Source organism: Moraxella sp. K127 (assembly GCF_015223095.1).
GTDB lineage: Bacteria > Pseudomonadota > Gammaproteobacteria > Pseudomonadales > Moraxellaceae > Moraxella.
Genome location: NZ_JADFBZ010000018.1, coordinates 1 through 47,502, shown reverse-complemented (window position 1 = coordinate 47,502; position 47,502 = coordinate 1). Strand labels below are relative to the sequence as shown.

Sequence of the window (47,502 nt, the reverse complement as noted above, 5' to 3'; positions counted from 1 at the left end):
ATAAACCTGAAAACCCTTGATAAAACATGACTGGGTTGTCATACATGGGTGTGATGATTTCATGACCGTGTGCGTCTATCACGCCATACAGCCCGTCTTTTTCGACAGTAAATACATCATCATATCCATTGATGATGTTATCATAACGCCCAAATGGCACCATCATTCTGCCTTTGGTATCAACCAAGGCGTATTGCATTCTTTTATCAATGACCATTGCAATATCAGACTCATCGCCTGCCTTTAACTCGTCTAAGCCATCAAGATCTAAGGTGGTAATGACAAAAGGCTGGGGGCTGACATCGGTGGCGATATCTTGTAAGATTTTGGGGGTATGGATTTCGTGGTAAATATTATCTAGCAATAATTTGCCGTCTTTGTCTATCATACCCAAAGGGTAGGGGGCTTGACCAAAAGGGGTCTGGACATAATTACCAACCCGAGCAAGTCCTTGGTGGTTTGGGCATTCTACAAATTCAAAATCAGCAGTAGGCTTCATGCAGGGTTCTGTATTTTGCAGTAGCACATGGTCAAAATGTACGCCATATAACACAACGTCTTTGACGTTATCCAAGGTCTTGATATCAGATAAATCATTTGGGTTATAGACATTGACTGCCGATGCACACATGGCATAGCCAAGTAATGCCAATGGTAAATATCTCATGTGATGACCTTGGTTAATTTTTGGTAAATTATAGCACTTTCCCCCAAATTCTGCTATGATAAAGGCTTTTATTTACACCAGTTACCCAAAAGGCACACCATGAGCGATTTACACCTTTATAACACCCTATCGGCACAAAAAGAGCGGTTTGTTCCTATCCATGACGGCAAAGTGGGTATGTACGTCTGTGGCATGACGGTGTACGATTATTGTCATATCGGACACGCTCGGGTCATGGTGAGTTTTGACGTGATTTATCGTTGGTTGTCTCGTTATTTTGAGGTGAACTACGTCCGCAACATCACCGACATTGACGACAAAATCATCAAACGAGCAAACGAAAACGGCGAAACCATTGGCGAGCTGACCGAGCGTTTTATTAGTGCCATGCACGAAGATGCCGACCGTTTGGGGTGCTTACGTCCGACCAGCGAACCCAAAGCAACCGACCACATTCCGCAGATGCTGGATATGATAAATACCTTAGAGTCCAAAGACTTAGCCTATCAAGGGGCAAGTGGCGATGTGTATTATAAGGTGGCAAATTTCCCCGACTATGGCAAGCTATCCAAACGCAAACTTGCCGATATGCAAGCAGGGGCAAGGGTGGAGACGGTGGACGATAAGGACAATCCTTTTGATTTTGTGCTGTGGAAATCCGCCAAACCGTCCGAACCACATTGGCAAAGTCCGTGGGGCTTGGGTCGCCCTGGTTGGCACATTGAGTGCAGTGCGATGAGTACCTGCTGTTTGGGCGAGAGTTTTGACATTCATGGCGGTGGGCATGATTTGCAGTTTCCGCACCACGAAAACGAGATTGCCCAAAGCGAAGGGGCGACAGGCAAACAGTACGCCAACAACTGGCTACACGTTGGTTTTGTCAATGTGGACGGCGAAAAAATGAGCAAATCCCTAAACAACTTCTTTACCATTCGTGAAGTGTTGCAGGATTTTCATGCCGAGACCATTCGCTTTTTTATCCTATCTAGCCATTATCGTAGTCCGATTAACTTCTCTGATACCGCCCTAAAAGAAAGCCATACCGCCTTATCACGCCTATATCACGCCCTAAAACCGTTTGATGTGGTAGGCACGGACGAGACAGCGTGGGGAAGCGAGTACGGGCAAGCCTTTGTGCGTGCGATGAATGACGACTTTAACACCGCCCAAGCGGTGAGTATCTTGTTTGAGATTGCAGGCGAGATAAATAAAGCGGTCAAGGCAGGCGACACAGCAAGTGGGCTACAATTTGCCGTGATATTAAAGACCTTAGCAAGCGTGCTAAATATCGCCCAAACCGCCCCCCAAGCCTTTTTGCAAGCCCAAATTGGCGATGAGAGCATTTCTGAAAGTGAGATTTTGGCGATGATTGATAAACGCAAACAAGCCAAAGCCGATAAGGATTTTGCCCTTGCCGACCAAATCCGTGCCGAGCTAAAAGAAAAAGGCGTGGAGCTAGAAGACAGCAGGGCAGGGACAAGCTGGCGGAGAATTTAGATTATTTTTGAGTTTGGTAGGGTGCGTATTACGCACCCTACGTTCAACTAATGAGGCAGAGGCAACCAAGCAACCAATTAAGCAATAATGGAAGTAGTGATTGCTTTTGTGGGGACAGAATCACCAATACTGCCGGTGGTTAGCCAAACAACATTTAACCCTATGCACTGCAAACGAATCCAAACAAACAAGGCAACACTATTTATCATTAAATCAAACCTAAGCATTCCAATGCTACTATTAAATTCACAAGGTATAACTTGGATGGTTTTTATCATCCATGATAATCAAAGATGAAGAGATGGGTAGCAATTATGTTTATGGGTATAACGGTGCAGGCTATTGTTCATCCCATTAATGTAGCCCCTACAACCAACATTAATATAAATGAGCTTAGGTAGAATCATGCTAAAATCTCACCATCTTATAGGAATGATTGCTATCACTCTTGCAATAACTAGCTGTGAGAAAAAACCCTATTCTCCACCACAAGAAACCAAAGAAGAGACAAAAGCAAGATACGACAAATTACTCGCTTGCAAACCTGACAAACCCTTATCCAAAGGTGAGCTGTATGAAAAAGCCATGGTGCAGTATTGGCAGAAAAAAAACTGATTATGCGTTTCGTGCAGATTATAATGCTTATGAATCTGAGATGGAAAAACCTAAACTATATCGCAATAAGCTAGCAGGTAATGAATACCAATTCAAATGTGGATTAACTTATCACGCAGACGGCACACCTGACAAGGTTACTAATGATATCTGCTATCCTTATCAAGTGTATCAATTTGATGATTTAAATGATTTTTATTTTGGTGATGACAAAGAATCAAAAAATAAAAATATTTATGATTTTATTAAAAATAATAATGCCCAAGTCTATCGTTGGGATAAACAACCACCCATTTATACAAAAGAACATTATAATAAAGATGTGGATTTTATGGTGAGACACTCCATTGATAGAGTTCGTATTTACCCCAAAGATTGTTGCAAGCTTCTTAATTATCAAGAAGTTTTAAGTCAAGAAAAAAATGGGGTTTTTTATTATAGCGGCTGGAGTCGAAGTTTGGTTTCCAAAGAACATTTATCAAAACATCATTTTTTATCCATCAAAACCATTGAGACTAGATTTCACGATAACACTGTTGAAGATACGTATTTTTTGTACCCTATCACCCATTGTGGTAAAATTCTTTAGTTTTTCTTAATAACGGAGTCAATTATGGCAACTTTAAATGTGTATGGCAACTACGCAGAGCAAATGCTGTCCCTATATCTATGGGGACAGACCACACCACCAGCTCCATCAGAGCTTGCTGATGACAAGTGGATTCGCCCTAGCGATGCCGCAAGTACAGCAGTTTGGTAGGGTGCGTATTACGCACCCTATGTTCAACTAATTGATGATAATTTTGGATAGACTTGTAGAGGTAAATTGCAATTTACCCTTGCATGATTATCCAGTTTAGGTTATTTGGTTATATGGTAAAAGGTGCGTATTACGTACCCCTATGCTTAACTATCACTCACAAATAAATCATGACAAAACCCATTTATAAACAAATTATTACCTATATCATCGCCTTGTTATTGGCGGGTGGTAGTGCATTTTTGGCAAATGATGTGATGACATTTGGCGGACTGATGGTGTTGGGTGTGATGATGTTTGTGATGACTGCTTATATTGTCTTTGCCAAAGAAGCCAAAAAGGTCGCTGACGGTATTTTTGCCGTGCTGTTTTTTATGGTGGGGTTTTGGGTGTTTTGGTTTGGTGGTACTTTATTTGGCTCTAACTGCTTTATCGATGATGCTGGAATACAACGCTGTGTCATGCCAACTGCTCATATGTTGGTAGGGTTTGTTATTGCATTTATCGCCACGCCTTTGTCTTGGCGGTTTTATAAAGCCAAACGCACTCAAAGAAATGAAATGATATGGCTGTTGGCGATAATGGTTGGTTGGGCGATGGGGCTATTGATAAATGTGTTGGGGGGTGTAGTGGTTTATTATTTAGTGATATTAATTTATGTCATTGTCTGTGGGTGATTTTAATGCATAAAACCGAATAATAAAAACCTTAATTTTCAATATCTATTTGGCTATTAAAAATTTGATACAGCTCGTCTTTCTTTTTTGGGTCCGGTATTTCATCTAATAAATCTTTTGATTTTTGAATATACGCCACATTTCCAGCGTTTATTTCAGCCAGATAGTAAGATAATATTTCTTTTGGGTTGTCTTTTTTGTTATAGTTATTTTTCTTAATTTCTTCTTTTGCTTTTTTGGCAATATGAGAAAAGCAATTTGTTACCTTATCATTGTCGTAATCATTGATTTTCATGAGTTGGCATTTATAAATAAGTAGCCAATGATCGGGGTTACCCCTAAGAACTTCATCAATAAAATCTATGGCTTTATGAACATCTGTTAATGCATATATTTGCAATAATGCTTTGTACTTTTCATTCTTATCATTCATGCGATTTGCTTCTGGCACCAAGTCCAACAATAACCTTTTCGTTTTTTCGTTATCATCAATGACACCATTTATTGCGACGTCATTTATTTTTTGTATGACATAATGGTCGTATTCGTCTGTACTGGCAACATTAATTTCCGAAATGACATGATGTTCAGTTTTATCATAACCGCAAGATAACAATGAAGTCATTAATATTGCTACAATAATAAATTTCATTATATTTTCTCCGTATTTATATAAAATTCATATATGGCAGGGCTTGCGATGGGAGATATCCAATAAACTTTAAAATTACTACAAATGCAATGATGTTTGGATGTGGGGGCGTGCTAAGCACACCTTGTGTAGTAATGCCATCAAAGGATGTGTCTTTTTATGGGATGCAGTTCTTGAGACTGATAGCCTTAACCACCATCAACGATTAAACCGAATCACAGGCTGTCTGCTTGGGTCGCAGTCGCCATCACGCACATCTATTACCTTGGTGTCATCGGGGATAAAGGTGTGGGCGGCACAACGATTGCCAAAGGTTTTTTCAAAGCGTTGTCCGTTTTGTTCAAGCGTGGCACAGACGGGAATGTATTCCATGGTGCAGTGTCTGATGGGCATGGCAAGTTTTGGCAGGGTGGATGAATCTGGCTCTGCCGTATCGGTGGCGATGGGTTCGGTGGGGGTCGCTGTTGGCGTGGCACAGGCGGTCAGCAGTAATGGACAAAGTAGAACAAGGTATTTCATGGGTTCTCCTAGGGCAAATGTTGATTGTTGTGTTTGATAGGGTATTTTATATGATAAGTCGTCCTACTCTCAACTTTATTTTATAACTCTTTGATAAATATGGATTAATACAATAATTCACAAAAAATATTTGCCAAATCGGATAATCTGGCGTATAATGCACCGCTAATTTTACACGCACAAACCGATACACAATGCTAAAACGAACAAGCAACCGTATATCCACTAAAACGAACAAGCAACCGTATATCCAAAGGCTAGGCAGATGACTGCTTAGCCTTTTTCGGTTTTTTGATGTGTATTTTTATTCATTTTTTGCCATAAGGGGCTGTTATGTTAAGACTAAGTTATGAAGCACTGACCTTTGATGATGTATTGCTATTACCTGCTTATTCAGAAGTGTTACCCAAAGACGTGAATCTATCCACTCGCCTGGCCCGTGAGATTAATCTAAACTTGCCAATCCTATCGGCGGCAATGGACACCGTTACCGAATCAAAAATGGCAATCGCCATGGCACAGCTTGGCGGTATGGGTATTATCCACAAAAACATGGATATCTCCCGTCAAGCCAGTCGTGTCCGCCACGTCAAAAAGTTTGAAGCAGGCACCGTTGCCGACCCCATTACTGTAAGCCCTGAGACAAGTGTGGGCGAGCTACTTCGCATTACTCGTGAAAACCACATCTCGGGCGTGCCTGTGGTGGACGACAACCGTCAAGTGGTGGGGATTGTAACGCACCGTGATTTGCGTTTTGAGACCAATCTTGACCAACCTGTCAAAAATGTGATGACTCCAAAGGATAAGCTCGTTACCGTCAAAGAAGGCGAATCTACCGAGAACATCAAACGCTTACTGCACACGCACCGCATTGAAAAAGTGATTGTGATTGATGATGAATTTCGCCTAAAAGGGCTGATTACCGTCAATGATTTTAGCAAAGCCGAAAATAACCCGAACGCTGCCAAAGACGCCCAAGGCCGCTTGCGTGTGGGGGCGGCAGTCGGTACAGGGGCGGACACCGAAGCCCGTGTGGAAGCGTTGGTGGAAGCGAACGTGGACGTGATTGTGGTGGATACCGCTCACGGGCATAGTCGTGGCGTGATTGATAAAGTCGCCTTTGTCAAGAAAAAATACCCCCATATCCAAGTCATTGGCGGTAACATTGCCACAGGCGATGCCGCCCTTGCCCTGCTTGACGCTGGGGCGGACGCTGTCAAAGTGGGTATCGGGCCTGGCTCTATCTGTACCACTCGTATCATTGCAGGCATTGGCGTGCCACAGATTAGTGCCATTGACAACGTGGCAAGTGCCTTACAAGAGCGTATTCCGCTCATCGCTGACGGTGGTATCCGTTTTTCTGGCGACATGGCAAAGGCTTTGGCGGCAGGGGCAAGCTGTATCATGGTGGGCGGACTCTTAGCAGGGACAGAAGAAGCCCCTGGGGAGATGGAGCTGTATCAAGGTCGCTACTATAAGGCATATCGTGGCATGGGGTCGCTTGGGGCGATGAGCGGACAAAATGGTTCATCTGACCGTTATTTTCAAGATGCCAAAGAAGGCGTGGAAAAACTTGTTCCAGAAGGCATTGAAGGGCGTGTGCCATACAAAGGCTCGGTAACAGGCATCATCAATCAGCTCGCTGGCGGTCTGCGTTCGTCCATGGGCTATACAGGCTGTGCGACCATCGAAGAGCTACGAACTAAGCCACAGTTTATTAAGGTAACATCGGCAGGTATGAAAGAGTCGCACGTTCATGATGTGCAGATTACCAAAGAAGCTCCAAATTATCGTCAAAGTTAATCAAACTTATCAAAGCTAATTTGCAAGATGATAAAAATCCGCTCAATCAAGGTTGGGCGGATTTTTGTTATAGTGTATATATCTCGTACATAACCCACACCGCCCCAATCGCCATAACCGTCCAATATACTTTGGCGGTTGATGTCATGCGTTCGTCATTGCCGATATAAAACGGCTCATAACGTGGCACGGTTGTGCCTTTATGAATTTGCTTGATGAGTGCAAAAATCTCTTTTTCATTGATGAGTGTTTGCTCATAACGGCAAGTGGTTAATGCCAAATGTTCATTATCGCCCGTCTTTAAGCTGATGTCCATGCGATACACCAGAAGTCCAGAACGGTGATTTTCTTGAATGTGTAACGACAAATCCGCAATGTCATCAAACTCTATGAATTTATCATTAAAAATACCCCGTCCAATGATATAGTCTTTATCAATGATAAGCATGGGCTTTTTGATGATTAAATTTTTTAAAAAGATAATCAGAAAAAACAACCAAAACAAACCTGATAATAAAATAACCCCATTGATAAACCAACTACCAACATCAGATAACACATACCAAAAACAATAAGTCGCCCCGATACAAACGACAAGCATAAAGAATTGTATCACAAGAGAGCGTTGAGTGGGATATAGATATAGGGGCAAGCGAAAATTAACCATGGTGTTTTACCGTCATTTCATCAAACCCACAACAACCAACATCAGCACCACAAAACCAATCATAAATAACCCCCATGTTGTCATGCGGTCATGAATGTCCATATCAAAATCTTCAAATGTGGGCGGTATGTTGCCTTGATAAACTTGATTGATAAGATGAAAGATTTCTTTTTCATTTATTATTATTGTTTCATATTTCATACTTCTAATCGGTAGGTGTAATTTTTTGCCAGTGTTTAATAAAATGACGATATGCCAATGTTTCACGTCTTTATAAGTATGATAATCCAGTTCCAATGAGTGAATGTCTTTAAAAGCAATGGCATTATTTTATTAAACCATCTTTTTAATAATCCATGCCCGCCATTGATATGATAACGGGTAATCATTAAAACGGACTTAGGATTGATGAAAGAGATGATACATACCAAGACAACCAACGCCCCAAAAATCATCAGTACCATAGATAGGGCAATAATAAACCATTCGTCAGCGATAACATTAACAGTCCGCCCAAACCAAAACATCGCACCGCCAAAAGCCAAAGAAAATAGCAGGAATTTATTGGAATGATAAAGTTCTATCGGTAGGGGGATTTTATCGCTCATGGCTATGTCTAGGGTGATTTAAAATGTCATCATAAGGGCGAATGATTATATCCGCCCCTAACAATCTTTTGAAATATCATTAATTTTAAAATATCATTAACACTATTTTTTAATCCCTGTATATTTTTCAAAATTCTCGGCATAATCATCAATATTGTCCGCCAGCATTTTTTGGTATTGCTCAGTATAAAAGGCGATGATGTCCGCTTTTTCTTTGGCAAAATCCGACCCCTTAACAAAACCAATGCTTGCTGCTGACACCGCAAAACGAGCGGCGGCATAACTCAAAGATGCTGCCACTTGCCCTGCGTGAGAGTTTGGTGATAATTGGCTGTTGGCAAGCGTAATGACACTGTCCGCCCGCTCAAAAAAGGCGTTGGCATCTTGGGGTAATTCGGCGGTGTTGTTGGTCATTTGTTCGTTAAGGTTTGACATAAGATTTCCATAAGGTTGATAAAAAATTAACAAAAGCCAGTTTTTGGATGGCTTTTATAGGGCGTGTTGAACTTTGGTATTTGCAATGAAAAATGAGAAAAATCGCACGTTTTTCAAGGAAAAAACGCAGGTTGATAGTTATTCTATCAGACAAGTTTTTGACGATGAAAAACAAGATTTAGCCATTTTTCATGCAAAAATTGATTGAAATCATCAAATTTTCATCTTATTTTATAAAATGTTATCAATGTTCAACACGCCCTAGATAAAGAACTTTAAATTACCACAAATTTATAATATGTGGGCGTAGGGACGTGCTGAGCACGTCCTATAAATCGCTATATCATCAGGGGCGTGTTCAACACGCCCCTACAAAGCGTGTGGCAAACATCAAATTCGTTAGATGTATTTTAGCAAATTACCAATTCGTATCCGCTTTAATCGCTTCTACTTTATCGGTCTTTTCCCAAGTAAAGGCATTGTCCGTACCATGTCGCCCAAAATGCCCGTAACTTGCCGTGATTTGATACATCGGTTGTAGCAAGTCCAGCATACGAGTGATGCCGTAGGGGCGTAGGTCAAAATGGGTGCGGATAAGGCGGATAATCTCATCATTAGACACCTTGCCTGTATTAAAGGTATTGACCGAGATAGAAGTCGGCTCTGCCACGCCAATGGCATAGGACACTTGCACTTCAATGCGGTCGGCAAGCCCTGCCGCCACGATATTTTTGGCGACATAACGCCCTGCATAGGCAGCCGAACGGTCAACTTTGGACGGGTCTTTTCCGCTAAACGCACCGCCCCCATGACGAGCCATACCGCCATAAGTATCTACGATGATTTTACGTCCAGTCAGACCTGCGTCCCCCACAGGCCCCCCAATGACGAATTTGCCCGTTGGGTTGATGTGGTATTTTGTGCCAGCGTGGAGCAGTTCGGCAGGAATGACTTGTTTGATAATCTCTTCCATGACCGCTTCATGCAGGTCAGCTTGGCTAATCTCGGGGTCGTGCTGAGTGGACAGCACCAACGCATCTACCGCCAATGGGCGATGATTGTCATCATAGCGTAGGCTTACCTGTGCCTTAGCGTCTGGGCGTAGCCATGAGAGCGTGCCGTTTTTACGCAGTTCGGCTTGGCGTTCCATTAGGCGGTGTGAGAGCTGAATGGGAGCAGGCATGAGTACGTCTGTCTCATTGCACGCATAGCCAAACATCAACCCTTGGTCGCCTGCCCCTTGGTCTTCGGGGCGTTGTCTGTCCACGCCTTGGGCAATCTCGGGCGACTGCTTGCCAATCATGTTGATGACCGCACAGCTTGCCCCGTCAAAGCCCAAATCGCTATGGTTATAGCCGATTTTATTGACCGCACGGCGGACGATTGCTTCCACGTCAATGTTGGCATGGGTGGTGATTTCGCCTGCCAGTACTACCGCCCCTGTTTTGGTTAGGGTTTCGCACGCCACACGAGCGTCCTTGTCTTGGGTCAAAATCTCATCAAGTATGGCATCTGAGATTTGGTCTGCCATTTTATCAGGGTGTCCTTCGGAAACGGACTCTGATGTAAATAATTGATAATTCATAAAAAATCACTTAAATAGATTAAAAAACTTACGACATTCTGGTGGCTTTTCATCATTTACAACGTAAATCTAGGCTTGACAGAATGAGCAAAACTCTACATCGTAAGGCGAGAATATCTGGATTTTACATAGATATTTGGCGGAAAATTATACCCCATTTTGGCGGATAAATGTAAAAAAATAGATGAAAAAAATTTGGCAAACCATGAAAAATTTGGTAGTAGTCTAAAAAGTATGCTGAACTAGGTTTTCCGTTCACCCTGAGCCTGTCGAAGGGTAGGAAAACCGTTATGGTTCGACAAGCTCACCACGAACGGTTTTCCTTGTAGCATACTTTTTGAACCAGAACCAAAAATTTTATAGGGTTTGTTATTTTTCATTATTTTTCCATGATTTTTTCACAATCATACAAAGAGCAAGTGATTATAATACTACCAATTTTATCAACACAAAAAGGCATACTATGACACAAAAATATGACATGACTGAGCTTTGGTCAAAATGGACGGCATTGGTATGGTTAAATGCTATTCTTGGGTTGTTTCTTGGTGGTTTTTTGGATCTTAAATCATGGACGTATAATATAGGTATCTTTTTTGGTATTTGGGTATTTGTGCCAATCTATGTATTTTTGGATAAATATGCGTTGGATTATCAGTATGAACACCTTAGAAAATCTTTATGGATTAGCGTGCTTATTCGGGCGTTGATGCAATTTATAATGATTGTGGATATATTTTCAGGTGGGATAGCATTTGAATTGGTTGGCGGTATTATGGGTTTTAATATAAGTACTCACCCAACGAACATAGGATTTTTTGGAGCGTTTTTCTTGACGGTGGTAACAGGTGGGTTATTATCCGTTGTGGTGGCGATATTGACGGCGGTAATTATGGCAATGATGACGTTTGGTGATTATTTAAAAAATAATGGGGCTAAAAGATGAATAATATTTGGCTAAAATGGACAGGTCTGGTATGCTCCAATGCAATCGTTGGGTTTTTATTTTTGGGTGCTTTTGGGGGTTATTTTAGTAATTGGCTAGAGACATTAAGTTTGATATTGGGCGTATTGGTATTTGTGCCTATTTATGTGATGATAGATAAATATGCCTTAGCACATTATCCAACATTTAGCCTGATATTGCATGATATGGTTATGGGTAGGATTTTAATACAATTTAGTATTCTTACATAATTTGTGGTGGCTTTATTGGCGATAAAAATTTTAACGATGATAACAGGGTTTTATTATACGCCTTATTTTAAAGGTTTTATGCTGATGTTTATGTCGGGATTATTGGTATCTGTTTTTGTTTTAGGATTGTCGTGGATTATTTTTAAAATTAAAACCTAAAATCCTGATAATTGCGGGTATTTTTGCCTAATAAATTGATAAAATCATTTTCATCAACCACTTGGCTATTTTCTAATAATGTCAAATTATCCATAGAAAATAACGGATTTTTGTATATCGGATAAATCATTTTTAAAAATAATTTAGCAAAAAATAAAGGAATATTGATGATAAAAATAGGCTGTTTTTGATAAAAATTATTGGCTAGTATCTGTAAATAATATTTTAATAAAATGGGTGAGCCTACCATATTTATTATTCCATTTTTTTGAAAAGATAAAAGATGTAAAAACCCTAACGCCACATCATCAACATGAACAGGCTGTATGATAAAATGACCGCCATTAGGCAAAACCCAAATCGGTAGTTTGGCAAGTCTCAAAAACAGCTTGATGCTTGCTCCGCCTTGCCCAAACACCAAAGACGGACGAATGACCGTTACGCTAAAATCATCATCTGCCAATGCCAATAACGCCTTATCGCCACGCCCTTTACTGCCTACAAAAGCAATGGGCGAATGCTCGTCCGCTCCGAGTGCTGAGAGATTTAGCCAATGTTTTACACCATTTTGTTTGGCGATAGTGGCAAGGCAAACAGGCGTATGATGATGAATGTTTTCCATAAAGGCGGTATCATCACTCATCACGCCAACAGCGTTAATCACCACATCAATATCATCAAATAAATCAGGCGGTATGGTTGGACAATTAAAATCAAGCATTTTTGATGATAGGGTTTTGATATGATATAAGGGATTTTGACTTAATAAATCATTAATCTTTTTGCCAATAAATCCTGTATGACCGAATAATAAAATGTTCATGATTTTTTATGTTGATTTAATCGATCTTTTGGCGATAATTGACAAATACCATTATCGCATTCATTGATTTCTTGTACATTGCCAAACAGTTTGATGATAAGCCATTTTGGGATTTTGTGGCGGTATTTGGCAAATAAGGGATAGATAATGGCACTTAATGGCTTGATGATTGGCAAATGAAGCAGTTTGTTAAATTTGGTGTTGGCAGTTTGGTGCAAAAGTCGCACCGCTTTTATGCCTTTGTGCATGACATTATTATCATCTAATACGCATAAATAAGTCATGGCGGTTAATTCATCAATGCCATGCTTTTGTAATTCTGCCAAGCCGTCTTTTATGGCAATGATATGAATATCATCGCTTTTGATATGATAGGCTTCGGTACGACAAATGGGGCAAGTGTCATCATAATACATTTTAATCATAATTGATTCTCCAAAAAATAAATACTTTTGTCTTGAAACTCAAATCCCATAGAGAGTAATTGATTGGGAAAAACTTTTTGTCCGTCTATCAATAACGTTGCCATTTCGCCAAGCAATAATGATAAAAACCAAGACGGCAAATGAAATAACGTGGGTTTATTTAATAATTGCCCAATCGCTTTGGTAAAATCGGCATTGGTTATTGGATTGGGGCTTGTTAGATTATAAAATTGGCGAATGGGTAAATCATCGCTTTTATTTTTGGTAATGATAAACAGCACGGCACGCACCCAATCGGATAAACTAATAAAACTTAATACCTGTTTGCCATTACCAAGCCGTCCGCCAAGCCCCATTTTAAAGGCAGGTAGCAGACGAGTCATCATACCACCATTAGGGTCTAGCACCACGCCTGTGCGAATGATAGCGACTTTTGTGGGGCAAATATCAGTGGCGGATAGGGCAAGATTTTCCCAAGTTTGACAAAGCTCGCTAGCAAAATCTTGACAAATGGGTGATGAATTTTCATCAAAAATCGCATTATCCGACACGCCGTAATAACCAATCGCCGACCCACTTATCAATAAGGATGTGGGATTGTTTTTGATAAAGTCCAATATCGCCAAAGTGGGGTTTGTTCTACTATCAAAAAACCGTCTTTTTTGTTTATCGCTCCACCGTTTATCAGCAATGCCTGCCCCTGCCAAATTGATGATGACATCAATGGGTGTTGATAAGGTTTTTAGGGCATTGTAATCAATCACTTTGATATTATTTAAAGGCGTGATTTTATCAGGATTTTGGCTTATCCAAATCACATGATGACCTAAGTTTAATAATGCTGGGGTTAATTGTCGCCCCAAAAAACCACTACCGCCAGTGATTAAAATGTTCATAAACTCTCCTTATACTCTATCACAGATTTTGGCAGGACAAACCACCCAATAATTATGGCTGATAAAGCCCCTAATAATCCCATAACACTCATTATCGTTAAATCATCATTAACACTTTCTAATGATAATTTATCTGTAAAAAATAAAAATGCTAATGCGAATATAAAAGATGTAAAAAACCCTATTAAACTGATGATGAAAAAATGACTGGGTTTTTTATAAAATTTAAATTTACTAATCAAATATCCTGTGGCAGTTGCAGGAATAAACCCCACAAACATCCCAATAATACCGATAAATAATACCGAACCAATAAAGTCCAAAATATCTTTAATGCCGTCTAGCTCGCCCGCCATGCCAATTAACACGCCACCCACCAAACCACCTAAGACAGCATAGGTGTATAGGATTTTGTTTGTGGGATAGTTTGATTTGTTCATTTTTTACTCCTTAATAGGTTGATTGCAGATATGGCAAAAATCTGCTATGATAAACCCTTTTAAAAGATAAACATAAGTCTAAAAATACCTATTTTGACAACCATTTATCCGCAAGATTTTGAGACGCTTGATAATGCTTTATCCGCCTTTTATCAAAAGGTTTATTGTGATAAAGCAAGGCGTTGGTATAAAAAACGTTTGGGCTGTTATGAAAAACCGTCCGTTCTAAAACGCAAACGCCAAAAAATGAAACGTCTATTAAGCCAAAGACAAACTCGTCATTCTCGTGTTTGTGATGAGTCATTACCCAATCTTTGGCTAAAAATAGAATTAGATAAAAGCCTAGCACGAACTGCTCCCAATGCCGTTGGGCGTTAAGGTTTTGAATAAATATGGCAATTGCCAGTATCACATAATTCATTTAATCTTACATCATAAACCGCCCCATACCACCATTTTACCAAATAGGCAGGGATTAAATGACGGCGTTTGGCAAAATACGGATAAGCGATATCTAATAAGACATCAATCATGGGCAGATTAAATAACCAAAACGCCCCCACGCCAAATAGTCGTATATTTGCCATTTTGTACAACACTCGCACCGCTTCCATGCCTTTGTACCAAGCTCCACATTCGTCTTTGACGCACAGATGAGTCATGGCTTCTTGGTAGCTGATACCTGCTTGGGCAAGCTCGTTTTGTCCGTCCGATACGCTGATGATTGTGATACCGCCACCACCCAACCGCCACAAAGACATCGCTTCGCTACGGCATAGAGTGCAACTGTTGTCATAGAACATGGTGAGTTTCATGATATTTCCTTTTGAAATTTCTGTTAAAACAGAAATTATAATGCAAAAAAAATTTAAAAATTACTGGGTAATTTTGGTAAAAATAATTTACCACAAATCATCGCTGATATTCCGCCAATAATAGCCAATGGGAAAGATATAAGAAAAAAATCCCAAATTGTATTTTGCATATTCGGTTGTTGATTGCTAAAAACCACCATAAGTAAAGCACAAATTGCCGTTATTAAAAAACCAATGGCAAATATTTTGATATAATCTTTTTTATCAATAAAGATAAAATTTTTAAATGATAAATAAATACCTGTCAAAAAAGCAGGAATGCCACCCGCCAAAGCACCAAGAAAAGCAAATCCAAGTATATAAAATGGTAACTTTAAGAATAAACTTATTATGCCTTTATGACTTATGTGGTTTATTATTTGTTCATAGGTAGTTTCTATCATAAAACCAATGCAACAAAACATAATACCGCCAATCATACCGCCACATAGCCCAAACCCAAAAATCACTTTTATTTTTGGATAAATAAAGCCATGTTGTTTGGCATAAGCGAGAATTTCTTTTTTGGTTACCATTTTACTGTCCTATTTATCAAAGTTTTTAGGTAATTTTGGTAAAAATAATTTACCACAAATCATCGCTGATATTCCGCCAATAGAGCCAAGACTAAATAAGGTATATATTATTTGCCAAAATTCATCAGGTAAATTTATCCAATGATTAAAATAAATTGCCGAGAATATGGTGCCAACAACATACAAATGAAGATAATCCAAATTTTTTGCAATAATAAAATTAAAAATCGCACAATAAATTCCTGTCAATATAGCAGGTATGCAACCAAATACCGTGCCAAAAATAATGCTAAATAATAGAACAGAAAAAATCTTTTCAATCAAAGAAATGATGTTTATGTCATAAAATAAATTACCGCCATTAACAATAAGACGAGTCATTCTATCAATAACAAACACAGTCATTAAGCCAATCATACCGCCAAGCAACCCAAACCCAAAAATCACTTTTATCTTTGGATAAATAAAGCCATGTTGTTTGGCGTAAGCTAAGATTTCTTTTTTGGTTGCCATTTTATTGTTCTCTTTTTATTTTAAAAACTTCTGCACCGTTGCCCCAAGTTTTAGGATTTTATTAAGCGTCGTTGTAGAGAGTTTTAGCATTTCATTTGCCCAAGTGGTGAGCGTATCCACAAAGCCGTGCGTGTCCTTAATGCGTTGTTTTACCCCTTCGTTTTCTAGTTCAAATTCAGGCGTATTCATGAGTTCATCTAAAAACTGCACGGTAGGGGCAAGCTCTCTTTTGTAGCGTTCTTCTGCGATGACCCGAGCGAGCGTCCATACATCGCTACTCGTGGTAAAATAATCCCGTCTGTCGCCTAATATGTGCGTGGTCTGCACAAGATTTAGGCTTTGCAGTTCCTTAATGCTGTTTGAGACGTTGGAGCGGGCGACCCCGAGCGTATCTACGATTTGTTCGGCATTCATCGGCTTTGCCGTGATGAATAGTAGGGCGTGGATTTGGGCGACTGTGCGGTTTACGCCCCATTTACTGCCCATTTCGCCCCAATGCAGGACAAATTTTTCGGTGGTGGGGGAGAGTTTCATGATAGTTGCCTTTTTAACGTTTTTGGATATTTTAGAAGTTTTTATAATTTCTGTCAATACTGAAATTTAGAAATTTAACAAAATCATTTTTACAATCAAACAACATTTCACCCTTGCAATTTGGTCAATTTTAAGATAATTTACAACTGTACATATCGGCAATGCCAACAGCTTGGGTAGGCTATACTTAGGTAATTTGTACTTGGGTAAATTGGCGAGTCGATAGGTGCAAGTTGCAGGTTAATTCACCTTGCTTTTCGTTCACCTTGTTATAAGGAAATTGTATGCGTTACGCCAATCCCAATACAGACGGCTCAAAAGTCAACTTCAAATCCCAATACGAAAACTTCATCGGTGGCGAATGGGTTGCCCCTGTCAAAGGCGAGTACTTTGACGACATCTCGCCTGTGGACGGCAAAGCCTTTGCCAAAGTGCCAGACTCCACCAGCGAAGACATCGAGCTTGCCCTAGACGCTGCACACCTTGCCAAGGACGCTTGGGGCAAGACATCGCCCATGGAGCGAAGCAATATCTTATTAAAAATCGCCGACCGCCTAGAAGAGAACTTGGAGACGCTTGCCGTTGCCGAGACGTGGGAGAACGGCAAGCCTGTACGTGAGACGTTGGCGGCGGACATTCCCCTTGCCATTGACCATTTTCGCTACTTTGCAGGGTGCATTAGAGCTCAAGAAGGCGGTATCAGCGAGATTGACCATGACACGGTGGCTTATCATTTTCATGAGCCGTTGGGCGTGGTTGGGCAAATCATTCCATGGAATTTCCCCATTCTTATGGCGGCATGGAAAATCGCCCCTGCCTTGGCAGCAGGTAACTGTATCGTGTTAAAACCTGCCGAGCAAACGCCTGTGAGTATCCTTGTGCTGACCGAGCTTATCGAAGACATCTTGCCAAAAGGCGTGCTAAATATCGTCAATGGCGACGGCTTAAAGGTGGGCAAACCGCTTGCCACGAACCCACGCATTAGCAAAATCGCCTTTACAGGCTCGACCGAAGTCGGTCAATACATCATGCAATATGCGACCGAAAACATCATTCCTGTAACCTTGGAGCTTGGTGGTAAGTCGCCCAATGTGTTCTTTGCCGATGTCATGGACAAAGACGATGAGTTTTTGGACAAAGCCCTAGAAGGCTTTGCCATGTTCGCCCTAAACCAAGGCGAAGTCTGCACTTGTCCGTCTCGTGCGTTGGTGCATGAGAGTATCGCTGATGAGTTTATCAAGCGTGCCATTGACCGAGTCAAAAACATCAAAACAGGACATCCGCTTGACACCGAGACGATGATTGGGGCTCAGGCAAGCCAAGAACAGCAGGACAAAATCCTAAAATACATCGACATCGGTCAAAAAGAAGGGGCAGAGCTTCTGACAGGTGGCGGTGAGCGAAAAGAGAACGAAGACGGCGGATTTTATATTGAGCCGATTGTCTTTAAAGGCACCAATGAAATGCAGGTGTTCCGTGATGAAATCTTTGGTCCTGTCTTGACCGTTACGACCTTTAAGGACTTTGATGAAGCCATGCAAATCGCCAATGACACCATGTATGGTCTAGGTGCGGGCGTGTGGTCTCGTGATGGCACGACCGCTTATCGTGCAGGGCGTGCGATACAGGCAGGGCGTGTGTGGACAAACTGCTATCACATCTACCCTGCCCACGCTGCCTTTGGTGGCTACAAAAAATCAGGGATTGGGCGTGAAAACCACAAGATGATGTTAGAGCATTATCAGCAAACCAAAAACCTGTTGGTGAGCTACTCGCCCAAGGCAATGGGGTTTTTCTAAGTCTTTGATTGGTTTTTTAATTAGCCTTTAAGCAAAAACAGACAATGAAAAATTGTCTGTTTTTTTTGTTTTAAATCATCTTAAAAAAGCAGGACTTAACAAAGCATTGATAAAATGTATCACGATGGCAGGCTTGATGATGATGGTGGCAATCACGCCAAATGCCGCCCCCGATAGGTGAGCAAGATGGTTAATCCGTCCTGTACCACGTCTGTCCGCCCAGATGCTATAACTGATATAGCCAATGGCAAAAATAATCGCAGGAATGGGGATAAAGAACAGGTAAATGGTCTGCCACGGGGCTAGTAGAATAAAGGCAAATAACACCGCTGATACACCGCCTGACGCTCCAAGACTGGCAAAGCGGGGGTTGTTTTTGTGGCGGATATAGTCAGGAATGCTAGATGCGATGATGGCAAGAGTGTAAAAGCCCACAAAGCCCAACGCTCCCAACTCATGGATATAAAACCGCGCCATGGTTCGTCCAAAAAAGTATAGGGTAATCATGTTAAACAGCAGGTGCATGCCGTCACCGTGAACAAAACCACTGGTTAAAAAACGGTCGTATTGCTTATGGCGAGTGATGGAGATGGGGTCAAAGACGAGCCTGCCGAGAAACGTTTTGTTTTGCCATGCCATCAGGCTGACAGCAACGGTAATAATGATGATGACGGTGGTGTGATTCATGATAAATGATGATAGATAGAAAATGACAGTCAGTATATCAAATTTGCACAGGGGTGCAACCATCATTACAATTTGCAACAAATAAAAATGCCATCGCTAGGACGGCATTTTTAACATCACGGTTTGATGGGTCTGTTTTAGCCCAATTTGGCGATGATGTCGTTAAAGGTAGCACTTGGACGCATGGCTTTGTCAAGCAACTCACGGTTGGCAAAGTAGTAGCCTTCGGTCTCAACGCCCCCGCCTTGTACGCCGTTTAGCTCGCTCACGATTGTCTCTTCTTGTTCGTTCAATGCTTTGGCAATGGGGGCGAACTCATCGGCTAGGGCTTTGTCGTCTGTTTGCTTGGACAAGGCTTCTGCCCAGTATTTGGCAAGGTAGTAATGACTGCCACGGTTGTCGATAGAGCCCAGTTTACGCTGTGGCGATTTGTCGTTAAGTAGTAGCTCTTCGGTTGCCTTATCTAGGGTGCTGGCAAGCACTTGGGCTTTGGTGTTATTTTCACGCTCAGCTAGGTGTTCAAGTGACACCGCCAATGCCAAAAACTCGCCCAAACTGTCCCAACGCAGGTAGTTTTCTTTGTTAAACTGCTGAACGTGTTTCGGTGCAGAACCACCCGCCCCTGTCTCAAACATGCCGCCCCCATTCATGAGTGGCACGATAGAGAGCATTTTGGCAGACGTGCCAAGCTCTAAGATGGGGAATAGGTCGGTCAGATAATCACGCATGACGTTACCTGTTACGCCAATGGTGTCTTTGCCGTCTTTTAGGCGGGTTAGCGTGAAGTTGGTGGCTTCAACCAATGGCATGATGTGGATGTCTAGCCCATCGGTGTCAAGCTCAGCAAGGTAGGTTTTGACTTTTTTGATAAGCTCGGCATCGTGAGCTCGGTTTTCGTCCAGCCAAAATACCGCAGGCGTGTCGGACAATCTGGCACGTTTTACCGCCAAACCTACCCAGTCCTTGACGGGGGCATCTTTGGTTTGGCACGCACGCCAAATGTCGCCCGCTTCTACGTTGTGTGATAGTAGGACATTGCCATTTTCGTCAATGACTTCTACTTTGCCGTCCGCACTGATTTCAAAAGTTTTGTCGTGCGAGCCGTACTCTTCGGCTTTTTGAGCCATGAGACCCACGTTCGGTACGGTACCCATGGTGGTCGGGTCAAACGCACCGTTTGCTTTACAAAACTCAACGGTGGCATGATATAGCGGAGCATAGGTGCTGTCAGGAATGATGATTTTGGTGTCTTGTTGTTTGCCGTCTTTGTCCCACATCTGACCTGATGCACGTACCATCGCAGGGATGGACGCATCAATAATGATGTCGCTAGGCACATGTAGGTTGGTGATGCCTTTGTCGCTGTCCACCATCGCCACATCAGGGTTGTTGGCGTAGGTCTCATTGATAAGGGCTTCTACGCCTGCTTTGGTGGTGGCATCTAGTTTGTCAAGGTTGGCAAGTAGGTTGCCAAAACCGTTATTAACGTTCACGCCAGCATCAGCCAGCTCTTTGCCATATTTGTCAAACACAGGTTTGAAAAATGACTTAACCGCATGACCGAAGATGATGGGATCAGACACTTTCATCATGGTGGCTTTCATGTGTAGGCTGTATAGCACGCCTTTTTCTTTGGCATCTTTGACTTGCTCGTCCAAGAAAGCGACTAGGGCGTTTTTGCTCATAAAAGTCGCATCTAGGATTTCGCCTGCTTTTAGGGCAAGTGGTTTGCGTAGGTCAGTGCTGTTGCCATCTTTGTCGGTAAAGACAAAACGCACGGTGGTGGCGTTTGGCACAGTTACTGATTTTTCATTGGCAAAAAAGTCGTTACCACTCATGGTGGAGACGTGGGTTTTGCTGTCGGCTGACCACGCACCCATGCTGTGTGGGTATTTTTTGGCAAAGTTTTTGACCGCTTTTGGGGCTCGGCGGTCAGAGTTGCCTTCACGCAGGATGGGGTTTACGGCTGAACCTTTGACACGGTCGTAGCGAGCTTGGATGTCACGCTCTTTGTCGTCTTGGGGTTCGGCAGGATAGTCAGGTACGCCATAGCCATCATCTTGTAACTCTTTGATGGTCGCCAAAAGCTGTGGCATGGATGCTGAGATGTTGGGCAGTTTGATGACGTTGGCGTGTGGCTCGGTCACAAGTTTGCCAAGTTCGGCAAGGGCGTCGGTTTGGCGTTGGTCTTCTTTTAAAAACTCGGGGAATTGAGATAGGATACGGCTTGCCAAAGAGATGTCGCTGGTGGTGATGTCGATGCCTGAGCTTTTGGTAAAGGCTTGGATGATAGGTAGTAGCGAGTGCGTGGCAAGGGCAGGGGCTTCATCGGTATAGGTGTAGACAATGGTCGGTTTTGACATAAAAACTCCGAGTTTGGTGATTGTAAATGCAAGTTCGCTTTGCAAAGGGGAATGTTTTATTTCGGGTCTAATTTTGGGTGCAATCATTCGCATATAACCCAAAACTTGTGCTTATTATGCCATATTTTTACCAATTTTCCTAACTTTTTTGAAAGCCCTGTCCGATGAAAAACGCTTGCTAATGTCAGACTTAGTCCACTTTACGATTTTATAGAGCCTTTTTACGATTTTATAGAGCCTTTTAGCGTACTTTTTAGATTGTCCACAATTTTAAACCACAAGCATCACGTATGTCATGACACTCGTGGTTTTTGGGGATTTATTTAAAAAGCATTTTAAGAGGTGCTGGCATCTTTTTTCAACTGGTGTAATGACAGTGCAATGTCAGTACTGATTTCAGAATATTGTGAACCTGAACCAATCATTTCTTTGGCTTTGTCAAAATTTTTTCTATTGATTTCTTTTGCTACTTTACCGATTTCTTTGTGAAATTCTGCATGTTTTTGTTTGCAGTGGTGATAACTTTCAAGACCAGTCAAGGCGTTTACGTTAGCTTCATCATGAAGCCAAACACCTAAGACACATAAATCATCACGAGACACTTTGGCTTCATCTAAGGTCTCTTCATTACCAATGGCTTCTCTTAATTTTCCTTTCCAGTCTGCATGAGCTTTTAATGCTGCACTAAAATCTAGAGGTTGAATGGTTGTATTGGGATTACTCATGGATAAATGTCCTAATTAAAATAACAAGGTTGATTTGCTTGATTTGTCAATATTTATTAATAAAATTTTACTCAAAGTAAAAAGAATTAACAAACCTTTGTTATTTTATCAAATTAAGGGGGGGGGGTCAATATTCTATGGTTAAAAAATTCTGTTTTGTGTTTACAAATCATGGTCTGCATTTATGCCGTATGGTTGGTGGGATTTATAAAATTGATGGATGACGCTTTTTGGGTGTTGATTTGTGGGAGCGTCCTTTGTCTGTGAGTTTTGCGCTTAGGCTTAATGATAAGCCATGTTTTGGTTGGTTCATGCCTTTTGTCAAAGTTAATTTTGTGTGTTATAATCACCGCCGTATCTTTTTTATTCATAGGAAAATCCATGTCCCTAACCAACCCCACCTTAGTATTAAATTGTGGCTCATCATCCATCAAATATGCCTTGATTGGCGAAGATGGTAACAGTCGTATTGAAGGTCTTGCCGAAGCTTTGGGTAATGCTGATGCTCGCATCAAACACAAAAACCTAGACGGTTCAAAAGTGGAGATTGATATCCCAAATTCAGGGGCTCATACCGAAGCCTTGCAAATCATCTTAGGCGAGCTTATCGCCGAGCATAAGCCTGTGGCGGTAGGTCATCGTGTGGTACACGGTGGCGACAAATTCAAATCAGCAACCGTCATCACCCCAGAAGTGCTAGCAACCATCGAAGAGTTGGCAAGCCTTGCCCCACTTCATAACCCTGCTAACGCGTCTGGTATCAAGGCGATTAACGCCATTTATCCTGACCTGCCCCAAGTGGCGATTTTTGACACGGCATTTCACCAAACCATGCCTGCCCACGCTTACCGCTACGCCATTCCAAAAGAGCTGTACACCGAACACCAAATCCGCCGTTACGGCTTTCATGGCACCTCACACAACTATGTCTCAAACCGTGCCAACACGCTAAGCGGTCAAGATGGCAAAACAGGTTGGCTTGTGGCTCACCTAGGTAACGGTTGTTCAGCAACAGCAGTATACGACGGTCAAAGCCTGGATACATCTATGGGTCTTACCCCGCTAGAAGGTCTGATGATGGGTACTCGCTCAGGCGACATCGACCCAAGCATTCACTTGCATTTGCACCGCACCTTAGGCTTGTCTATCCAAGAGATTGACACGCTTTTGAATAAAAAGAGCGGTCTTTTGGGCGTGTCGGGCGTATCTAATGATATGCGTAACCTAGAACAAGCCGACAAAGAGGGTAATGCTGACGCCACGCTCGCCCTTGATATGTTCGCTTACCGTGTTGCCAAATACTTGCTTAGCTTGACCGCAGGTTTGCCAGTATTGACGGGCATTGCCTTTACAGGTGGTATTGGCGAGAATGGTGCGGACATGCGTGCTAAGATTGTGAGCCACTTAAAGCATTTGGGCGTGCAAATTGACACCGCCAAAAATGCCGAACTGTCTCGTGGGGCGGAGGGTAGTTTCCATGCTGAGGGTTCTGCTGTTGAGCTATGGGTTGTCCCAACCGATGAAGAATTCCAAATCGCCAGCGAATCTCGTGCGGTACTAGGATTGTAATAAAAAGAAAAGCTGGGCTAAGGTCTGGCTTTTCTTAAAATAACCCATGATTTTTTAATACATTATAAAGGCATTGTTAATTGGACGTGTAGGGGCGAATTATATTCGCCCAAGAGTGAATGTTTGACACAGGGCAAATGTATTTTACTCCTACAAATATTATGATTGATGATGCTAAATTAAAAATCTTACTAATACATTGATATCGATAAAGGTAACTTATGAAAACATTATTACTTATCCCCACCACCAGCCAAATCAACATGGAAACTGTGGTTCAAAATGTCGCAAACCTAGTCGGTGGCGAGATTGTCGCCATTCCAAGCCATGATGAGTTGGTGAGTGCCATTAGCGACAACAACCTTGATGACCTACTAGAAACCGTCATCGCCAAGCAGTCCGCCCCTATCAGCGTGGTGGTGGGCGTGCTTGCTGATGAGAGCCGTCCGTATGCCAACCGTGTGAACCGTGAGTTGGGAACAGGTTTTGATGCGGACGTGATTTTGGTGGGCGATAATGACGTGCGTCTGCCTGTGTTTGCGTCTGTGTTTGGCGGTATCAAAGGCGAGCGTATTTGGGGCGTGATTGGCACAGCTGAACTGTCTGGCAAAGTGCAAGTCGTGGCACGCACCGACAAAGGCGGTCATCTGTCTGAGATTGACGGTGGGGCATTTGAAAGCTACAAAACGTCCGAGCGTACCCAAAAATTATCGCCTTATGCGTTTCGTAACCAAGTGGTTCGCCTTGCCCAAAACGCCAAAAAACGTATCGTTCTACCAGAGGGCGATGAGCCACGCACCATTGAAGCGGCGGCGATTTGCCAAAGACGTGGCATTGCCCAGTGCGTGCTGTTGGGCGACCCTGCCAAAATCCGTGCGGTGGCAGACGAGCGTGGTGTTACCTTGCCGGATGACATTGAAATCATCGAGCCGTCCACCGTCATCGAAAAATATGTAGCCCCCATGGTAGAACGCCGTAAGGGTAAACTAGACGAAGCAGGGGCGAGAGAGGCTCTACAAGACACCGTATATCTAGGCACGATGATGTTACAAGTGGGCGATGTGGACGGCTTGGTATCAGGTGCGGTACACACCACGGCAGACACCATTCGCCCAGCGTTCCAGCTTATCAAGACCGCTCCACAGTACAGCCTAGTATCTAGCGTGTTCTTTATGCTACTGCCCGAGCAAGTGGTCGTCTATGGCGACTGTGCGGTGAACCCAAACCCAACCGCCGAGCAACTTGCCGAGATTGCCATCCAGTCCGCCGAGTCCGCCAAAGCGTTTGGTATTGACCCCAAAGTTGCCTTGATTAGCTACTCTACCATGAACTCAGGCTCAGGCCCTGACGTGGATACGGTCAAAGGTGCGTTAGAGATTGTCCGTGAAAAAGCCCCTGAGCTAAAAGTGGACGGACCCTTACAATTTGACGCAGCCTCTGTGCCAAGCGTAGGCAAACAAAAAGCCCCAAATTCAGCGGTGGCAGGCGAAGCCAACGTGTTTATTTTCCCCGATTTGAACACTGGCAACACCACTTATAAAGCCGTGCAACGTACCGCAGGCGTGATTAGTGTAGGGCCTATGCTACAAGGTCTTAACAAGCCTGTTAATGATTTGTCTCGTGGCTGTTTGGTGGATGACATTGTTTATACCATTGCCTTGACAGCGATTCAAGCGGTGTAAATTTGTCTATAATCAATGATAAAAGGGCGGTTTTTTCCGCTCTTTTATTTTATCAATGTAAAGTTTTGCAAAAGGGCATTGTATTTACCCAAAAAAGTATTATTAAAAAAGTGTTATGTTTAAATTGTTTTAATATAAATTTTAAAAGGAAAAGATAGCCCATGACTCATCATGTCAGCCCTAACCATGCCAGACTTACACGCACCAAGCCCAAACTCATCCGCCTACACCGTTCAAAACGTCATCGTCTGATGGCAGGGGTGTTCGGCGGGATTGCCGAATACATGGGGTGGTCGCCTGCGGTACTGCGGTGGCTGTTTGTGTTGTCCATTCCACTGACAGCAACCATTACATTGTTTGGTGGGATTTTGTTTTATCTTATCATGTGGCTTATCATGCCCGAAGCGAGCGGTGAGTCTTGTATTCATAAGTCGTATTAATTTTGAATTTATCCCTTACCCAAAGACAACTTTGGGTATTTTTACGACAAAAAGCACACTTAGCATTTAACATGAGATGTTATTTGTGGTAAAATACCCTGCTATTTTCTGTAACACTGGTGTAAATGGGCATGACAAAAAAGCGTGGGCTTGGCACGAAACGTGGCTTAGAAGCCTTGATGGGTAATATTAAACGAGAAAGAGATTTGACCGCAGAAGCCATCATGCCGACAGCGGAATCTGCCCCTGCCCCCAAGTCAGCCAGTCCCAAAAAAACTGGCATAAAAGCCAATGCCGACAAAAGCACCGCCCAAGTAACCAGTAAATCTGCCAAGACCGCCCAGTCTGAGCCTGCCCAAGATGGTGAGCAGGTCACGCTCATTCAAATCGACCCTGTCAGATTGCAATCAGGTAAATATCAGCCCAGACGAGACATTAAAGAAGAAGCCTTGCAGGAGCTTGCCGAGTCAGTACGTCAGCACGGGGTCATGCAACCCATCGTTATCCGCCCTTTGTTGGATGGCGAGAGTAAGGCGGATGGCATTACCCATGAGATTATCGCAGGTGAGCGACGTTGGCGAGCTGCCAAACTGGCAGGGCTTACCACTATTCCTGCCATTGAGCGTGTGCTGTCTGATGAGGTGGCGATTGCCTTGGCACTCATTGAGAACATTCAGCGTGAAGACTTGACGGTGTTAGAGCAGGCGGCGGCGTTGGAGCGGTTTCATACCGAGTTTGGCATGAGTCATGCGATGATTGCCGATGTCGTGGGTAAGGCACGCACGACCGTGTCCAACCTGCTACGCCTGAATGCGTTGCATGATGAAGTCAAGGCGTTTATGATGGATAATCTGCTTGACATGGGTCATGCCCGCACTTTGCTGTCTTTGTCTAAAGACCAACAGCCCATCATCGCCAAAAAAATCATTCATGCGGACATGACGGTGCGTGAAGCAGAAAAACTGGTCAAGTCTATCTTGCACCCTGAGCCAAAGGCAGTCTCGGTCAATAGTCGTGAAGTCATCGCTCTAAATCAACAGCTCTCGGACGCATTGGGGGCGACGGTCAAGCTAAAACAAGGCAAAGACGGCAAGGGCAGTGTGGAGATATTTTTTCATAGCCATGATGAGCTAAGCGGGCTGATGGCACAGCTTGGCGTGGCAAAGTCTTGATGTTTAACTAATAATTGTAGTAACGGTGTAAATTATGTGGGAGCTTGTTAAAGCAGGCGGTTGGCTGATGTTGCCAATCATCGTGTGTTCTATCGTGGCACTGGTCATCATCATCGAGCGTGGCAAAGTGTTACGCATGGGTTTGCTTGCCCCGAGCGGACTTAGAGAACAGCTGATTAGCCAGTTACGCACCAAAGGTGACATCAATAAAAACACCCTGCTTGCCATCAAAGGCGAGTCGCCACTGGGTGATATTTTGGCAACAGGGCTTTTGTATCGCCAGTATGGGCTAGACAGCATGACCATGCACATGCAAAACCGTGCCAGTGTACAGATTCACACCTTAGAGAAGAACATTAACATGCTCGGTACTATTGGGGCGATTGCACCGCTTTTGGGTCTGTTGGGGACGGTACTCGGTATTATTATCTCATTTTTGGCGGTGACAGACGGTTCTATGCAAGACCCTGCCATGCTCGCAGGCGGCGTCTCTCAGGCTTTGATTACCACCGCAGGCGGTATGTTTGTCGCCATTCCTGCCCTGATGGCGTATCGTTATTTCCAAAGACGCATTGTGGATATTAATGCCAAATTCGAGAGTGAAGCAGGACTACTCATCCAAGAGATGTATGACTATGGGCTGATGAAAGACAGTCCGCAAAAAGAGCCAAGCCAAGCCAGTGAGCCTGTCGCTCATTCCCAACACCAAGAGTAGTCATAGCCGAGTATCGCCATGAGATTTCGTAAACCGACCGTTGAACCTTTGGAAATCAATCTAACCCCCATGATTGATTGCTTGCTCTTTTTGATTGTATTTTTGCTGATGGCGACGACCTTTAACCATTTTAGTCGCATTAACATCGTCCTGCCCGAAGCCGAAGGTGTGGCAGTGACTAACGAAGGCAAACAGATAGAAGTGGCAGTACAAAAAGACGGCACTTATTTGGTTAATGGACTTGCCTTGGGGTCTAGTACCGAAGCTGAGCTGATTAACATGCTCCAAAAAGAAGCAGGCACTGACCGCAAACAACTGTTCGTCATCGCTGCCGATGCCGAAGCGTCACACCAAGCGGTGGTGCGTGTCATGGATGTGGCGGGCAAAATGGGCTTTTTAAACCTAAACATCAGCACCGTTGTTCCAGCACCACAAAGCAGTAGTAAGTAATCGCACGATTTATGCGGTGTGATGTGGTATTTTATGTTAAAATGCCAAAAAACTTTTCTTTTAAAAATCATGTCAAAACCTACCCCCCAAACCAACTTTGACCCCAATGACAAATTGGCGGTCTTTTTGCGTCTGATGTCCTACCTAAAACCCTATTGGTGGGCAGCGATTTTTATGGCGATTGGCATGGTGCTAAGTGCAGGCTCTGAGGTTGCCAGTGCCAAGCTCTTTGAGTTTATTATTGATGCCATTAACAACGATGATGAAAAAGGCAAATTTTGGTTTCCGTTTTTGGTAATTGCTCTGTTTTTCTTTCGGGGGGTTGGGGCGTTTTTGGGGGGATATTATTCGGCGTATATCTCTCGTAACCTTGTCTATCATTTGCGTGTGGCGGTGTTTGAAAAGCTGTTACGCCTGCCGTCCGATTTTTATCTAAAAAACCCTGCCGGCACCATTTCATCCAAACTTATCTTTGACGTGGAGCAAGTTACCGCAGGCAGTAACGAGGCGATTACCACGCTATTAAAAGAGGGTTTGACGGTCATTGCGTTGTTTGGTTATCTGTTTTATAGCAACTGGCGACTTACGCTTGTTTTGATGATAGTCGTACCACCGATTTTTTGGATTATCAAAAAAGTTTCCAAAAAATTCGCCACACTATCGACAGGCATCCAAGAGTCTATGAGTGCGGTCAGTCATATCACCAATGAAGCAGTAGCGGGCTATCAGGTCGTCAAAAACTATGGCGGTCAGGTGTATGAAGCTGATAGATTTAACAAAGCAAGTCTGGATAACCTACAAAAAGGCATGAAAATCACTGTGCTTGCCGCCATCAACTCACCGCTCATTCAGCTACTCATGGCAACAGGTATGTGCTTTGTGGTGTGGTTGTCTCTGCGTCCCGAAGTGCTTGGGGGCATGACGGCAGGGCAGTTTGCATCTTTTCTTATCGCCGCAGGACTGCTTGCCCGTCCTGTCAAAGCCTTGACCGATGTCAATCAAAAACTGCAACGGGGCTTGGCAGGGGGTGCGTCTGTGTTTAAACTGTTAGACACGCCCGAGGAGCGTGATACCGGCACGCTAACCCCTGTCATTCATGGTAATATCCGTTTTGATGATGTGAGCTTGACCTATGATGGTGGCGTGCAAGCGATAAAGGGCTTTAACCTTGACATTAAGGCAGGCGAGACGGTGGCGGTAGTGGGGCGGTCAGGTTCGGGTAAGACGACTCTTGTAAACTTGCTTACTCGCTCACTTACGCCAACATCGGGGCGGATACTGATAGACGGCACGCCCATTGATGAGATTAAATTATCATCACTGCGTGAACAGATTGCCATGGTCAATCAGCAGGTTACGCTGTTTTTGGATACGGTCGCTCACAACATCGCTTATGGGGCGTTATCCGTCAAATCCCGTGATGACATCATCAAGGCAAGCAAATCGGCTTATGCTCATGATTTTATCATGGCGTTGCCAGACGGCTATGACAGCTTTATCGGGTCGGACGGTTTGCAGTTATCGGGCGGGCAACGCCAACGGCTGTCTATCGCACGAGCATTGTTAAAAGACGCACCGATTTTGATATTGGACGAGGCCACATCCGCCCTAGATAACGAAAGCGAATACTATATCCAAAAGGCGTTAGAAACCGTCATGCAAGGGCGTACCACGCTTGTCATCGCTCATCGCTTATCCACCATCCAAAACGCCGACCGTATCATCGTCATGGATAAAGGGCAAATCGTAGAAATGGGTACGCATGACGAGCTATTTGCCAAAGGCGGTATGTATCGTACCATGTACGAGCGTACTTTTGATGAGCAAAGCGAGCCGACCACCCCATGAAAAACCTAGAACTACTCATTACCAAAGCATGGCAAGACAACTCCCCCATGCTAACCACACTCGCCCCCTTGTCTGCCCTGTATGGGGTGGTGGGGCGTGTGCGTAAGTCCTTGTATGATAACGATAAACTTGCCAAATACTACGCCCCCATTCCTGTGATGATTATCGGTAATATCACGGTGGGCGGTAGTGGCAAAACCCCGCTTATCATCGCCCTTGTTAAATATTTACAAGACAAAGGCATAAACGTGGGCGTGATAAGTCGTGGCTATGGACGGGCAGACAGTAGCCCTGCAATGGTTTTTGCCGATAGCACCCCCAAAGACGTGGGCGATGAGCCGTGCCTTATCGTCCAAAGCACAAACGTGCCAATGGCGGTGGGGGCAAATCGTGGTCAAGTCATTGATTTACTTATAAAAAATAATCCAACTCTACAACTCATCATCAGCGATGATGGACTGCAACACTATGCCCTGCACCGAGATGTGGAGTGGATAGTGGTGGACGGCGTGCGTGGGTTCGGTAACGGCAAATTATTCCCACAGGGCTTTTTGCGGGAACCGCTTGACCGCCTAAATGGGGCGACTGTGATTTATCACGATAGCCGAACTGAACGCTATGATGATAGTGCCTTACTAATGCACCTTGCTCCCAGTAAAATCATTCCGCTTTTTCATGATAAATCTGATAAAAATCATATACTTGCACCACAAAAGGTGTATGCCGTCAGTGGTATTGGTTATCCTGCCCGTTTTTTTAAGACCTTGACCGAACTTGGGTTTGATGTGATGGAAAAGCCCTTTGGCGACCATCACGAATTTGTGCTTGATGATTTGATGGATTTAAAGGATTTACCCATCATAACCACAAGCAAAGACGCGGTTAAATTGCGTGAACTTGCCAAACAGCATAACCATACAATTTTTGATAATGTTTGGGTGTTACCTGTGCAAGCGGTGTTATCAGAAAGTGTTTATGGGGAAATGGATAGGGTGCTTAATGAATTGGGTATTGATAAATTATGAAAACAAAAGACATTCATATCATTGGCGATTTAAAGCCATTCACTCATCATCAAATACTGGACATTAAAACACAAATTGGATTTGATTTACCGAGCAGTTATTATGATTTTTTAAATACATTTGGATTTGGTGGTTTCTTTAATGATTTTTTGATATTTGATGAGTATGATACCGATTATTTGAAAAACAATTTTGCAGATATGCTTGATTATTGGGAATGGCAAAATATTGATGTTCAAGATGTTTTAAATGGCTGTAAGATTGCTCATAATATTGATGGCGATGTGGTGTTTATTACCAAAAATCCAGCCATACCATTTGTTGTATTATTAAGAAGTGGTGGATTGCCATTGGTGTTTCATCATTTATCGGACATTTTAGACAATGATATTAAAAATTTTAAATTTCCTTTAATGATTTTTCAAAGTTTTTATGATAGAAAAGATGAATTTATTCAGATAGACTTTGAGAAATTTTTAAAATTAAAATCATCTATTTTAACTTTCATTGAGCAAAAATTACCTGTTCAAAAATTATATGAAATTGATGACAGTCATGTCATTTATGAAATCAAATCTATCGGTGGTGTGATTAAAGTATCTTATTTTGGTCATGTGCATTTTTCATATCAAGATAAATACAACAACCATGCCAAAGCATTGATTGATTTATTTCAAAACAAGTTAGATAATTTGTTATTATGTTAATCTTTAAACGAGAAAAGCCCATGACCGCACCCAAAACCCATATCATTATCCCCGCCCGCTACAAATCCACTCGTCTACCTGCCAAGCCTTTGCTGGATTTGCATGGCAAGCCCATGATTTTATGGACAGCCCAAAAGGCTTTGCAAGCAACCTTTGCCGACAGCGTGTGCGTGGCAACGGACGATGAGCGGATTTTTGCGGTGTGTGAGCAGGCGGGCGTGCCTGTGGTAATGACGGGTGAGCATGCGTCAGGCACGGACAGATTGGGGGAAGTGGCACGGATTTTGGGCTTGGCGGACGATGACATTGTCATCAATATGCAAGGCGATGAACCGCTTGTACCGCCTGTGCTACTAGAACAAGCCAAAAATCTTTTGGTGGAAAATCCTGACTGTGTTATGGCGACATTATGTGAAGTCATTGATAATTATGATGATTTTTATAAAAATTCGGTGGTAAAAGTCGTCCACGCTCGCCAAAATGCCTTGTATTTTAGCCGTAGCCCCATACCGTATGACAGGGACGCTCATTTGGCAGGCGAGCTTGGCAACGCCCCAAAAAACGCCTATCGCCATTTGGGGTTGTATGCCTATCGGGTTAAATTATTAAAAGAATTTGGCACATGGGAGCAGGGCGTGCTTGAACGCTTGGAGAGTCTAGAACAGCTTCGTATTTTAGAAAATGGGCAAAAAATCGCCATAGACATCGCCAAAGTCGCCTTACCGCTTGGGGTGGACACCAAGGACGATTTGGATAGGCTAAATGCCATGCCGATTGATGAGTTTTTGAAGTTCTGATATGAGCGAGCAAGAACAGTTACCTTATTTTGCCCCGTTATTGCCTTGGCAAGCACAGGCGTGGGAGCAGGTGGTTGCTCAGTTTTATGACGGTAAATTACCGCATGGACTGTTGGCGTGTGGCATGGCAGGTATTGGCAAGCGTGAATTTGTGTGGCGATTGGTGGCGTGGCTACTGTGCCAAAATAAGAGCGAGCAGGGGGCGTGTGGGGCGTGCGATAGCTGTCATTGGCTCATGGCGGGGACGCACCCCGATGTCATGGTGTTACCGTCTGAGAGCCTGCCTACGTCCGATGAGAGCGAACGCTCGTCCATTAAGATTGATGATGTGCGAGCCTTGCAGGAGTATAGCCACGTCAAAGGGCATGGCGTTCGGCTTATCGTGCTGGATAATGCCGAGACGCTCACGATTGGGGCGAGCAATGCCCTGCTAAAAACCTTAGAAGAGCCACGGGCAGGCGTGCATTTGATACTCATCAGCGATAACCCTGCCAAGCTCATGCCTACGATAAAAAGCCGTGTGCAAGCCCTACCGCTTGGGGCTGTTGCTCATGATGTGGCGTTGGCTTATGTGGGTGGGCAGTTGGGCGATGAGAGCCTTGCTAGCCTTGCTTTGACGCTTGCGGACGGGGCGGTGTTAAAGGCGGTGGATTTGCCAAAGTCGGTATGGTTTGACAAACGCACCTTATGGCTCAAAACATGGCTTACCCTAAGGCATGGCGAGCGGTCGGCGGTGAGTGCAAGCGACTATTGGCAGGGCGTGATGAATTTTGCTGATTTTGTGGTTTTGACACGGCTTATGCTGATGGACGTGGTGCGTGTGGGGCTTGGGCTTGATAGTATTCATACGGATATGGACGTGGCAGGGCTGATAAATGGGGCGGACAATCTGAGTCTTGATAAGGTGGAGAATTTTTTAGCAAGCCTTGATGACATGGCGGTCGCAGTCGGGCAAAACGTGCAGGACAAAATGGCGTATGATGAGCTGTTTTGTCGCTTGGTGGCGTTGTGATGTTTGATTTTGGTTTCTTGCGACATTACAAGTCCAAATATGGTCAATACCAAAACTGTGTTTTTTACTTTGCAAAAGGTTATTTAAATAGATATTATCATTTATTATCATTTATTATCATTTATTATCATTTAAAGGAAATAAACATGCTCCAAAAAGCCATAAAAAATACCTAAAACCAGAGCATTATGATATCATCAAGAAAATTTATGGATATGATTTTGATGATAATAAAGAAGGATTGATTGATGAAGATGAATTTATAAAAATTTTACATGAGCATATCGGCTTTGAAGGATTATTGACAAGTTTTGATTGTCGGTAAATTATTTAATATTAAAAATTGGTATGATTAAGATGTTTTTTTAATAAAAATTGTTTAAGTGATATATTATTTTTATAAAGTTTATAAAAGATATCAACTTTCTTATAAGAATATATTTGTCTTACTTTTTAAAATTCCATTTTAATGATAAAATAAATTTCCTTTTAAAAAATGAAATCCCATGCCAAAACTTCTACCCCTACTCTGTACCGCCTTAGCCCTATCTGCTTGTGTAAGTACGCACGCCCCACAGGGTAATCCGCAAGGTCATTTGTGGCAATCGCCCACGCCCACATTCGCCTCACACACCCCAAAAGCCGAACGTATCGCCCACATCGCCCTGCGTGAACACAAGGCATGGGGCGAGCCGTTTATCACCACAAACGGACAAATCGCCAAATACAGCCATTATGAGTCAGAAAACGCACGCCTGACGGACGGCTCACGAGCGTGGGAGCGTGTGGTGGCGTATTGGCGTGATAGTGGGGCGTTGGCACGGCTTGATAGGGCGTTGCCTTATGAGCGTTGCGACAAGGCGGACAGGGGCGAGAACGCCAGTACCAACATTTGCCGAGCCTTTGCCAGCGACGTGGCATGGTCGGCAGGCTTTGTGTCGTATGTGATGAGACAGGCGGGTGTGGATTTTTATGTGTCGCCACGCCATTTTGATTATATCGCCACATCTTGGCAGGGCGTGGGCGATTATCGCACGGCAGACCCTTTGGCAAACCCCCTAAAACAGGGCGATATGCTGTGCTATGTGCGAAGTTATGGGCGTGAGCTGATTGGCAGTTATCAGGATTTGGACGAATATTTGGCGGAGGGAGGGCGTGGCTTGCCTGCTCATTGTGATATTGTGGTCAAGACCGATAAGGAAAATCAAGAAATGTGGCTTATCGGCGGTAATGTGCTGCATACCGTCATGTTACGCAAAATGCCAATGGATAATGACGGCAAAGTGATATTGCCAGCCCCAAGCGAGACAGAATGCAATCCCAATCATGAAACAGCGTGTAATTTTAATCGGCAAAATTGGGTGGTGGCGTTGGTGTTACAGGAGTAAATCAAATAACCATTTTAAAATTTGGACGTGTAGGGGTAAATGACATTCGCCCAACCGTATCATTTTTAAATTTCTTTGGGTGTATTATCCGTATTATCTTTAATCGGTTTACTTAATGCCAATAAAGCGGTTAATTCATCATTGGGTTTTCTGTCATTTTCTAATAATGCTATAAGGTTTTTGCTATCAGCTTTACCTATTTGCCATATCAATTTTTGGGGTGCACATTTATTATTTGTCATCGTTTAAATTAAGCATAAGCAAAGTTGGATTGGATTTTTAAAGCGTGTATGATTTTATGCACAGTCGCCCATGTTGGTTGTGTTTGCCCTTTCACGGTTTTGTATAGGCTTTCACGATTTAGCCCTGTTAATTTGGCAACTTCTGCAACGCCTTTTTTCTCTATCAAATGCGATAAGGCGGTAACAAATAATTGTGGGTCATCATCATTAAAGCAATCACTTAAATAATCCAAAATCTCATCATCACTTTCAAAATAATCAAATGCGTTAAATTTACTGGTTTTCATCATTGGTCTGTGCAAAATACTTGGGTGAATTGGTAGGGCGAACACAACGCCCAATCGCAATATTATAACACAAGGCAAATGTCATTTGTTCTTACAAATCCATTTAAAACTATCATAAACTAACACCATAAACACCCATTTCCCCAACCAATCCCTACAAAATCGCCCCCAAACCCCAAAAAACATTTGCCCAAACCCCCAATATTCATGTATCATTAACCTATTTTTAGCACACAAAAAAAGGGCAGACATGAGCAAACAAACCCCCAAAACCAACCTAGATACCAACCAAATTACCGATTTGCGTGGCAAGATTGACAGTATTGATGAACAAATTCAACGACTTATCAACGAGCGAGCAGGCATCGCCCAACAGGTCGCCATTGCCAAAAAGAACCATGAAGACCACCCCATTTTTTATCGCCCCGAACGTGAAGCCCAAGTGCTAAAAGCGGTCATGGCTCGTAACACAGGCTCCCTATCGGGCGAGAAAATGGCACGCCTGTTTCGGGAGATTATGTCGGTGTGTTTGGAGCTAGAAGCCCCGCAAAAGGTCGCTTTTTTGGGGCCTGTTGGCACATTTACCCACGCCGCTGCCCTAAAACATTTTGGCAAGGCAGCGACAACTGTACCGCTTGCCACGATTACCGATGTGTTTCGTGAAGTGGAGGCAGGCTCTGCCATGTATGGCGTAGTGCCTGTGGAGAACTCGTCCGAGGGCGTGGTCAATCATACGTTGGACGCATTTTTGGGGTCAAGCCTGAAAATCATCGGCGAGGTGGAGTTGCCCATTCATCACAACTTTTTGGTGGCAGAACACACCAAAGTGGACAGCCTAAGTCGCATTTATTCGCACCAGCAGTCGCTAGCCCAGTGCCGTCATTGGCTTGATGTCAATTTCCCCAACGTGGAGCGTGTGGCGGTGTCAAGCAATGGCGAGGCGGCAAAACGCCTACAAAACGAATGGCATTCGGCAGCCATTGCAGGCGATGTGGCGGTAGCAGAATACGGCTTGCACAAATTGTACGAAAATATTGAGGACAACCCCAACAACACCACTCGTTTTCTTATCATCGGGCATGAAGCGGTCGCCCCAAGCGGTCAAGACAAAACGTCCATAGTTGTGTCAAGTCCAGACCGTGCAGGGGCGTTGATTGAGCTACTAGAACCCCTAAAAAAACACGGCGTATCCATGACGAGCATTGAGACCCGCCCCGAGCGTCCGAACAAATGGGCGTACGTGTTCTTTATTGACATGACAGGGCATATCGCTGACGACAACGTCAAAAATGCCATTGATGACATTGCCAAAATCGCCAAAGACGTGCGAGTATTGGGGTCATATCCTAAGGCGGTTTTGTAAAATCATGATGATAAAATTACCCTGTTTTAGGGTGATTTTCATATAATAAAAATTGTCGGTTGAGTTTCAAAAGTCTGCATAAGATTTGTTTTAACTTAACCTAATAAATACCCATAATCATTTTTTAATCAAAATGACAATGGGGTAAAAAGTAGATGATTGATAAATTTATGCAAAAAAACGCCCCATTCAACAAAACCGCCATTATCGGACTTGGGCTTATCGGTGCAAGCCTTGCAACCGCCATGCTTGACAAAAAGCTCACCCATGAGATTGTGGCGTGCGATGACAATGCCGACACCCTAAAAACCGCCCAAGAGATTGGGCTTATCTCGCACGGCTCGTCCATGCTCACGGACGTGCTACAAGGGTGCGATTTGGTGGTGATTTGTGTGCCTGTACAAGCGGTGTTGCCGATTTTTCGTACGCTCGCCCACGCCAAAAAAAGCGGACTTTTGGCGGACGACTGTATCGTAAGCGACGTGTGTAGCACCAAAATGAACGTCATCACCGCTTGCAACACCGCCCAAGATGAGACGGGCATTGACCTAAATTTTGTCCCTGCTCACCCCATTGCAGGGGCGGAGCGGTCTGGGGTACTCTCTCGTAAGGCGGATTTGTTTGTCAATCACGCCCTTATCATCTGCCCCAATCAAGCGGACGATATTTATACCAATAAAATCATAGACTTATGGCAAAATATCGGAGCGGTCGTCAGTCTCATGACCCCACAAAAGCACGATGAAATCCTAAGCCTAACCAGTCATTTGCCCCATTTATTGTCTTATGCTTTGACTTATCAGCTTGCCAAAGATGATGAGAATTTAAATATTTTTCGCTATGCGGCGGGCGGATTTCGGGATTTTAGCCGTATTTCGGCAAGCAGTCCGATTATGTGGCATGACATTTTTTTGGCAAATAAACAAGCGGTATTAAAAGGGCTGGATAATTATCAAACCATTTTAAATCAATTAAAATCCGCCATTGAAAATGACAATTCCGATGATTTATTAAAAACTTTTGAAATTGCCAAAAATGCTCGGGAATATTTTGGGCGGTTGTTGATAGAGAAAGAGAAGTTAAAAAATTTGTAAAGTTGTGCGTAAGGTGCGTATTACGCACCAAATATAAAAAATGGTGCGTAACAAACAAAACAAAATTATTTTTTAAACTTATTTTTTACATAATTTGCACCAATACTGGCAAAAATAAATATCACAATAAGTTTGATGATTGCCATAATGTCCATAAATATACTCACTTTTTTCTTGAATTAAATATAGAATTTCCGATATACAGTAAAAAGCAATATAATAAAAATGCTCCAAAAATCTCTACCATTCCAGACGAAATCATTCCACGACTGAGCATTTGTACTGCGTTTGGGTTTAAAATAATTGCTAATACTAAGGATGTGATGGTATCCAAATTGGAAATTTTTTACGATTGTTTGACATTGATAAAATCCTTATTGATATGGGGAATAAAATTTACGCCCGTCAGATGAAATTTTTAGAGCAAATTCAGAAATAAATCTTGTTCTTTCATCAATCTTAATATCATAATTAGTGCTTTCGCCATTTTTTCTTAATTCTTGATAATAATCGTGTTTGTTTTGAGCGGTAAATCTGGTTTCATTATAAAAACTATCATAAATTTGAGCAAAATTATGATTATCGCTAGGATTTTTATGAAAATGCATTGTAGAATTTTCATTAGATGCAATATGCTCATAATTTTCTAAGGCAAATTCTATAAACTTTTCATAAAGTTCATAATTTTCTTTGATAATAACATTGGAATTATGCAAAAATAAAGCAGGATTGGACACAATTTGATTGGAGTATGTTTTAACCAAAGGTATGTATATCGTTTGCCTTTCTTGAAAACCTTTTTTGACATAATTTAGGTTTTGAGCGGTATTTGGAAGTTTTGATAATTTTAGGATAAATTGACCCCATTTTTCAACAATTTCATCAACGGTTGGTTGTATTTTGCTTGTATCATCTTGAAATCTAAGTCGCATATAAAATATAAAGATAACCAAAACAAAATAAGCACTTTCCAATGCAATAATATCTTGCCAAGCGGATTTAAGTTCTCCGTAAGGAAACTGACCGATAATGTTTTTGTGATTTTCTTGCATAATGTTAATTGCATTTGCGGTATCTTGGTTGTTGGTATGCGAAATGCCTACATTATTAGAAATACCCCTAAATGTACCAATAACAGCAAAGGCAAAAAACGCAAATAGCCCCAACATTACAATAATTTCCACAAAAAACTCCCAAAAAATTTTGAATTTCTAATATCATATGTTACAATAATTTATTTTATTTTTAAACCAACCTGCACTTATCATTTGCTAACTGCGAGTGGTCTTTTTTTGAAAAATATGGGTATTTTTATGATTGATACTGACACCATTCGTGAGCTACGAGAGCAAAACAACTGGACGCAAGAGCAAATGGCGGACAAATTAGGCATTACTAGGAATGGTTACGCCAAGATAGAAAGGGGTGAGAGTATGCCGAATTTGGAGCGGTTAAACGACATAGCAACTTTATTTGGTGTGCAAGTTACTGAATTATTGGACAATAAAAACTTTATTTGCCAAATCAGTGAAAATTATAGTAATAATTATTATAATAGCGACCAAAGTTTGGTTTCTGAAATTGAGAAACTAAAATTAGCCCTTTCTTATAAAGATGAATTACTTATCCAAAAAGATAAAGAAATTGAACTATTAAGAAGACTTTTGGATAAAACTGAATGATTTAAACGGTGCGTAATACGCACCTTACCTACAAAACTTTCTTTTTACCTTAGGAATGAGCAATGAAATACCAAATCACCCCAAGCAACACCTTTACTGGCACACATTCGGTCGCCCCTGACAAATCCATTTCGCACCGCTCTATCATGTTCGGTAGTCTTGCCAAAGGCACAACCCATGTGAGCAATTTTTTGGAAGGCGAAGACGCATTATCTACCTTGCAAGCCTTTGCCGATATGGGCGTTGAGATTCACCGAGACGGCGACAAAGTTACCATTCATGGCGTGGGAATGCACGGCTTGACCGCCCCACAAAAAGAGCTTGACATGGGCAACTCTGGCACGAGTATGCGACTGTTATCAGGGATTTTGTCCGCCCAAAAATTTGACAGCACCATGATAGGGGACGCCAGCCTATCCAAACGCCCCATGGAGCGAGTGGCAAAGCCCCTGCGTGAAATGGGGGCGGTCGTGGCAACCACAGGCGAGCGTGGCACACCGCCAATCACAATCACGGGCAATCAGACCCTAAATGCCATCACTTATGATATGCCTATGGCGTCCGCTCAGGTCAAATCCTGCCTGCTTTTGGCAGGGCTATGGGCAAATGGCGAGACGGTCGTAACCGAGCCTGAGATTACCCGAGACCACACCGAGCGAATGCTCACCGCTTTTGGTTATGATGTCGCTGTCAAAAAGCTGGACAAGGGCAATGAGATTCGTGTCAAGGGCGGTGGCGAGCTTGTGGCGTGTGATATTGAAGTGCCTGCGGACATTTCAAGTTCGGCGTTTTTTATGGTGGCGGCAGCGATTGCGGGGCATGGCGATGTGGTACTGCCCAAGGTGGGGATTAACCCAACTCGCACGGGCGTGATTGACATTCTAAAACTTATGGGGGCGGACATTCGCCTGACCAATGAGGCGGTGGTGGGCGGTGAGCCTGTGGCGGACATTTGCGTCAAGGCAAGCGAGCTACACGGCATTGAGATATCGCTACACCTTGTACCGCTTGCTATTGATGAATTTCCGGTGCTGTTTGTGGCAAGTGCGTGTGCCACGGGCAAGACAATTTTGCGTGGGGCGGAAGAGCTTAGAGTCAAAGAATCTGACCGCATTCAAGTCATGGCGGACGGTCTTGCCACGCTTGGCATTGACTGCACGGTGTTAGATGACGGCATTGAGATTGTCGGTAAGGGCGGGGCACAATTTGTGTTTGGTGGGGGCGAGATTGACTCTCATCATGACCATAGAATTGCGATGAGCTTTACGGTGGCAAGCCTGCGTGCGTCTGATACAATCGTCATCAATGGCACAGAGACGGTCAATACCAGCTTTCCAAAATTTGCCGAATTGGTCAATAAGGCAGGGTTGAATGTGGAAGTGGTGGAGTAAGCCATGTTAAGCATTGATTTGGGTTCTACTAGCGGTCAATTTATTGATTGGCAAGCGGTGCAAAACGCCTTATTAAAGGGCGAGACCATATCGGTTAAGCAATCAGGCAAGGAAATTGGGCAGTTTTTGCCCAATATCGCCAAGCCCATGCCCAAAAAACGTCAATTGGGATTTATGATTGGCGAAGGGGTTGTGCCTGATGATATTCATTGGGGCGATGATGAGATTATGGCAATGTTTGAAGAAAGTTTTGATGAGAATATTGAATGAATTATTTATTAGATACTCATATTGTCATTTGGCTTGCCAAAGAACCGCATAAATTATCCAATAAAGTCAAAAATATATTGGAAAATACCGAAAATATCATTTATTTTAGCACGGTTAATTTATGGGAAATTGCCTTAAAAACCAATTTGAAAAAAGACGGTTTTAAATTTGATACTGTAAAATTATATCAAAGATTGCTTGAAAATGGGTTTTTGGAATTGGGTATTGACCACAAATACACCAAAATTTTGGAGAATTTACCAATCATTCATAAAGACCCTTTTGATAGAATGCTAATTGCTCAATCAATGATTGATGATTTGTGCTTGATTACCAATGATGACAAAATCATTCAATATCAAGGCTTAAAATTTTTAACAAATGATTGATAAAAAATGAGCAATAAACCAACCATAACCACCACCCCAAAAGGGCTAATGACGGCTCTTTTGGCGTTTTTGATGTGGGGTAATTTTCCCTTTTATTTTAAGCTGTTGGACGGTTATCATGCCGTTGAAGTCATCGTTCATCGGGTGGTGTGGACGTTTGTGGTGTTAAGCCTTGTCATCATCATTGGCAAACGGACGGCTTGGCTTACCCAAATTCGCCAAAACCCCAAATGGCTTGGCTTGACTTTTGTATCAGCTCTCTTGATTGGCACAAATTGGCTGACCTATGTGTGGGCGGTGGCAAATGATAGGGTGCTTGAAGCAAGCCTTGGCTATTTTATCAATCCCCTAATGGGCGTGGGGCTGTCGCTTGTCATCTTTAAAGAACGCCTGAGACTTTTGCAAAAAATCGCCGTCGCCCTTGCCGTGCTTGCCGTTGGCATTCAGGTGGTGCTGTTTGGTGGTGTGCCGTGGGTGAGTTTGATTTTGGCGTTGTCCTTTGCCTTTTATGGGGTATTGCAACGCCAAACGCCTTTTAATGCCATTGACGGCTTATTTATTGAGACGGCTTTATTATTGCCTTTGTGCTTGATGTGGCTTGTCAGTGCCGATGTGGCAAGTTCAACTTTGGCATTTTGGGTATCTTATGATATTTGGCTACTTGCTTTGGCAGGTCCAATCACACTCATTCCGCTTTTATTATACAACCAATCAACCAAACTTGTGAGTTTTAATACCTTATCCTTTTTGGGTTATTTAACGCCAAGTATTGTCTTTATGATTGCGGTGTTTTATTATCATGAACCGATTGATTTAAAACGCCTAATGATATTTGGGTTAATTTGGCTTGGGCTTATCATGTTTAGTGTGGATATGGTGAAACATAGAAAACATTGATTTGATATAATTTGGAATTGTAGGGGCGAATTGCAATTCGCCCTATGTTAATAGTTAATATTTGTAAATATAATTTCCCTACCCATTTTATAAATGAGACAAATAATGAACGACATTGTTTTTATTCAAGGTTTAAAGATTAACACCCTTATCGGTGTCTATGATTGGGAGCGAGCTATTAAGCAATCACTGGTGATAGATTGTGAAATGGTGTGCGACATGACCAAAGCAAGCCAAACTGATGACGTGGCACATGCCATAAATTATAAAACGGTGTGCGAAGACATAGAACGGCTATGCCATGAAATACAGGCGAAGTTATTAGAGAAACTTGCCGAAGAGATTTGCACATACTTGCTTGCCCATTATCCTTGCCAAACCATAACGCTCACCATTCATAAGCCCAACGCCATAAAACAAGCCGACAGCGTGGGCGTAAAAATCATTCGTCATAAATCTGCATAAATCGTAAATAAAAATGATACACCAATATATCATCGCCTTAGGCAGTAATCATGATAGCGAGATGAGTTTTAAAATCGCTCTTGATGAATTAAAGTCATGGGGTGATGTGGATTTGTCATCTGTGATTATTGGTAAAGATTTTACAGGCAAAACAGAGCTTATCTATCATAATGCCGTGATGATGATAAAGTTATACAAGCCGATGAATTATGATGAGTTTAATGATGTGTTAAAAAACATAGAAATACAATGCGGACGAGAGCATGATAATAGTTTTAAAAAAGTGCCTATGGATTTGGATGTTTTGGCGTATTATGAAAATGATAAATGGTTTATTATTAAAAAAAGATTACCCTTTAAAAATCATGAAAAAACGGGACTGATTGAAATTGCCCCGTTTTTATTAACTGATTAATTAATTTACAAATAAAACCAATTTATCAATTTATCTGTTCAACATTTCGCTCATTTAATGCGTCTCGCCATTCATTGACATAACCGCCACTGTGTAAGAATTTGACGATTACCCCATAATCGCTATTTTGGCGAATCAAATCCACTTTCCTAAGTACGCCCCTATCAGGCAGGATACGGCAGTCCACGCCGAGCAGGATTTGGGCGTGTAAGGTGCTGGCGATTTGGGTGAGATACAGCACGTCTTCTTTGGTGTCAACCGCCCCTAAGTTTTTGACATCATCACTCAGTCCGTGCCATAGCTCATCATCGCTTGCCCATTCTAAGGTTGCCACGACTTTTTTGTGAGTGCTAAGGGTGGTTTTGGTGGGTGTTGGCGTGCGTGGGGCAAAATCGTCTTTATCAACAATGGTTTGGTTAAAGGTGCGAAGTAGGTTTTCGTAATAATACAAATTGGGGTCAATGGCAAAACGCTCACGGGCATTAAAATGGCACAGTAGATACGCACACAGGCGGGGTATCATGCCATAGACCACAACGGACAACATCATGAGCGTGGCAAGGCGAGCAGGGGGAACATCGCCCCGAGACAGGCTGATTTGGCTGGGTAGCTCAAAACCAAACAGGCTCGGTACAAAGCCCAAGCCCTTTAAAATCATGGCAAAATGGCTTTGGGATAACAGCGTGGACTCCCACATAAAGGCATAGCTTTTGAACAAAAACAGCATGAGCAGGGCAAGCACACTGCCTGCCAAGCCACAGAGCCACGCCTTGTGAATGACTTTGCCGATTTGCCATGCGGTGTTTTTTTGAAATTCTTCTTGGTAGATATCAAAGGCTTCGCTTTCTATGGCGGATTTGGGGCGAAGTCGGTCTAGCACGCCATAAATGCTAGAATAGCGGTTGGAGTTATTGAGTCCCACAAACCACAAAATAAGCGTAACCGTATGCCAGCCGAGCAGTCCAAGCAGTACATAGAAAAAATTAACCACGTGCGTGCTAAGTAGCCCAAGCACCCCCACAAACCCGACCACGAACGAGATACCTGCATAGAGCCTGCCGACACCCTTCACCAAAAAATCGCCTTTGTGTAGGGCGGTTTGTAAGTCGCCTTGACTGTCCATGAGCGTGGCACGATAGATGAGCTTATCGGTGGGCGTGCCGTCTGATGAGCGGGCAAGGTCGGTGGCGACTTTGGGGTCGGTGGCAAAGATAAAACCTGACTTCTCTAAGCGTCTGACTAGGTCAAGCTGTTTGTGCGTGGCAGGGTCTATCTCATGGGCATTATCCAGATTTTCTAGGCGGATATTTTCTAATGACATGGCGTGGCTCGTGGGGTTATTGCTCTAATTCTCGCAATTTCTGCGTTAAATTGTCAAGCTCATCTTGCATGGCAGGGCTGTTTTTTACGCTTAGCTGTTTGGTGAGTTTTTTGATTTGGGTGCGGATTTTGGCAAGTTCAATGGCGTTTTTGGCGGTGTCTTTGTCCATGGGTGTGCCACTTGGCTCGCTCATGACGTTTGCCATGACCGACTCAACCGAGCTAACCACAGGCTTGGTGCCGTCTGTAATACTTTGGGCGACACGGTCAAGATGGCGATGATAGCGAGTGCGTAGATGTGCCTGCTCGTCTGCTCGCTCGCTGGGCGTGATGGTGCGTGGGTGTACTTCTAGGCGAATGCAGTCCACAGGGCAGGGCGGTAGACACAGCTCGCACCCTGTGCATAGGTCGGTGATGATGGTGTGCATGTGCTTGGCGGTGCCGATGATGGCGTCCACAGGGCAGGCAGGGATACATTTGGTACAGCCGATACAGTCGTTCTCATCGATGACGGCTCGCACTTCGGTGGGGCGGTCGGTGGCAGGGTCGGTTCCCCATTTGCTGGCGGTGGCAAGCAGGGCGGGGCGTGGGTCGCCATGCTCGGCAAGCACCATGCCGATGGCGTCCGTTACCGCTTGACCGCCTGGCACGCATAAGTTGTGGGACTCGCCACGCACCGCCACGCCATAGGCATAGGGCAGACAGCCGTCTGGGTGTCCACACAGACCGCACTGGGTCTGGGGCAAAAGTTCGTCTATCTGCTGGACGATGATTTTTTGGGTGGGGGTCAGGCGGTCAAGGGCTAGGGTGTTAAATAAAATTGGTAGGCAGGCTAAGCGGTCATTCATGGCGACAGGCTGTGAATAAAAGGGGGTATTATAGCAAGTTTTGGCAGGTTGTGCGACCATTGTGGGATGGCGTGTGGCAGGGATGATGTTAGATGGCGGATTTTATTTGCCAAAATGGGTAAAATTTTTTATAATCCAAACACGCTTTTTATTTAGGAAAACCCATGTCAAAAATTAACGTTGCCATCATCGGCGGTACAGGCTATACAGGCGTTGAGCTGATACGCCTATTGTCTCGCCACCCCCATGTTATTATCAGTCATCTAACGTCCCGCAGTGAAAAGGGGCGAGCGGTGAGCGAGATTTTCCCCAGTTTGCTTGGTGTGTGCGATGTCGTGTACAGCGACATGACGGACGATATCATGGACGAGATTGGTAAGGCGTGCGATGTTGTGTTTTTTGCCACGCCACACGGGGTTGCCATGAGCCACACGCCAAAGCTCATTGCACAAGGGGTGAAGGTCATTGATTTGGGGGCGGATTTTCGTTTGCAGGATTTGGGCGAGTTTGGCAAATGGTATGGTTTGGAACATACTTGCCCTGACGTGTTGGCGGAAGCGGTATATGGTTTGCCCGAGATTCACCGTGAAAAAATCAAATCGGCTAAGGTCATCGCCAACCCCGGTTGTTACCCCACCACCGCCATTTTGGGCTTAAAGCCTGTGATAGACACCCAAAACAGTGCCGATAACCCCTTGATTTTACCAAACATCATCATCGATGCCAAATCAGGCGTATCAGGGGCAGGGCGTAATGCCAAGATGAACCTGCTGTTTAGCGAGTTATCTGACAATTTCTCCGCCTATGGCGTGGCAGGTCATCGCCATACCCCTGAGATAAGTCAAGGCGTGCATACGTTTTTGGGGTCTAAATTTGCCCAAAAAGTGCGGTTTGTCCCCCACCTTGTACCGATGATTCGGGGGATGTTTAGCACCATTCATCTGACCCTAAGCGATGACGGCAAAGCGTTAAACTGGCAAGAGATTTTTGAAAAAGTGTATCAAAACGAGCCGTTTGTGGATGTGCTTGCCAAAGGAGTATTCCCCGATACTCGTTCGGTGCGAGCGTCTAACCGCCTAAAAATCGCCGTTCATCAAGATGATGATACCTTGACCGTGCTAGTCGTCCAAGATAACCTTGTCAAGGGGGCGAGCGGTCAAGCGGTGCAAAACATGAATATCCTGTGCGGATTTGATGAGATGTGTGGGTTGGGTGTGGAGTTTGGTGGTTGTGCGGTGGTGCCTTGAAAAATATCCACAAACCCCAACATAAACCACATCACTTTTATTTGTCATTTTGGTCATTTTCACTTACCAAATCATTTATCAAATCACTTACCAAAGGAGCGTATTATGGCAGTTGAAACCCTAACCCTAAAAGTCTTTGGCATGACCTGTGATGGTTGTGTGCAAAGCGTGCATAACGCCATCAACGACATTGCAGGCGTGCAAAACGTGGAAGTCAATCTCCCCTTAGAGCAGGCTGTCATTGAGTATGACGACACGCAAGTGGATAAGATTGAGCTGATTCGTGCGGTAGAAGACGCAGGATTTAGCACGACCTAAGAAGTATAGGCATAATAAAAAGGCTAATCCAAT

The 47,502-nt window shown here is 43.3% G+C and carries 56 protein-coding genes and 1 pseudogene; 33 read left to right on the top strand and 24 right to left on the bottom strand.

What is annotated here, in order from left to right; genetic code table 11:
- Positions 1-667: WG repeat-containing protein (locus tag IM753_RS05710; RefSeq protein WP_194108861.1), on the bottom strand; the 667-nt coding region annotated here is incomplete at its 3' end.
- Between the two features lie 99 nt (positions 668-766).
- On the opposite strand from IM753_RS05710, the gene cysS reads away from it, so the two are divergent.
- The 5 genes from cysS to IM753_RS05680 all read left to right on the top strand — a co-directional run bounded on the left by cysS (position 767) and on the right by IM753_RS05680 (position 4,216).
- A complete protein-coding gene (cysS, locus tag IM753_RS05705) occupies positions 767-2,164 on the top strand; it encodes a cysteine--tRNA ligase (RefSeq protein ID WP_194108860.1) in 1,398 nt (465 codons plus the stop codon).
- A gap of 405 nt (positions 2,165-2,569) precedes the next feature.
- The gene (locus tag IM753_RS05695; protein WP_194108859.1) at positions 2,570-2,779 is read left to right on the top strand and encodes a hypothetical protein; all 210 of its coding nucleotides are present in this window, start codon (positions 2,570-2,572) and stop codon (positions 2,777-2,779) included.
- Positions 2,739-3,368, top strand: coding sequence for a hypothetical protein (locus tag IM753_RS05690; protein WP_194108858.1), 630 nt, complete (start codon positions 2,739-2,741; stop codon positions 3,366-3,368). The genes IM753_RS05695 and IM753_RS05690 overlap by 41 nt, the downstream gene beginning before the upstream one ends.
- A 24-nt stretch (positions 3,369-3,392) precedes the next feature.
- A complete protein-coding gene (locus IM753_RS05685) occupies positions 3,393-3,539 on the top strand; it encodes a hypothetical protein (RefSeq protein WP_156065027.1) in 147 nt (48 codons plus the stop codon).
- Positions 3,540-3,709: 170 nt separating this feature from the next.
- Positions 3,710-4,216 (top strand): hypothetical protein, encoded by a 507-nt coding sequence (locus tag IM753_RS05680; protein ID WP_065255448.1) that lies wholly within the window; start codon positions 3,710-3,712, stop codon positions 4,214-4,216.
- 31 nt (positions 4,217-4,247) lie between these two features.
- On the opposite strand, the gene IM753_RS05675 is transcribed toward IM753_RS05680, so the two are convergent.
- Together IM753_RS05675 and IM753_RS05670 are read right to left on the bottom strand one after the other, a co-directional pair.
- Positions 4,248-4,868 (bottom strand): hypothetical protein, encoded by a 621-nt coding sequence (locus IM753_RS05675; RefSeq protein WP_194108857.1) that lies wholly within the window; start codon positions 4,866-4,868, stop codon positions 4,248-4,250.
- Positions 4,869-5,066: 198 nt separating this feature from the next.
- Entirely contained in the window at positions 5,067-5,387 is a 321-nt protein-coding gene (locus IM753_RS05670; protein WP_065255446.1) for a hypothetical protein, read from the bottom strand.
- 333 nt (positions 5,388-5,720) lie between these two features.
- Between IM753_RS05670 and guaB the strand changes: the two genes are divergently transcribed.
- The gene (gene guaB, locus IM753_RS05665; protein ID WP_194108856.1) at positions 5,721-7,190 is read left to right on the top strand and encodes an IMP dehydrogenase; all 1,470 of its coding nucleotides are present in this window, start codon (positions 5,721-5,723) and stop codon (positions 7,188-7,190) included.
- A gap of 67 nt (positions 7,191-7,257) precedes the next feature.
- Here guaB and IM753_RS05660 read toward each other — a convergent pair whose 3' ends face one another.
- The 4 genes from IM753_RS05660 to IM753_RS05645 all read right to left on the bottom strand — a co-directional run bounded on the left by IM753_RS05660 (position 7,258) and on the right by IM753_RS05645 (position 8,900).
- Positions 7,258-7,857 carry a hypothetical protein gene (locus IM753_RS05660; RefSeq protein WP_156065025.1) on the bottom strand — a complete coding sequence of 200 codons (600 nt, stop codon included), beginning with the start codon at positions 7,855-7,857 and terminating at the stop codon, positions 7,258-7,260.
- Between the two features lie 12 nt (positions 7,858-7,869).
- Entirely contained in the window at positions 7,870-8,058 is a 189-nt protein-coding gene (locus IM753_RS05655; RefSeq protein ID WP_194108855.1) for a hypothetical protein, read from the bottom strand.
- A gap of 62 nt (positions 8,059-8,120) precedes the next feature.
- Positions 8,121-8,465 (bottom strand): hypothetical protein, encoded by a 345-nt coding sequence (locus tag IM753_RS05650; protein ID WP_194108854.1) that lies wholly within the window; start codon positions 8,463-8,465, stop codon positions 8,121-8,123.
- A gap of 102 nt (positions 8,466-8,567) precedes the next feature.
- Positions 8,568-8,900 carry a DUF3144 domain-containing protein gene (locus tag IM753_RS05645; protein WP_227713081.1) on the bottom strand — a complete coding sequence of 111 codons (333 nt, stop codon included), beginning with the start codon at positions 8,898-8,900 and terminating at the stop codon, positions 8,568-8,570.
- Between the two features lie 85 nt (positions 8,901-8,985).
- Here IM753_RS05645 and IM753_RS13290 point away from each other — a divergent pair, with 85 nt between their 5' ends.
- Entirely contained in the window at positions 8,986-9,108 is a 123-nt protein-coding gene (locus IM753_RS13290; protein ID WP_255518635.1) for a hypothetical protein, read from the top strand.
- A gap of 210 nt (positions 9,109-9,318) precedes the next feature.
- On the opposite strand, the gene metK is transcribed toward IM753_RS13290, so the two are convergent.
- Positions 9,319-10,485, bottom strand: a complete 1,167-nt coding sequence (gene metK / locus IM753_RS05640; protein ID WP_194108853.1) for a methionine adenosyltransferase — start codon at positions 10,483-10,485, stop codon at positions 9,319-9,321.
- Positions 10,486-10,948: 463 nt separating this feature from the next.
- On the opposite strand from metK, the gene IM753_RS05635 reads away from it, so the two are divergent.
- The gene (locus IM753_RS05635; protein ID WP_065255440.1) at positions 10,949-11,431 is read left to right on the top strand and encodes a hypothetical protein; all 483 of its coding nucleotides are present in this window, start codon (positions 10,949-10,951) and stop codon (positions 11,429-11,431) included.
- A 399-nt stretch (positions 11,432-11,830) separates the two neighbouring features.
- Here the strand turns inward: IM753_RS05635 and IM753_RS05630 are convergent, their stop codons facing one another.
- From IM753_RS05630 to IM753_RS05615, 4 genes are read right to left on the bottom strand one after another with little or no spacing between them, the layout of a single operon-like run.
- A complete protein-coding gene (locus IM753_RS05630; RefSeq protein WP_065255438.1) occupies positions 11,831-12,664 on the bottom strand; it encodes an NAD-dependent epimerase/dehydratase family protein in 834 nt (277 codons plus the stop codon).
- Complete coding sequence (locus IM753_RS05625) at positions 12,661-13,089, bottom strand: thiol-disulfide oxidoreductase DCC family protein (RefSeq protein ID WP_194108851.1); 429 nt, start codon at positions 13,087-13,089, stop codon at positions 12,661-12,663. The genes IM753_RS05630 and IM753_RS05625 overlap by 4 nt, the downstream gene beginning before the upstream one ends.
- Positions 13,086-13,985 carry a TIGR01777 family oxidoreductase gene (locus IM753_RS05620; protein WP_065255436.1) on the bottom strand — a complete coding sequence of 300 codons (900 nt, stop codon included), beginning with the start codon at positions 13,983-13,985 and terminating at the stop codon, positions 13,086-13,088. The genes IM753_RS05625 and IM753_RS05620 overlap by 4 nt, the downstream gene beginning before the upstream one ends.
- Positions 13,982-14,425: a hypothetical protein gene (locus IM753_RS05615; protein ID WP_227713080.1), complete on the bottom strand. Its 444-nt coding sequence runs from the start codon at positions 14,423-14,425 to the stop codon at positions 13,982-13,984. The genes IM753_RS05620 and IM753_RS05615 overlap by 4 nt, the downstream gene beginning before the upstream one ends.
- Positions 14,426-14,518: 93 nt before the next feature.
- Here IM753_RS05615 and IM753_RS05610 point away from each other — a divergent pair, with 93 nt between their 5' ends.
- Positions 14,519-14,803, top strand: coding sequence for a hypothetical protein (locus tag IM753_RS05610; protein ID WP_227713079.1), 285 nt, complete (start codon positions 14,519-14,521; stop codon positions 14,801-14,803).
- On the opposite strand, the gene IM753_RS05605 is transcribed toward IM753_RS05610, so the two are convergent.
- The 4 genes from IM753_RS05605 to IM753_RS05590 are packed head-to-tail and all read right to left on the bottom strand — an operon-like array spanning position 14,800 to position 16,862.
- Entirely contained in the window at positions 14,800-15,240 is a 441-nt protein-coding gene (locus IM753_RS05605) for a thiol-disulfide oxidoreductase DCC family protein (RefSeq protein WP_065255433.1), read from the bottom strand. The genes IM753_RS05610 and IM753_RS05605 overlap by 4 nt on opposite strands.
- A gap of 53 nt (positions 15,241-15,293) precedes the next feature.
- Complete coding sequence (locus IM753_RS05600; protein WP_065255432.1) at positions 15,294-15,815, bottom strand: hypothetical protein; 522 nt, start codon at positions 15,813-15,815, stop codon at positions 15,294-15,296.
- Between the two features lie 9 nt (positions 15,816-15,824).
- Complete coding sequence (locus tag IM753_RS05595; RefSeq protein ID WP_065255431.1) at positions 15,825-16,328, bottom strand: hypothetical protein; 504 nt, start codon at positions 16,326-16,328, stop codon at positions 15,825-15,827.
- 15 nt (positions 16,329-16,343) lie between these two features.
- On the bottom strand, positions 16,344-16,862 hold the full coding sequence (locus IM753_RS05590) for a GbsR/MarR family transcriptional regulator (RefSeq protein WP_065255430.1): 519 nt from the start codon (positions 16,860-16,862) through the stop codon (positions 16,344-16,346).
- Between the two features lie 284 nt (positions 16,863-17,146).
- Here IM753_RS05590 and IM753_RS05585 point away from each other — a divergent pair, with 284 nt between their 5' ends.
- A complete protein-coding gene (locus IM753_RS05585) occupies positions 17,147-18,661 on the top strand; it encodes an aldehyde dehydrogenase family protein (protein ID WP_194108849.1) in 1,515 nt (504 codons plus the stop codon).
- Between the two features lie 75 nt (positions 18,662-18,736).
- Here IM753_RS05585 and IM753_RS05580 read toward each other — a convergent pair whose 3' ends face one another.
- The 3 genes from IM753_RS05580 to IM753_RS05570 form a co-directional block, all read right to left on the bottom strand.
- Positions 18,737-19,348 carry a rhomboid family intramembrane serine protease gene (locus tag IM753_RS05580; RefSeq protein WP_065255535.1) on the bottom strand — a complete coding sequence of 204 codons (612 nt, stop codon included), beginning with the start codon at positions 19,346-19,348 and terminating at the stop codon, positions 18,737-18,739.
- Positions 19,349-19,485: 137 nt separating this feature from the next.
- Positions 19,486-21,711 (bottom strand): NADP-dependent isocitrate dehydrogenase, encoded by a 2,226-nt coding sequence (locus tag IM753_RS05575; RefSeq protein WP_194092505.1) that lies wholly within the window; start codon positions 21,709-21,711, stop codon positions 19,486-19,488.
- A 335-nt stretch (positions 21,712-22,046) separates the two neighbouring features.
- Complete coding sequence (locus IM753_RS05570) at positions 22,047-22,436, bottom strand: CZB domain-containing protein (RefSeq protein WP_065255427.1); 390 nt, start codon at positions 22,434-22,436, stop codon at positions 22,047-22,049.
- Between the two features lie 381 nt (positions 22,437-22,817).
- Here IM753_RS05570 and IM753_RS05565 point away from each other — a divergent pair, with 381 nt between their 5' ends.
- The 12 genes from IM753_RS05565 to IM753_RS05510 all read left to right on the top strand — a co-directional run bounded on the left by IM753_RS05565 (position 22,818) and on the right by IM753_RS05510 (position 35,241).
- A complete protein-coding gene (locus tag IM753_RS05565) occupies positions 22,818-24,005 on the top strand; it encodes an acetate/propionate family kinase (RefSeq protein ID WP_194108848.1) in 1,188 nt (395 codons plus the stop codon).
- Positions 24,006-24,226: 221 nt separating this feature from the next.
- Positions 24,227-25,687, top strand: coding sequence for a phosphate acetyltransferase (gene pta, locus IM753_RS05560; RefSeq protein ID WP_194108847.1), 1,461 nt, complete (start codon positions 24,227-24,229; stop codon positions 25,685-25,687).
- A 161-nt stretch (positions 25,688-25,848) separates the two neighbouring features.
- A complete protein-coding gene (locus IM753_RS05555) occupies positions 25,849-26,127 on the top strand; it encodes a PspC domain-containing protein (RefSeq protein WP_065255425.1) in 279 nt (92 codons plus the stop codon).
- A 131-nt stretch (positions 26,128-26,258) separates the two neighbouring features.
- Complete coding sequence (locus IM753_RS05550; protein ID WP_194092502.1) at positions 26,259-27,299, top strand: ParB/RepB/Spo0J family partition protein; 1,041 nt, start codon at positions 26,259-26,261, stop codon at positions 27,297-27,299.
- A 34-nt stretch (positions 27,300-27,333) separates the two neighbouring features.
- On the top strand, positions 27,334-28,014 hold the full coding sequence (locus IM753_RS05545; protein ID WP_194108846.1) for a MotA/TolQ/ExbB proton channel family protein: 681 nt from the start codon (positions 27,334-27,336) through the stop codon (positions 28,012-28,014).
- Positions 28,015-28,032: 18 nt separating this feature from the next.
- Positions 28,033-28,464: a biopolymer transporter ExbD gene (locus tag IM753_RS05540; RefSeq protein ID WP_062500030.1), complete on the top strand. Its 432-nt coding sequence runs from the start codon at positions 28,033-28,035 to the stop codon at positions 28,462-28,464.
- A 69-nt stretch (positions 28,465-28,533) separates the two neighbouring features.
- Positions 28,534-30,312, top strand: a complete 1,779-nt coding sequence (gene msbA / locus IM753_RS05535; protein WP_065255532.1) for a lipid A export permease/ATP-binding protein MsbA — start codon at positions 28,534-28,536, stop codon at positions 30,310-30,312.
- Positions 30,309-31,337 carry a tetraacyldisaccharide 4'-kinase gene (lpxK, locus tag IM753_RS05530; protein ID WP_065255422.1) on the top strand — a complete coding sequence of 343 codons (1,029 nt, stop codon included), beginning with the start codon at positions 30,309-30,311 and terminating at the stop codon, positions 31,335-31,337. Before msbA ends, lpxK begins: the two co-directional genes overlap by 4 nt.
- Positions 31,334-32,044, top strand: a complete 711-nt coding sequence (locus IM753_RS05525; RefSeq protein WP_065255421.1) for a hypothetical protein — start codon at positions 31,334-31,336, stop codon at positions 32,042-32,044. Before lpxK ends, IM753_RS05525 begins: the two co-directional genes overlap by 4 nt.
- A gap of 20 nt (positions 32,045-32,064) precedes the next feature.
- Positions 32,065-32,841 (top strand): 3-deoxy-manno-octulosonate cytidylyltransferase, encoded by a 777-nt coding sequence (kdsB, locus tag IM753_RS05520; RefSeq protein ID WP_065255531.1) that lies wholly within the window; start codon positions 32,065-32,067, stop codon positions 32,839-32,841.
- Position 32,842: 1 nt separating this feature from the next.
- Positions 32,843-33,853 carry a DNA polymerase III subunit gene (locus tag IM753_RS05515; RefSeq protein WP_194108845.1) on the top strand — a complete coding sequence of 337 codons (1,011 nt, stop codon included), beginning with the start codon at positions 32,843-32,845 and terminating at the stop codon, positions 33,851-33,853.
- A gap of 506 nt (positions 33,854-34,359) precedes the next feature.
- On the top strand, positions 34,360-35,241 hold the full coding sequence (locus IM753_RS05510) for a DUF2272 domain-containing protein (protein WP_194092497.1): 882 nt from the start codon (positions 34,360-34,362) through the stop codon (positions 35,239-35,241).
- 65 nt (positions 35,242-35,306) lie between these two features.
- On the opposite strand, the gene IM753_RS05505 is transcribed toward IM753_RS05510, so the two are convergent.
- Both IM753_RS05505 and IM753_RS05500 read right to left on the bottom strand, forming a co-directional pair.
- The gene (locus IM753_RS05505) at positions 35,307-35,483 is read right to left on the bottom strand and encodes a hypothetical protein (RefSeq protein ID WP_156065017.1); all 177 of its coding nucleotides are present in this window, start codon (positions 35,481-35,483) and stop codon (positions 35,307-35,309) included.
- An 8-nt stretch (positions 35,484-35,491) separates the two neighbouring features.
- A complete protein-coding gene (locus IM753_RS05500; protein ID WP_065255417.1) occupies positions 35,492-35,770 on the bottom strand; it encodes an addiction module antidote protein in 279 nt (92 codons plus the stop codon).
- 250 nt (positions 35,771-36,020) lie between these two features.
- Here IM753_RS05500 and pheA point away from each other — a divergent pair, with 250 nt between their 5' ends.
- Together pheA and IM753_RS05490 are read left to right on the top strand one after the other, a co-directional pair.
- Positions 36,021-37,133, top strand: coding sequence for a prephenate dehydratase (pheA, locus tag IM753_RS05495; protein WP_194108844.1), 1,113 nt, complete (start codon positions 36,021-36,023; stop codon positions 37,131-37,133).
- A 170-nt stretch (positions 37,134-37,303) separates the two neighbouring features.
- Positions 37,304-38,227, top strand: a complete 924-nt coding sequence (locus IM753_RS05490; protein WP_194108843.1) for a prephenate dehydrogenase/arogenate dehydrogenase family protein — start codon at positions 37,304-37,306, stop codon at positions 38,225-38,227.
- Between the two features lie 374 nt (positions 38,228-38,601).
- Here IM753_RS05490 and IM753_RS05485 read toward each other — a convergent pair whose 3' ends face one another.
- Complete coding sequence (locus tag IM753_RS05485) at positions 38,602-39,411, bottom strand: hypothetical protein (protein WP_156065016.1); 810 nt, start codon at positions 39,409-39,411, stop codon at positions 38,602-38,604.
- 129 nt (positions 39,412-39,540) lie between these two features.
- Between IM753_RS05485 and IM753_RS05480 the strand changes: the two genes are divergently transcribed.
- The 7 genes and pseudogenes from IM753_RS05480 (at position 39,541) to IM753_RS05450 (ending at position 43,736) form a co-directional block, all read left to right on the top strand.
- Positions 39,541-39,909, top strand: coding sequence for a helix-turn-helix domain-containing protein (locus IM753_RS05480; RefSeq protein WP_065255530.1), 369 nt, complete (start codon positions 39,541-39,543; stop codon positions 39,907-39,909).
- Between the two features lie 80 nt (positions 39,910-39,989).
- Positions 39,990-41,300: pseudogene (aroA, locus tag IM753_RS05475) on the top strand (3-phosphoshikimate 1-carboxyvinyltransferase); the annotation flags it as partial.
- Between the two features lie 3 nt (positions 41,301-41,303).
- A complete protein-coding gene (locus IM753_RS05470; protein WP_065255412.1) occupies positions 41,304-41,570 on the top strand; it encodes a hypothetical protein in 267 nt (88 codons plus the stop codon).
- Positions 41,567-41,959, top strand: a complete 393-nt coding sequence (locus tag IM753_RS05465) for a type II toxin-antitoxin system VapC family toxin (protein WP_194092494.1) — start codon at positions 41,567-41,569, stop codon at positions 41,957-41,959. The genes IM753_RS05470 and IM753_RS05465 overlap by 4 nt, the downstream gene beginning before the upstream one ends.
- Before the next feature lie 6 nt (positions 41,960-41,965).
- Positions 41,966-42,856 carry an EamA family transporter RarD gene (gene rarD, locus IM753_RS05460; protein WP_194092493.1) on the top strand — a complete coding sequence of 297 codons (891 nt, stop codon included), beginning with the start codon at positions 41,966-41,968 and terminating at the stop codon, positions 42,854-42,856.
- Between the two features lie 105 nt (positions 42,857-42,961).
- Positions 42,962-43,321, top strand: coding sequence for a dihydroneopterin aldolase (gene folB / locus IM753_RS05455; protein ID WP_194092492.1), 360 nt, complete (start codon positions 42,962-42,964; stop codon positions 43,319-43,321).
- Between the two features lie 13 nt (positions 43,322-43,334).
- Positions 43,335-43,736: a 2-amino-4-hydroxy-6-hydroxymethyldihydropteridine diphosphokinase gene (locus tag IM753_RS05450; RefSeq protein WP_065255409.1), complete on the top strand. Its 402-nt coding sequence runs from the start codon at positions 43,335-43,337 to the stop codon at positions 43,734-43,736.
- Between the two features lie 25 nt (positions 43,737-43,761).
- Here IM753_RS05450 and IM753_RS05445 read toward each other — a convergent pair whose 3' ends face one another.
- Both IM753_RS05445 and IM753_RS05440 read right to left on the bottom strand, forming a co-directional pair.
- Positions 43,762-45,057 carry a DUF2868 domain-containing protein gene (locus IM753_RS05445; protein WP_194108841.1) on the bottom strand — a complete coding sequence of 432 codons (1,296 nt, stop codon included), beginning with the start codon at positions 45,055-45,057 and terminating at the stop codon, positions 43,762-43,764.
- Between the two features lie 16 nt (positions 45,058-45,073).
- Entirely contained in the window at positions 45,074-45,904 is an 831-nt protein-coding gene (locus tag IM753_RS05440) for an RnfABCDGE type electron transport complex subunit B (RefSeq protein ID WP_065255529.1), read from the bottom strand.
- 164 nt (positions 45,905-46,068) lie between these two features.
- Here IM753_RS05440 and argC point away from each other — a divergent pair, with 164 nt between their 5' ends.
- Both argC and IM753_RS05430 read left to right on the top strand, forming a co-directional pair.
- The gene (gene argC / locus IM753_RS05435; RefSeq protein WP_065255407.1) at positions 46,069-47,151 is read left to right on the top strand and encodes an N-acetyl-gamma-glutamyl-phosphate reductase; all 1,083 of its coding nucleotides are present in this window, start codon (positions 46,069-46,071) and stop codon (positions 47,149-47,151) included.
- 105 nt (positions 47,152-47,256) lie between these two features.
- Positions 47,257-47,469, top strand: coding sequence for a heavy-metal-associated domain-containing protein (locus IM753_RS05430; protein ID WP_062498173.1), 213 nt, complete (start codon positions 47,257-47,259; stop codon positions 47,467-47,469).
- The last annotated feature ends 33 nt before the right edge of the window (positions 47,470-47,502 follow it).

What these genes read in the sequence shown, in the direction of transcription:
- cysS (WP_194108860.1), top strand. Translation starts at nt 767, where the DNA reads ATGAGCGATTTACACCTTTATAACACCCTATCGGCACAAAAAGAGCGG.
- IM753_RS05695 (WP_194108859.1), top strand. Translation starts at nt 2,570, where the DNA reads ATGCTAAAATCTCACCATCTTATAGGAATGATTGCTATCACTCTTGCA.
- IM753_RS05690 (WP_194108858.1), top strand. Translation starts at nt 2,739, where the DNA reads ATGAAAAAGCCATGGTGCAGTATTGGCAGAAAAAAAACTGATTATGCG.
- IM753_RS05685 (WP_156065027.1), top strand. Translation starts at nt 3,393, where the DNA reads ATGGCAACTTTAAATGTGTATGGCAACTACGCAGAGCAAATGCTGTCC.
- IM753_RS05680 (WP_065255448.1), top strand. Translation starts at nt 3,710, where the DNA reads ATGACAAAACCCATTTATAAACAAATTATTACCTATATCATCGCCTTG.
- IM753_RS05675 (WP_194108857.1), bottom strand. Translation starts at nt 4,868, where the DNA reads ATGAAATTTATTATTGTAGCAATATTAATGACTTCATTGTTATCTTGC.
- IM753_RS05670 (WP_065255446.1), bottom strand. Translation starts at nt 5,387, where the DNA reads ATGAAATACCTTGTTCTACTTTGTCCATTACTGCTGACCGCCTGTGCC.
- guaB (WP_194108856.1), top strand. Translation starts at nt 5,721, where the DNA reads ATGTTAAGACTAAGTTATGAAGCACTGACCTTTGATGATGTATTGCTA.
- IM753_RS05660 (WP_156065025.1), bottom strand. Translation starts at nt 7,857, where the DNA reads ATGGTTAATTTTCGCTTGCCCCTATATCTATATCCCACTCAACGCTCT.
- IM753_RS05655 (WP_194108855.1), bottom strand. Translation starts at nt 8,058, where the DNA reads ATGAAATATGAAACAATAATAATAAATGAAAAAGAAATCTTTCATCTT.
- IM753_RS05650 (WP_194108854.1), bottom strand. Translation starts at nt 8,465, where the DNA reads ATGAGCGATAAAATCCCCCTACCGATAGAACTTTATCATTCCAATAAA.
- IM753_RS05645 (WP_227713081.1), bottom strand. Translation starts at nt 8,900, where the DNA reads ATGTCAAACCTTAACGAACAAATGACCAACAACACCGCCGAATTACCC.
- IM753_RS13290 (WP_255518635.1), top strand. Translation starts at nt 8,986, where the DNA reads ATGAAAAATGAGAAAAATCGCACGTTTTTCAAGGAAAAAACGCAGGTT.
- metK (WP_194108853.1), bottom strand. Translation starts at nt 10,485, where the DNA reads ATGAATTATCAATTATTTACATCAGAGTCCGTTTCCGAAGGACACCCT.
- IM753_RS05635 (WP_065255440.1), top strand. Translation starts at nt 10,949, where the DNA reads ATGACACAAAAATATGACATGACTGAGCTTTGGTCAAAATGGACGGCA.
- IM753_RS05630 (WP_065255438.1), bottom strand. Translation starts at nt 12,664, where the DNA reads ATGAACATTTTATTATTCGGTCATACAGGATTTATTGGCAAAAAGATT.
- IM753_RS05625 (WP_194108851.1), bottom strand. Translation starts at nt 13,089, where the DNA reads ATGATTAAAATGTATTATGATGACACTTGCCCCATTTGTCGTACCGAA.
- IM753_RS05620 (WP_065255436.1), bottom strand. Translation starts at nt 13,985, where the DNA reads ATGAACATTTTAATCACTGGCGGTAGTGGTTTTTTGGGGCGACAATTA.
- IM753_RS05615 (WP_227713080.1), bottom strand. Translation starts at nt 14,425, where the DNA reads ATGAACAAATCAAACTATCCCACAAACAAAATCCTATACACCTATGCT.
- IM753_RS05605 (WP_065255433.1), bottom strand. Translation starts at nt 15,240, where the DNA reads ATGAAACTCACCATGTTCTATGACAACAGTTGCACTCTATGCCGTAGC.
- IM753_RS05600 (WP_065255432.1), bottom strand. Translation starts at nt 15,815, where the DNA reads ATGGTAACCAAAAAAGAAATTCTCGCTTATGCCAAACAACATGGCTTT.
- IM753_RS05595 (WP_065255431.1), bottom strand. Translation starts at nt 16,328, where the DNA reads ATGGCAACCAAAAAAGAAATCTTAGCTTACGCCAAACAACATGGCTTT.
- IM753_RS05590 (WP_065255430.1), bottom strand. Translation starts at nt 16,862, where the DNA reads ATGAAACTCTCCCCCACCACCGAAAAATTTGTCCTGCATTGGGGCGAA.
- IM753_RS05585 (WP_194108849.1), top strand. Translation starts at nt 17,147, where the DNA reads ATGCGTTACGCCAATCCCAATACAGACGGCTCAAAAGTCAACTTCAAA.
- IM753_RS05580 (WP_065255535.1), bottom strand. Translation starts at nt 19,348, where the DNA reads ATGAATCACACCACCGTCATCATCATTATTACCGTTGCTGTCAGCCTG.
- IM753_RS05575 (WP_194092505.1), bottom strand. Translation starts at nt 21,711, where the DNA reads ATGTCAAAACCGACCATTGTCTACACCTATACCGATGAAGCCCCTGCC.
- IM753_RS05570 (WP_065255427.1), bottom strand. Translation starts at nt 22,436, where the DNA reads ATGAGTAATCCCAATACAACCATTCAACCTCTAGATTTTAGTGCAGCA.
- IM753_RS05565 (WP_194108848.1), top strand. Translation starts at nt 22,818, where the DNA reads ATGTCCCTAACCAACCCCACCTTAGTATTAAATTGTGGCTCATCATCC.
- pta (WP_194108847.1), top strand. Translation starts at nt 24,227, where the DNA reads ATGAAAACATTATTACTTATCCCCACCACCAGCCAAATCAACATGGAA.
- IM753_RS05555 (WP_065255425.1), top strand. Translation starts at nt 25,849, where the DNA reads ATGACTCATCATGTCAGCCCTAACCATGCCAGACTTACACGCACCAAG.
- IM753_RS05550 (WP_194092502.1), top strand. Translation starts at nt 26,259, where the DNA reads ATGACAAAAAAGCGTGGGCTTGGCACGAAACGTGGCTTAGAAGCCTTG.
- IM753_RS05545 (WP_194108846.1), top strand. Translation starts at nt 27,334, where the DNA reads ATGTGGGAGCTTGTTAAAGCAGGCGGTTGGCTGATGTTGCCAATCATC.
- IM753_RS05540 (WP_062500030.1), top strand. Translation starts at nt 28,033, where the DNA reads ATGAGATTTCGTAAACCGACCGTTGAACCTTTGGAAATCAATCTAACC.
- msbA (WP_065255532.1), top strand. Translation starts at nt 28,534, where the DNA reads ATGTCAAAACCTACCCCCCAAACCAACTTTGACCCCAATGACAAATTG.
- lpxK (WP_065255422.1), top strand. Translation starts at nt 30,309, where the DNA reads ATGAAAAACCTAGAACTACTCATTACCAAAGCATGGCAAGACAACTCC.
- IM753_RS05525 (WP_065255421.1), top strand. Translation starts at nt 31,334, where the DNA reads ATGAAAACAAAAGACATTCATATCATTGGCGATTTAAAGCCATTCACT.
- kdsB (WP_065255531.1), top strand. Translation starts at nt 32,065, where the DNA reads ATGACCGCACCCAAAACCCATATCATTATCCCCGCCCGCTACAAATCC.
- IM753_RS05515 (WP_194108845.1), top strand. Translation starts at nt 32,843, where the DNA reads ATGAGCGAGCAAGAACAGTTACCTTATTTTGCCCCGTTATTGCCTTGG.
- IM753_RS05510 (WP_194092497.1), top strand. Translation starts at nt 34,360, where the DNA reads ATGCCAAAACTTCTACCCCTACTCTGTACCGCCTTAGCCCTATCTGCT.
- IM753_RS05505 (WP_156065017.1), bottom strand. Translation starts at nt 35,483, where the DNA reads ATGACAAATAATAAATGTGCACCCCAAAAATTGATATGGCAAATAGGT.
- IM753_RS05500 (WP_065255417.1), bottom strand. Translation starts at nt 35,770, where the DNA reads ATGAAAACCAGTAAATTTAACGCATTTGATTATTTTGAAAGTGATGAT.
- pheA (WP_194108844.1), top strand. Translation starts at nt 36,021, where the DNA reads ATGAGCAAACAAACCCCCAAAACCAACCTAGATACCAACCAAATTACC.
- IM753_RS05490 (WP_194108843.1), top strand. Translation starts at nt 37,304, where the DNA reads ATGCAAAAAAACGCCCCATTCAACAAAACCGCCATTATCGGACTTGGG.
- IM753_RS05480 (WP_065255530.1), top strand. Translation starts at nt 39,541, where the DNA reads ATGATTGATACTGACACCATTCGTGAGCTACGAGAGCAAAACAACTGG.
- IM753_RS05470 (WP_065255412.1), top strand. Translation starts at nt 41,304, where the DNA reads ATGTTAAGCATTGATTTGGGTTCTACTAGCGGTCAATTTATTGATTGG.
- IM753_RS05465 (WP_194092494.1), top strand. Translation starts at nt 41,567, where the DNA reads ATGAATTATTTATTAGATACTCATATTGTCATTTGGCTTGCCAAAGAA.
- rarD (WP_194092493.1), top strand. Translation starts at nt 41,966, where the DNA reads ATGAGCAATAAACCAACCATAACCACCACCCCAAAAGGGCTAATGACG.
- folB (WP_194092492.1), top strand. Translation starts at nt 42,962, where the DNA reads ATGAACGACATTGTTTTTATTCAAGGTTTAAAGATTAACACCCTTATC.
- IM753_RS05450 (WP_065255409.1), top strand. Translation starts at nt 43,335, where the DNA reads ATGATACACCAATATATCATCGCCTTAGGCAGTAATCATGATAGCGAG.
- IM753_RS05445 (WP_194108841.1), bottom strand. Translation starts at nt 45,057, where the DNA reads ATGTCATTAGAAAATATCCGCCTAGAAAATCTGGATAATGCCCATGAG.
- IM753_RS05440 (WP_065255529.1), bottom strand. Translation starts at nt 45,904, where the DNA reads ATGAATGACCGCTTAGCCTGCCTACCAATTTTATTTAACACCCTAGCC.
- argC (WP_065255407.1), top strand. Translation starts at nt 46,069, where the DNA reads ATGTCAAAAATTAACGTTGCCATCATCGGCGGTACAGGCTATACAGGC.
- IM753_RS05430 (WP_062498173.1), top strand. Translation starts at nt 47,257, where the DNA reads ATGGCAGTTGAAACCCTAACCCTAAAAGTCTTTGGCATGACCTGTGAT.